Annotated in this window: 54 protein-coding genes (1 of these 54 running past the window's edge); 32 read left to right on the forward strand and 22 right to left on the reverse strand. The window is 45.4% G+C overall.

Features of this window, described 5'->3' with window-relative positions; all coding sequences use genetic code 11:
- Positions 1–195, forward strand: a 195-nt coding sequence (locus tag R7Z50_RS20090; protein ID WP_206949545.1) for a hypothetical protein, incomplete at its 5' end; no start/stop codon positions are given.
- Between the two features lie 13 nt (positions 196–208).
- Here the strand turns inward: R7Z50_RS20090 and R7Z50_RS20095 are convergent.
- A complete protein-coding gene (locus tag R7Z50_RS20095) occupies positions 209–1,387 on the reverse strand; it encodes a 2-octaprenyl-3-methyl-6-methoxy-1,4-benzoquinol hydroxylase (RefSeq protein ID WP_318149233.1) in 1,179 nt (392 codons plus the stop codon).
- A gap of 257 nt (positions 1,388–1,644) precedes the next feature.
- On the opposite strand from R7Z50_RS20095, the gene miaB reads away from it, so the two are divergent.
- The 5 genes from miaB to lnt all read left to right on the forward strand — a co-directional run bounded on the left by miaB (position 1,645) and on the right by lnt (position 7,263).
- Positions 1,645–3,069, forward strand: coding sequence for a tRNA (N6-isopentenyl adenosine(37)-C2)-methylthiotransferase MiaB (miaB, locus tag R7Z50_RS20100; RefSeq protein ID WP_005373038.1), 1,425 nt, complete (start codon positions 1,645–1,647; stop codon positions 3,067–3,069).
- Positions 3,070–3,142: 73 nt separating this feature from the next.
- Positions 3,143–4,240 (forward strand): PhoH family protein, encoded by a 1,098-nt coding sequence (locus R7Z50_RS20105; protein ID WP_005373033.1) that lies wholly within the window; start codon positions 3,143–3,145, stop codon positions 4,238–4,240.
- Between the two features lie 2 nt (positions 4,241–4,242).
- The gene (gene ybeY / locus R7Z50_RS20110; RefSeq protein ID WP_005373030.1) at positions 4,243–4,707 is read left to right on the forward strand and encodes an rRNA maturation RNase YbeY; all 465 of its coding nucleotides are present in this window, start codon (positions 4,243–4,245) and stop codon (positions 4,705–4,707) included.
- Between the two features lie 105 nt (positions 4,708–4,812).
- Positions 4,813–5,712 carry a CNNM family magnesium/cobalt transport protein CorC gene (gene corC / locus R7Z50_RS20115; protein WP_005384118.1) on the forward strand — a complete coding sequence of 300 codons (900 nt, stop codon included), beginning with the start codon at positions 4,813–4,815 and terminating at the stop codon, positions 5,710–5,712.
- Positions 5,713–5,745: 33 nt separating this feature from the next.
- Complete coding sequence (gene lnt, locus R7Z50_RS20120) at positions 5,746–7,263, forward strand: apolipoprotein N-acyltransferase (protein WP_064376806.1); 1,518 nt, start codon at positions 5,746–5,748, stop codon at positions 7,261–7,263.
- Positions 7,264–7,347: 84 nt separating this feature from the next.
- On the opposite strand, the gene R7Z50_RS20125 is transcribed toward lnt, so the two are convergent.
- Positions 7,348–7,818, reverse strand: a complete 471-nt coding sequence (locus R7Z50_RS20125) for a zinc ribbon-containing protein (RefSeq protein ID WP_005373024.1) — start codon at positions 7,816–7,818, stop codon at positions 7,348–7,350.
- A gap of 153 nt (positions 7,819–7,971) precedes the next feature.
- Between R7Z50_RS20125 and leuS the strand changes: the two genes are divergently transcribed.
- From leuS to lipA, 12 genes are all read left to right on the forward strand, one after another.
- Entirely contained in the window at positions 7,972–10,545 is a 2,574-nt protein-coding gene (gene leuS / locus R7Z50_RS20130) for a leucine--tRNA ligase (RefSeq protein WP_005384121.1), read from the forward strand.
- A 152-nt stretch (positions 10,546–10,697) separates the two neighbouring features.
- A complete protein-coding gene (gene lptE, locus R7Z50_RS20135; RefSeq protein ID WP_005384122.1) occupies positions 10,698–11,237 on the forward strand; it encodes an LPS assembly lipoprotein LptE in 540 nt (179 codons plus the stop codon).
- A gap of 5 nt (positions 11,238–11,242) precedes the next feature.
- The gene (gene holA / locus R7Z50_RS20140) at positions 11,243–12,262 is read left to right on the forward strand and encodes a DNA polymerase III subunit delta (RefSeq protein ID WP_318149234.1); all 1,020 of its coding nucleotides are present in this window, start codon (positions 11,243–11,245) and stop codon (positions 12,260–12,262) included.
- An 88-nt stretch (positions 12,263–12,350) separates the two neighbouring features.
- Positions 12,351–12,668, forward strand: a complete 318-nt coding sequence (rsfS, locus tag R7Z50_RS20145; RefSeq protein WP_005373015.1) for a ribosome silencing factor — start codon at positions 12,351–12,353, stop codon at positions 12,666–12,668.
- Positions 12,669–12,672: 4 nt separating this feature from the next.
- Positions 12,673–13,143 (forward strand): 23S rRNA (pseudouridine(1915)-N(3))-methyltransferase RlmH, encoded by a 471-nt coding sequence (gene rlmH / locus R7Z50_RS20150; RefSeq protein WP_017821762.1) that lies wholly within the window; start codon positions 12,673–12,675, stop codon positions 13,141–13,143.
- Between the two features lie 29 nt (positions 13,144–13,172).
- The gene (gene mrdA / locus R7Z50_RS20155; RefSeq protein ID WP_005384126.1) at positions 13,173–15,089 is read left to right on the forward strand and encodes a penicillin-binding protein 2; all 1,917 of its coding nucleotides are present in this window, start codon (positions 13,173–13,175) and stop codon (positions 15,087–15,089) included.
- Entirely contained in the window at positions 15,089–16,210 is a 1,122-nt protein-coding gene (gene rodA, locus R7Z50_RS20160; RefSeq protein WP_005384128.1) for a rod shape-determining protein RodA, read from the forward strand. The genes mrdA and rodA overlap by 1 nt, the downstream gene beginning before the upstream one ends.
- A 2-nt stretch (positions 16,211–16,212) precedes the next feature.
- Positions 16,213–17,016: a septal ring lytic transglycosylase RlpA family protein gene (locus R7Z50_RS20165; RefSeq protein WP_206949553.1), complete on the forward strand. Its 804-nt coding sequence runs from the start codon at positions 16,213–16,215 to the stop codon at positions 17,014–17,016.
- A gap of 91 nt (positions 17,017–17,107) precedes the next feature.
- Positions 17,108–18,286, forward strand: coding sequence for a serine hydrolase (locus tag R7Z50_RS20170; RefSeq protein ID WP_005384132.1), 1,179 nt, complete (start codon positions 17,108–17,110; stop codon positions 18,284–18,286).
- 139 nt (positions 18,287–18,425) lie between these two features.
- The gene (ybeD, locus tag R7Z50_RS20175) at positions 18,426–18,704 is read left to right on the forward strand and encodes a DUF493 family protein YbeD (RefSeq protein WP_005384135.1); all 279 of its coding nucleotides are present in this window, start codon (positions 18,426–18,428) and stop codon (positions 18,702–18,704) included.
- A gap of 176 nt (positions 18,705–18,880) precedes the next feature.
- Entirely contained in the window at positions 18,881–19,543 is a 663-nt protein-coding gene (gene lipB / locus R7Z50_RS20180) for a lipoyl(octanoyl) transferase LipB (protein ID WP_225478087.1), read from the forward strand.
- On the forward strand, positions 19,540–20,505 hold the full coding sequence (gene lipA, locus R7Z50_RS20185; protein WP_005391329.1) for a lipoyl synthase: 966 nt from the start codon (positions 19,540–19,542) through the stop codon (positions 20,503–20,505). The genes lipB and lipA overlap by 4 nt, the downstream gene beginning before the upstream one ends.
- A gap of 460 nt (positions 20,506–20,965) precedes the next feature.
- On the opposite strand, the gene glyA is transcribed toward lipA, so the two are convergent.
- Positions 20,966–22,216, reverse strand: coding sequence for a serine hydroxymethyltransferase (gene glyA / locus R7Z50_RS20190; protein ID WP_225478066.1), 1,251 nt, complete (start codon positions 22,214–22,216; stop codon positions 20,966–20,968).
- Between the two features lie 347 nt (positions 22,217–22,563).
- On the opposite strand from glyA, the gene R7Z50_RS20195 reads away from it, so the two are divergent.
- From R7Z50_RS20195 to R7Z50_RS20205, 3 genes are all read left to right on the forward strand, one after another.
- Positions 22,564–23,166 carry a YitT family protein gene (locus R7Z50_RS20195; protein ID WP_054579054.1) on the forward strand — a complete coding sequence of 201 codons (603 nt, stop codon included), beginning with the start codon at positions 22,564–22,566 and terminating at the stop codon, positions 23,164–23,166.
- A 90-nt stretch (positions 23,167–23,256) separates the two neighbouring features.
- Complete coding sequence (locus R7Z50_RS20200; protein ID WP_151514564.1) at positions 23,257–24,777, forward strand: winged helix-turn-helix domain-containing protein; 1,521 nt, start codon at positions 23,257–23,259, stop codon at positions 24,775–24,777.
- Positions 24,778–24,908: 131 nt separating this feature from the next.
- Positions 24,909–25,808 carry a hypothetical protein gene (locus R7Z50_RS20205; protein WP_104975934.1) on the forward strand — a complete coding sequence of 300 codons (900 nt, stop codon included), beginning with the start codon at positions 24,909–24,911 and terminating at the stop codon, positions 25,806–25,808.
- Positions 25,809–25,906: 98 nt separating this feature from the next.
- Here R7Z50_RS20205 and treC read toward each other — a convergent pair whose 3' ends face one another.
- The 4 genes from treC to gmhB form a co-directional block, all read right to left on the reverse strand.
- Positions 25,907–27,592, reverse strand: coding sequence for an alpha,alpha-phosphotrehalase (gene treC, locus R7Z50_RS20210; RefSeq protein ID WP_151514563.1), 1,686 nt, complete (start codon positions 27,590–27,592; stop codon positions 25,907–25,909).
- Between the two features lie 87 nt (positions 27,593–27,679).
- Complete coding sequence (treB, locus tag R7Z50_RS20215) at positions 27,680–29,104, reverse strand: PTS trehalose transporter subunit IIBC (RefSeq protein ID WP_318149235.1); 1,425 nt, start codon at positions 29,102–29,104, stop codon at positions 27,680–27,682.
- Positions 29,105–29,280: 176 nt separating this feature from the next.
- Positions 29,281–30,228 (reverse strand): trehalose operon repressor TreR, encoded by a 948-nt coding sequence (treR, locus tag R7Z50_RS20220; protein ID WP_033905853.1) that lies wholly within the window; start codon positions 30,226–30,228, stop codon positions 29,281–29,283.
- A 74-nt stretch (positions 30,229–30,302) separates the two neighbouring features.
- Entirely contained in the window at positions 30,303–30,854 is a 552-nt protein-coding gene (gene gmhB / locus R7Z50_RS20225) for a D-glycero-beta-D-manno-heptose 1,7-bisphosphate 7-phosphatase (RefSeq protein ID WP_005381961.1), read from the reverse strand.
- Positions 30,855–31,195: 341 nt separating this feature from the next.
- Here gmhB and metN point away from each other — a divergent pair, with 341 nt between their 5' ends.
- From metN to R7Z50_RS20240, 3 genes are read left to right on the forward strand one after another with little or no spacing between them, the layout of a single operon-like run.
- Positions 31,196–32,230 carry a methionine ABC transporter ATP-binding protein MetN gene (gene metN / locus R7Z50_RS20230; protein WP_005381962.1) on the forward strand — a complete coding sequence of 345 codons (1,035 nt, stop codon included), beginning with the start codon at positions 31,196–31,198 and terminating at the stop codon, positions 32,228–32,230.
- Positions 32,220–32,897, forward strand: coding sequence for a methionine ABC transporter permease (locus tag R7Z50_RS20235; protein WP_005383604.1), 678 nt, complete (start codon positions 32,220–32,222; stop codon positions 32,895–32,897). The genes metN and R7Z50_RS20235 overlap by 11 nt, the downstream gene beginning before the upstream one ends.
- 32 nt (positions 32,898–32,929) lie before the next feature.
- Positions 32,930–33,739: a MetQ/NlpA family lipoprotein gene (locus R7Z50_RS20240; protein ID WP_005381966.1), complete on the forward strand. Its 810-nt coding sequence runs from the start codon at positions 32,930–32,932 to the stop codon at positions 33,737–33,739.
- 126 nt (positions 33,740–33,865) lie between these two features.
- Here the strand turns inward: R7Z50_RS20240 and R7Z50_RS20245 are convergent, their stop codons facing one another.
- Both R7Z50_RS20245 and syd read right to left on the reverse strand, forming a co-directional pair.
- Positions 33,866–34,642, reverse strand: coding sequence for a Zn-ribbon-containing protein (locus R7Z50_RS20245; RefSeq protein ID WP_005383605.1), 777 nt, complete (start codon positions 34,640–34,642; stop codon positions 33,866–33,868).
- A 2-nt stretch (positions 34,643–34,644) separates the two neighbouring features.
- Complete coding sequence (gene syd, locus R7Z50_RS20250) at positions 34,645–35,190, reverse strand: SecY-interacting protein (RefSeq protein ID WP_005381970.1); 546 nt, start codon at positions 35,188–35,190, stop codon at positions 34,645–34,647.
- Between the two features lie 108 nt (positions 35,191–35,298).
- Between syd and queF the strand changes: the two genes are divergently transcribed.
- The 5 genes from queF to xni all read left to right on the forward strand — a co-directional run bounded on the left by queF (position 35,299) and on the right by xni (position 42,764).
- Entirely contained in the window at positions 35,299–36,144 is an 846-nt protein-coding gene (gene queF, locus R7Z50_RS20255; RefSeq protein ID WP_149192382.1) for an NADPH-dependent 7-cyano-7-deazaguanine reductase QueF, read from the forward strand.
- A 164-nt stretch (positions 36,145–36,308) separates the two neighbouring features.
- Positions 36,309–38,591, forward strand: coding sequence for a tetratricopeptide repeat protein (locus R7Z50_RS20260; RefSeq protein WP_017635678.1), 2,283 nt, complete (start codon positions 36,309–36,311; stop codon positions 38,589–38,591).
- Between the two features lie 98 nt (positions 38,592–38,689).
- Positions 38,690–40,255, forward strand: a complete 1,566-nt coding sequence (locus tag R7Z50_RS20265; RefSeq protein WP_005381978.1) for a sensor domain-containing diguanylate cyclase — start codon at positions 38,690–38,692, stop codon at positions 40,253–40,255.
- A 291-nt stretch (positions 40,256–40,546) separates the two neighbouring features.
- Positions 40,547–41,923, forward strand: a complete 1,377-nt coding sequence (gene ppnN, locus R7Z50_RS20270) for a nucleotide 5'-monophosphate nucleosidase PpnN (protein ID WP_005383611.1) — start codon at positions 40,547–40,549, stop codon at positions 41,921–41,923.
- Between the two features lie 58 nt (positions 41,924–41,981).
- Complete coding sequence (xni, locus tag R7Z50_RS20275) at positions 41,982–42,764, forward strand: flap endonuclease Xni (protein ID WP_005381982.1); 783 nt, start codon at positions 41,982–41,984, stop codon at positions 42,762–42,764.
- A gap of 109 nt (positions 42,765–42,873) precedes the next feature.
- Here the strand turns inward: xni and rlmM are convergent, their stop codons facing one another.
- From rlmM to pomA, 7 genes are all read right to left on the reverse strand, one after another.
- Entirely contained in the window at positions 42,874–43,965 is a 1,092-nt protein-coding gene (gene rlmM / locus R7Z50_RS20280) for a 23S rRNA (cytidine(2498)-2'-O)-methyltransferase RlmM (RefSeq protein WP_017820611.1), read from the reverse strand.
- Entirely contained in the window at positions 43,962–44,360 is a 399-nt protein-coding gene (locus tag R7Z50_RS20285; RefSeq protein WP_047010151.1) for a DUF423 domain-containing protein, read from the reverse strand. The genes rlmM and R7Z50_RS20285 overlap by 4 nt, the downstream gene beginning before the upstream one ends.
- Positions 44,350–44,973, reverse strand: a complete 624-nt coding sequence (locus R7Z50_RS20290; protein WP_053302995.1) for an alpha/beta fold hydrolase — start codon at positions 44,971–44,973, stop codon at positions 44,350–44,352. Before R7Z50_RS20290 ends, R7Z50_RS20285 begins: the two co-directional genes overlap by 11 nt.
- Complete coding sequence (locus R7Z50_RS20295; protein WP_005383616.1) at positions 44,954–45,874, reverse strand: transcriptional regulator GcvA; 921 nt, start codon at positions 45,872–45,874, stop codon at positions 44,954–44,956. Before R7Z50_RS20295 ends, R7Z50_RS20290 begins: the two co-directional genes overlap by 20 nt.
- Positions 45,875–46,384: 510 nt before the next feature.
- On the reverse strand, positions 46,385–47,833 hold the full coding sequence (thiI, locus tag R7Z50_RS20300; RefSeq protein WP_005383617.1) for a tRNA uracil 4-sulfurtransferase ThiI: 1,449 nt from the start codon (positions 47,831–47,833) through the stop codon (positions 46,385–46,387).
- Between the two features lie 211 nt (positions 47,834–48,044).
- Positions 48,045–48,992 (reverse strand): flagellar motor protein MotB, encoded by a 948-nt coding sequence (locus tag R7Z50_RS20305; protein WP_047102078.1) that lies wholly within the window; start codon positions 48,990–48,992, stop codon positions 48,045–48,047.
- A 14-nt stretch (positions 48,993–49,006) separates the two neighbouring features.
- Positions 49,007–49,768, reverse strand: a complete 762-nt coding sequence (gene pomA, locus R7Z50_RS20310; protein WP_005381564.1) for a flagellar motor protein PomA — start codon at positions 49,766–49,768, stop codon at positions 49,007–49,009.
- A gap of 263 nt (positions 49,769–50,031) precedes the next feature.
- Here pomA and xseB point away from each other — a divergent pair, with 263 nt between their 5' ends.
- The 3 genes from xseB to dxs are packed head-to-tail and all read left to right on the forward strand — an operon-like array spanning position 50,032 to position 53,066.
- Positions 50,032–50,274: an exodeoxyribonuclease VII small subunit gene (gene xseB / locus R7Z50_RS20315; RefSeq protein ID WP_005381566.1), complete on the forward strand. Its 243-nt coding sequence runs from the start codon at positions 50,032–50,034 to the stop codon at positions 50,272–50,274.
- 21 nt (positions 50,275–50,295) lie between these two features.
- Positions 50,296–51,180: a (2E,6E)-farnesyl diphosphate synthase gene (gene ispA / locus R7Z50_RS20320; RefSeq protein ID WP_206970852.1), complete on the forward strand. Its 885-nt coding sequence runs from the start codon at positions 50,296–50,298 to the stop codon at positions 51,178–51,180.
- 20 nt (positions 51,181–51,200) lie between these two features.
- Positions 51,201–53,066, forward strand: a complete 1,866-nt coding sequence (gene dxs / locus R7Z50_RS20325) for a 1-deoxy-D-xylulose-5-phosphate synthase (RefSeq protein ID WP_005383623.1) — start codon at positions 51,201–51,203, stop codon at positions 53,064–53,066.
- 46 nt (positions 53,067–53,112) lie between these two features.
- Here the strand turns inward: dxs and pgpA are convergent, their stop codons facing one another.
- From pgpA to R7Z50_RS20355, 6 genes are all read right to left on the reverse strand, one after another.
- Complete coding sequence (gene pgpA / locus R7Z50_RS20330; protein ID WP_206970853.1) at positions 53,113–53,619, reverse strand: phosphatidylglycerophosphatase A; 507 nt, start codon at positions 53,617–53,619, stop codon at positions 53,113–53,115.
- A 91-nt stretch (positions 53,620–53,710) separates the two neighbouring features.
- Positions 53,711–54,676 (reverse strand): thiamine-phosphate kinase, encoded by a 966-nt coding sequence (thiL, locus tag R7Z50_RS20335; protein ID WP_005381570.1) that lies wholly within the window; start codon positions 54,674–54,676, stop codon positions 53,711–53,713.
- Between the two features lie 78 nt (positions 54,677–54,754).
- Positions 54,755–55,222, reverse strand: a complete 468-nt coding sequence (nusB, locus tag R7Z50_RS20340) for a transcription antitermination factor NusB (RefSeq protein ID WP_005381571.1) — start codon at positions 55,220–55,222, stop codon at positions 54,755–54,757.
- Entirely contained in the window at positions 55,222–55,692 is a 471-nt protein-coding gene (gene ribE, locus R7Z50_RS20345; protein ID WP_005381572.1) for a 6,7-dimethyl-8-ribityllumazine synthase, read from the reverse strand. Before ribE ends, nusB begins: the two co-directional genes overlap by 1 nt.
- A 169-nt stretch (positions 55,693–55,861) precedes the next feature.
- On the reverse strand, positions 55,862–56,971 hold the full coding sequence (gene ribBA, locus R7Z50_RS20350) for a bifunctional 3,4-dihydroxy-2-butanone-4-phosphate synthase/GTP cyclohydrolase II (protein WP_115385781.1): 1,110 nt from the start codon (positions 56,969–56,971) through the stop codon (positions 55,862–55,864).
- 173 nt (positions 56,972–57,144) lie between these two features.
- Positions 57,145–57,671: the 3' portion of a riboflavin synthase gene (locus R7Z50_RS20355; RefSeq protein WP_005381574.1), read on the reverse strand. The gene runs 127 nt beyond the window's last position; only the last 527 of its 654 coding nucleotides appear in the window; the start codon falls outside the window, past its right edge — the gene reads right to left on this strand; it ends in the stop codon at positions 57,145–57,147.

The raw sequence follows: 57,671 nt of genomic DNA on the forward strand, positions 1-57,671 counted from the left end.
GAATTGGTAGACGCACCAGATTTAGGTTCTGGCGCCGCAAGGTGTGAGAGTTCAAGTCTCTCCTTCCGCACCATTATCGGAAAACCCAGCATGACTTTGCTGGGTTTTTTCTTTTTTTGGTTCTGGACTCGGGAAATCATTAGATTTGCCGAATTAAAAAAGCGAGCTCATGGCTCGCTTTTTTTCTATCTGTGATTTGAGTAGCTTACTACATACCTAACGCGTATTTCAGTACTTGAGCCTTAATTGGCCCTGAGTTTTCAGCAAGCTTCAATGCAGCATTACGTACGAACTTCAATGGCCCTAGATCGTTGCTAAAACCTTTATAGAAAAAGTCCATGCCCGTCTGCATGAGTAAGTTGTCAGGTCGACGTGCGCGTTCGTATTTCGCGAGTAAGGTATCTTCCAGCTTTTCTTGTTGTTCTGTTACCGAAAGGAGAACGTCTACATCTTTGAAGCCTAAGTTTACCCCTTGCCCTGCAAGCGGGTTGATCGTATGGGCAGAGTCACCCACTAATACGCAATTTTTGCTTGAGTAGCTTTGCGCATGACGACGAGTGAGTGGGAATGAGCCAAACTGTAAAACTTCAATATCGCCTAATTCAGCAGGGAAATGACGTAAAATTTCTTCTCTTAGTTGAGGTTTACTCATCGCACACAGTTGTTTAATACGTTTAGGCGAGTCATACCAAACCAAAGAACCTTGGCCTTCTACTTGACCATCGTCGTTACTCAAAGAGCACAGAGGTAAAAATGAACGTGGGCCTGAAGGTGTAAATTGTTGCCAAGTAATATCTTGCTGAGGCAATTCTGTTTTCACGTTAATCAACATGCAGTGTTGTCGGTAATCCCACGCAGTTACACCAATTCCAGCCAATTGACGAACTTTAGAGTTTGCACCATCAGCACCAATCACCCAGTTAGCTTCAAACTGCTCCCCACTTTCTAGTGTCACAAGATTTACATCTGCAAACTCAATGGCTTTTAATCGCTCAGGACACATCACGGTTAGATTTTCATACTGAGAGAAGACTTGCCAAAGACCTAATTGGATTAGGCGATTTTCAACAATGTAACCTAGCTGATCCAATGACAATTCATCAGAGTGAAAACGAGTACGGCACTCTGGGTGCTCCCAAGTTTCTAACCGCCGATAAGGACAAACTCGCATGCTCTTGATCTCTGACCATGCTCCGAGTGAATCAAGTAACTCCACCGACTGGTGCGAGATTGCAGATACACGAATATCCATCGCCTGAGCGGCATCAAAAACTTTAGGTTTTGTACCTTCAACCAAGACAACGCTTCTGCCCTGCTTGGCAAATCCAACAGCGACGGCTGCCCCGACCATACCGCCACCGATCACGGCGATGTCATACTTGTTCATTTTTCACTCTTCATCGTGCTGATTAATTGGCGTTTTTTATTGTACTTTCCATGGCTATTTTTACAAAATTGTTTAACAAAAAACCTTGTTCTGCATAGGGCGAAAAACTAGATTTCATCAGGCTTTGCAGAGAATTAGCTAGATCACTAGTCAGGTGCTTTTTAAAGCAGTACAATACGCCGCTTACCGCCGTGATGGCGGCTATAATTTGAGCAATAGCTCTCCGATTTAAGTACAACTGAACGAGCGAAAGTGAGATGAGTAAGAAACTGCTAATTAAAACCTGGGGCTGCCAGATGAACGAATACGATTCATCAAAAATGGCCGACCTGCTTAATGCTGCAAACGGCTACGAGCTGACGGAAGAGCCAGAGGAAGCAGACGTACTTCTACTTAACACCTGTTCGATCCGTGAAAAAGCGCAAGAGAAAGTTTTCCACCAGCTAGGCCGCTGGAAAACACTAAAAGATAAAAAACCTGGCGTAGTTATCGGTGTAGGTGGTTGTGTAGCAACGCAAGAAGGTGACCATATTCGTGAACGTGCACCATACGTTGACGTTATTTTTGGCCCACAAACTTTGCACCGCCTACCTGAGATGATCAAACAATCTCAGTCCGATGATGCACCAGTTATGGACATTTCGTTCCCAGAGATCGAAAAATTCGACCGCCTACCTGAACCTCGCGCAGAAGGTGCGACAGCATTCGTTTCTATTATGGAAGGCTGCTCTAAGTACTGTACTTACTGTGTCGTACCGTACACTCGTGGTGAAGAAGTAAGCCGTCCAATGGATGACGTACTGTTCGAAATCGCCCAACTTGCTGAACAAGGCGTACGTGAAGTAAACCTTCTGGGGCAAAACGTAAACGCGTACCGTGGTCCTATGCACGATGGTGAGATCTGTTCATTTGCAGAACTGCTTCGTTTGGTTGCGTCTATCGATGGTATCGACCGTATTCGTTTCACGACGAGCCACCCGTTAGAATTCACAGACGACATCATCGCAGTATACGAAGATACGCCAGAACTTGTGAGCTTCCTGCACTTACCTGTGCAAAGTGGTAGTGACCGTATCCTAACGATGATGAAACGCCCTCACACCGCTATCGAATACAAATCGATCATCCGTAAACTGCGTAAAGCTCGTCCTGATATTCAAATCAGTTCAGACTTTATTGTTGGTTTCCCTGGTGAGACAGACAAAGACTTCCAAGACACCATGAAGCTAATCAAAGATGTAGACTTTGACATGAGCTTCAGCTTTATTTTCTCTCCACGTCCAGGTACGCCAGCAGCGGATTACCCTTGTGATGTGTCAGAACAAGTGAAGAAAGAGCGCCTTTACGAACTACAGCAAACTATCAATGCTCAAGCGATGCGTTACTCTCGCTTAATGCTTGGCACAGAACAACGTGTTCTAGTTGAAGGCCCTTCGAAGAAAAACCTAATGGAACTACGCGCTCGTACAGAAAACAACCGTGTAGTAAACTTTGAAGGTAGTGCAGACCTAATTGGTCAGTTCGTTGATGTGAAGATCGTAGACGTATTTGCAAACTCACTGCGTGGTGAGCTAGTACGTACTGAAAAAGACATGGATCTTCGTAGTGTGATTTCCCCAACGCAGATGATGGCGAAAACACGTCGCGAAGATGAGCTGGGTGTAGCTACTTTTACGCCGTAAGCTCGTATAAATAGCCATAGAGAGCCTGGTCGTTATCAGGCTCTCACTAAGTGGCAAAAAATGAGAGGCAACATTGAGCAATAAAATCGTAACTCTAGAAATTAACCTAGAACCTTCAGACAACCGCCGACTAGCTAGCCTGTGCGGTCCATTCGATGACAACATCAAGCATTTAGAACGTCGTCTAGGCGTTGAAATTAACCACCGTAGTGACCACTTTACGATTGTCGGTAAACCTCATACCGCATCAGCTGCGCTGGATATCCTGAAAACTCTATATGTTGATACCGCACCTGTACGAGGTGAGATCCCAGATATTGAGCCTGAGCAAATCCATCTAGCGATCAAAGAGTCTGGTGTTCTTGAGCAGAATACTGAGTCTAATATCGAGCATGGTAAAGAAGTCTTCGTCAAAACCAAGAAAGGTGTGATCAAACCACGTACGCCAAACCAAGCGCAGTACTTGGTTAACATGGTCACGCATGATATTTCTTTTGGTATTGGCCCGGCAGGTACAGGTAAAACCTACCTTGCTGTAGCAGCAGCTGTTGACGCACTAGAGCGCCAAGAGATCCGCCGTATTCTACTTACTCGTCCAGCGGTTGAAGCTGGTGAGAAATTGGGCTTCCTACCTGGTGATTTAAGCCAGAAAGTCGACCCATACCTACGTCCGCTATACGACGCCCTATTTGAAATGCTGGGCTTTGAGCGCGTAGAGAAGCTGATTGAACGTAACGTGATTGAGGTTGCCCCTCTTGCTTACATGCGTGGTCGTACTCTAAACGACGCCTTCATCATTCTTGATGAGAGTCAGAACACCACTGTTGAGCAGATGAAGATGTTCCTAACGCGTATTGGTTTTAACTCTCGCGCGGTTATCACTGGTGATGTCACGCAGATTGACTTACCTCGTGGTGCGAAATCGGGTCTTCGTCATGCTATTGAAGTACTAAGCGAAGTTGACGACATCAGCTTTAACTTCTTCTTAGCCGACGACGTTGTACGTCACCCTGTGGTTGCTCGTATCGTTAACGCGTACGAGAAGTGGGAAGCACAAGACCAGAAAGAGCGTAAAGAGTTCGAGAAACGCCGTCGTGAAGAACGCGACGCGAAGTTACTAGAAGCAGCAAAAGCCGAACTGAATGCACAAGTTGCTTCAACTAAGGAATAACCATGGCGATTGAACTTGATCTGCAACTGGCAGTCGAAAATGAAGAAGGTCTGCCTTCGCAGCAAGATTTCCAATTGTGGCTAGATAAGACAATCCCTCTCTTCCAGCCACAAGCCGAAGTCACCATTCGTATTGTTGATGAACAAGAAAGTCATACGCTCAACCATGAGTATCGCGGCAAAGATAAACCAACTAATGTGTTGTCGTTTCCATTTGAAGCACCTCCTGGTATGGAAATAGATTTACTTGGTGATTTGATTATTTGCCGCCAAGTTGTTGAAAAAGAGGCGGTTGAACAGAGCAAGCCTCTGCTAGCACATTGGGCGCATATGGTTGTACATGGCAGCTTGCATCTGCTAGGTTATGATCATATAGAGGATGACGAAGCCGAAGAGATGGAGTCCCTCGAAACCGAAATCATGCAAGGTATGGGTTATGAAGATCCTTACATTGCTGAAAAAGAGTAGCTATTGGCCACTCGACAGGGAAAGGCGAACCACCTAAATGACTCTCGTGTTCGCCTCTCTATGTGTGCTATCACACTTCTGATAGCGTTACTTAATTGAGAAACAATGAACGAAGATAATTCTCCCTCTTCTAACGAAGATAAGAAAGAAAAGGCAGAAGGTCCGAGTAGAAAGTCCTTCTTTGAACGTCTAGGTCAACTATTTCAGGGCGAACCAAAAGATCGCCAAGAGCTTGTGGATGTTATCCGCGACTCTGAAGTTAACGACCTGATTGACCATGACACTCGCGATATGCTCGAAGGTGTTATGGAAATCTCCGAAATGCGTGTGCGTGACATTATGATCCCGCGTTCGCAAATGGTTACCGTTGAGCGTACTCACGACCTTGATACCTTGGTTGCTTTGATTACCGATGCTCAACACTCTCGCTACCCTGTGATCAGCGAAGATAAAGACCATGTGGAAGGCATACTTCTAGCGAAGGACTTACTTAAATACTTAGGCTCAGGCAGCAATCCATTTGATATCGAAGAAGTCATTCGACCAGCGGTTGTAGTACCGGAAAGTAAACGCGTTGATCGACTGCTGAAAGAATTCCGTGAAGAACGTTATCATATGGCCATTGTTGTCGATGAATTCGGTGGTGTTTCTGGTCTTGTGACCATTGAAGATATCCTTGAGGAAATCGTCGGGGATATTGAAGATGAATTCGATGAAAGTGAAGAGACGGACATTCGTAAACTAAGCAAGCATACGTTTGCTGTCAGAGCGCTGACAACCATCGAAGAGTTTAATGAGACATTCGGAACCAACTTCAGCGATGAGGAAGTTGATACCGTTGGTGGTATGGTCATGACTGCCTTTGGTCACTTACCTTCTCGTGGTGAACTGGTTGAAATTGAAGGCTACAACTTCAAAGTCACCGCTGCCGATAACCGTCGTGTCATTCAACTCCAAGTGACGATCCCAGACGAAGAAACCCTGGTTGAAGCCACTCAAGAGTAACGCGATACCCATTGGGAATCTCAGAAAATTACAATGATGAATGAACTCTTTCATCGCCTTAAGCGGCCCTCAGTAGCCGCTTTTGTTGGCGCCTCTACTACACTCGCTTTCGCTCCTTACCAGCTGTGGCCTATTGCCATTCTTAGCCCAGCAATTCTACTGATTCTTCTTGCTAACCAAACTCCGAAACGCGCACTATGGATTGGTTATGCTTGGGGGTTAGGTCAATTTGCAACTGGCGTTAGCTGGGTTTACGTCAGTATCTCCGGTTTTGGCGGTATGCCGCTCATTGCCAATTTATTTTTAATGGGCTTGCTTGTTGCCTACTTGGCTGTTTATTCAGGCTTATTTGCTTGGCTCAACAACAAGCTGTTTCCTCAATTTACGCTCACAAAAGCACTTCTCGCTGCACCTGCTTTATGGCTGATCAGTGATTGGTTGCGTGGTTGGGTGATGACTGGCTTCCCTTGGTTATGGCTAGGCTATAGCCAGATAGATGCTCCACTCGCAAGCTTTGCACCAATTGGCGGCGTAGAACTGCTTACTCTATTTATCCTTATCAGCGCAGGGGCGTTAGCCTATGCCTGGATTCATAAGCAGTGGCTGATGGTGATTATCCCTGCGGTGCTACTCAGTACTGGCTTTGGGATTCGCAACTACGATTGGGTAACACCCCGACCAGAAGACACGACTAAGCTCGCACTAATTCAAGGTAACGTAGACCAAAACCTAAAGTGGCTACCAAGTCAACGTTGGCCAACCATCATGAAGTACGCTGACTTAACTCGTGAAAACTGGGACGCTGACATTATCGTTTGGCCAGAAGCAGCAATTCCCGCTTTTGAAATTGAAGTGCCTTCATTTTTGAGCAATATCGACAGCGCTGCAAAAATGAATAACAGCGCAATCATCACCGGTGTCGTCAACCAAGCTGAAGATCGACAGTTCTACAACAGTATTCTGTCCCTAGGCATCACACCATACGGTGACTACAGCTTCGATTTAAGCGAACGTTACCATAAGCATCACCTACTACCATTTGGTGAGTTTGTACCATTTGAAGATATTTTGCGCCCATTAGCGCCATTCTTTAACCTACCGATGTCGTCGTTTAGCCGTGGGGCTTTTGTGCAGCCAAACATCGTTGCGAATGGCATGCACATGGCACCAGCGCTTTGCTATGAGATCATCTTTAATGAGCAAGTGCGTCAAAATGTGACTGACGAAACAGACTTCATTCTAACGCTTTCAAATGATGCATGGTTTGGTCACTCTATCGGTCCTCTTCAGCATATGGAGATCGCCCGTATGCGTGCCTTAGAGTTAGGTAAACCGCTCATCCGCTCGACTAACAACGGATTAACAGCGGTAACCGATCACAAAGGTAAAATCGTTGAGCAAGTACCGCAGTTTGAAACTGCAGTACTGCGCGCAGAGCTCACCCCAACCAATGGACAAACGCCATATCGAGTCCTTGGTACTTGGCCATTGTATATTTGGGTTGGGTTAAGTTTAGCGCTGGCGCTCGGCTTAAGAAGAAAACAGAGCTGATAACAGCTTGAAAGTAGAAAAGACAAAAAAGAGGCGACTAAGCCTCTTTTTTATTCATAGCATTATACTGTCGTTACGCGCCATTTATGGCTTTAATGACTGACGAGTAAAGCCTTTGTGACCACATTTAATACACGGAATGATTACAGTTGGGTGGTTATACGTTGTCTTGTGACCACACTCATCACAGACTAAAGTGCCTAAGCCTATCACCTCTCCTGCTTCATATAGCCCTTGATGCTCTAAGTCATCGAACAACTCAACCCACTCAACTTTAGTTCGGTCAGTAATCTCTAACAGCCCTTGCCATATCGAGTCCGCAATCGTTAAGTAAAACGGGCCGCTTTTGCTATCCTCGTAACTCTCTGAAAACTCTTTTAAGTCTGCTTTAAGGTACGCTTTGATTAAAGCCAATTCATCTTTGGTCAAGTCATTAGCAGCATCCACCACTTTGCCCGACGTCTCAATCGCTTTGTTAACTTCTTCCGGACTGTGCTTCAAGGTTTCAATCACATCCTCGAGCATTTCCTCATAACCTGTTTTACGTTTAGGCATAACTGACCTCCATCTTTCTCCTACCTGCGTCACTTAAGGGCGCATGGGTACAGATTGGCTATTGTTGTGATCCCTAGCTTTAGGTATTCTATGACGATCTATTTAAGTCTGTTCTAACCGAACTCACAAATTCCAAGATAACGGATACCATCGATGCAAGAACAATACAACCCACAAGATATTGAACAAAAAGTTCAAAAGCACTGGGATGACAACAAAACCTTTGTTGTAAGTGAAGACCCAAATAAAGAAAAATTCTACTGTCTGTCCATGTTCCCATACCCAAGTGGTCGACTGCACATGGGTCACGTGCGCAACTACACTATCGGTGATGTAGTATCTCGTTTCCAACGCCTACAAGGCAAAAACGTGATGCAACCAATCGGTTGGGACGCATTCGGTCTACCTGCAGAAAACGCAGCAGTAAAAAACAAAACTGCGCCAGCACCTTGGACTTACGAAAACATCGAATACATGAAGAACCAACTTAAGCTTCTAGGCTTTGGTTACGATTGGAACCGTGAATTCGCAACATGTACACCGGAGTACTACCGCTGGGAACAAGAGTTCTTCACTAAACTTTACGAGAAAGGTTTAGTTTACAAAAAGACTTCTTCTGTTAACTGGTGTCCTAACGACCAAACTGTTCTTGCAAACGAGCAGGTTGAAGACGGTTGTTGCTGGCGTTGTGATACGCCTGTAGAGCAAAAAGAAATCCCTCAATGGTTCATCAAAATCACTGAATACGCTCAAGAGCTACTAGACGACCTAGATAAGCTTGAAGGTTGGCCTGAAATGGTAAAAACCATGCAGCGCAACTGGATTGGCCGCTCTGAAGGCGTTGAGCTGAAGTTTGAAGTTAAGGGTCAACAAGACCTAGAAGTTTACACAACACGTCCAGATACGCTAATGGGTGTGACTTACGTGGGCATCGCAGCCGGCCACCCTCTTGCAGCTCTTGCTGCAGAGAACAACCCAGAGCTTGCAGCGTTTATCGACGAATGTAAGAACAACAAGGTTGCAGAAGCTGAGCTAGCGACAATGGAGAAGAAAGGTATGGCTACTGGCCTTACTGCTATTCATCCATTGAACGGCCGTGAAGTTCCTGTTTACGTAGCAAACTTCGTACTGATGGACTACGGTACAGGCGCGGTAATGGCAGTACCTGCACACGACCAACGTGACTACGAGTTCGCAACGAAGTACGGTCTAGACATCGTGCCTGTTATCAAGCCTGCTGATGGCAGCGAGCTAGACATTTCTGAAGCGGCATACACAGAGAAAGGCGTACTGTTCGATTCTGGTGAATTCGACGGCCTAGAATTCCAAGCGGCGTTCGATGCAATTGCAGCGAAGCTAGAAGCAGAAGGCAAAGGCACTAAGACTGTAAACTTCCGTCTACGCGACTGGGGTGTATCTCGTCAACGTTACTGGGGCGCACCAATCCCAATGGTAACGACTGAAGACGGTGAAGTTCACCCAGTACCTGCTGACCAACTACCAGTGATTCTTCCAGAAGACGTGGTAATGGACGGCGTAACCAGCCCAATCAAAGCAGACAAAGAGTGGGCGAAGACAACCTTTAACGGCGAACCTGCTCTACGTGAGACAGATACGTTCGATACGTTCATGGAATCTTCTTGGTACTACGCGCGTTACTGTTCACCACAAGCGGACGACATCCTAGACCCAGAAAAAGCAAACTACTGGCTACCAGTAGATCAGTACATCGGTGGTATCGAGCACGCTTGTATGCACCTACTGTACTCACGCTTTTTCCACAAACTACTGCGCGATGCGGGTTACGTAACTTCTGACGAACCGTTCAAGCAACTACTGTGTCAAGGCATGGTACTGGCTGATGCGTTCTACTTCGAGAACGAGAAAGGCGGCAAAGAGTGGGTAGCTCCAACAGACGTAGCCGTTGAACGTGATGGTAAAGGCCGCATTACTTCTGCTAAAGACACTGAAGGTCGTGATGTAACGCACTCAGGCATGATCAAGATGTCTAAGTCTAAGAACAACGGTATCGACCCTCAAGAAATGGTAGACAAGTACGGCGCTGACACAGTACGTCTATTCATGATGTTCGCGTCTCCAGCGGACATGACACTTGAATGGCAAGAGTCTGGCGTAGAAGGTGCGAACCGCTTCCTAAAACGTGTTTGGAAACTAGTTAAAGAGCACACAGCGAAAGGCGCAGCAGAAGCAGTAGATACCTCAGCGCTTTCTGGTGATCAAAAAGCACTTCGCCGCGACGTTCACAAAACTATCGCGAAAGTGACGGACGATATCGCTCGTCGTCAAACATTCAACACCGCGATCGCAGCGATCATGGAGCTGATGAACAAACTAGCGAAAGCGCCTCAAGAATCTGCGCAAGATCGTGCAATCCTTGACGAAGCACTGAAAGCTATTGTTGTCATGCTTTACCCTATCACTCCGCATATCTCATACGAGCTATGGGCAGCACTAGGTGAAACAGACATTGATAACGCGGCATGGCCGACGTTTGACGAAAAAGCGCTAGTTGAAGACGAAAAAACTATCGTTGTTCAAGTTAACGGTAAGCTACGTGCGAAGCTAACAGTCCCAGCGGATATCTCTAAAGACGATATCGAACAGCTTGGTCTAAACGACGAAAACGTGGTTAAGTTCACTGATGGCCTGACTATTCGTAAAGTTATTTACGTTCCAGGTAAACTGCTGAACATCGTTGCAAACTAATCACAGCTTGCAATTTGTCTCTGTTTAGCGAACTTATTTGTTAACCAAGAGTCATTAAACAGGGTAGTTCGCTACCCTGTTTATTTACCTCAAACCATTCACATGAGTGGTTTAAGGTAAATAACCCCTTCAATTTAGGATGAATACAATCAATGCGCTTTTTCTCTTTGATTAAACTACCAGTGGTATTGGTATTAGCGGGGCTTCTTTCTGCCTGTGGTTTTCACCTTCGCGGCGAGTATTCCGTACCGGAAGAGCTGCACACTATGTCTTTCTCCAGCTACGATGAATACAGTGAATTAACTCGCTATGTTCGCTCTCAACTCGAACTGAACAAAGTTGAACTTGTTCAACCCTCATCGACGGTACCCAACCTTCATTTGACGGAAGCGACAATCGATGAGCGTACACTATCGCTTTATCAAAATAGCCGTGCAGCAGAAAAAGAGCTGACATACGTAGTAAAATACCGTGTGACAATTCCTGGCTATGGTTCTAAAAACTTTACGACAACAGTAAACCGCAACTACCTAGACAACCCGTTGACCGCACTTGCAAAATCTGTTGAGCGTGACGTAATTGAAGACGAGATGCGCTTGCAAGCTGCAAAACAGATGATGCGCCAGTTGGGCCGTATTCGTGCCGAATATGAAGCAGGACAAATCTCTGAGCCAGCGAACAAAAACTCTTAGTCACTATGCGAATTTATGCCGATAAGCTAACGGATCATTTAACTAAACAAGTTAAACAGGTTTACTTAATCTTTGGTAATGAGCCGTTACTGATTCAAGAAAGCCGCCAAGCAATCCAAAAGGCAGCGTTTCAGCAAGGTTTTGAGGAAAAACACCGTTTTGCGGTGGATGCTAGCATAGACTGGAATCAAGTTTACGATTGCTTCCAAGCGATGAGCCTGTTCTCAAACCGTCAATTGATCGAGCTTGAAATTCCAGAGAGTGGCGTGACAACCGCCGTCAGCAAAGAGCTGCAAACACTGTGTGATATGCTTCATGATGACATCATGCTCGTCATTGTTGGTAGCAAACTGACCAAAGCCCAAGAAAATGCGAAATGGTTCAAAGCATTAAGCTCAAAAGGCGACTGGGTAAGCTGTTTGTCGCCAGACCTTCAACGCCTACCGATGTTCATTCAGACACGTTGCCGCACGTTGGGACTAAAACCCGATCAGCAATCACTGCAAATGTTGGCTCAATGGCATGAAGGTAACCTATTTGCATTGACACAAAGCTTAGAGAAATTGGCCCTGCTCTACCCGGATGGTGAGCTTACCATCATACGTTTAGAGGAAGCCCTAAGTCGCCATAACCACTTCACTACCTTTAACTGGATCGACGCCTTACTGGCAGGTAAAGCAAACCGTACACAACGTATTCTTCGCCAACTTGAGGCGGAAGGGGTTGAGACCGTGATCTTGATTCGAAGTGTACAAAAAGAGTTGAGCCAACTTTTAAATATGCATCAAGACTTAAGTCAAATGGGAATGAACCAGGTATTTGAGAAATATCGAGTTTGGCAAAACAAGCGTCCACTCTATAACGCAGCACTGACCCGCTTATCAGCGAGTCGTATTTGTGCATTGCTCTCCTTGTTGGCTCAAGCCGAGATAAAAGCCAAAACTCAGTATGACGAGTCTGTATGGCCAACTATTCATCAGTTGAGCTTAGAAACCTGCTCTCCTGATATTAAGCTGGCAATTTAAAAATCAAAGCGTGATATAGTGCGCGACCTGTTTTGCAAGCAAGAATGTAAAACACTGTAGAGATAAGAGACAAACCGAGGAAAACCGAGTGCTTCGCGAAGAACTGAAAGACTTTTTAGCTGATAAAGCCGACGACATGAAAGCGGAAGACATTATCGTCCTAAATGTGGAAGATAAATCAAGCGTGACAGATTACATGATCATCTGTACTGGTACATCCAAACGCCACGTTTCATCCATCGCTGACCATGTTGCAACAGAAGTGAAAAAAGCCGGTCTTGAGCCACTAGGAATGGAAGGTGAAAACGAAGGTGAATGGGTAGTCCTAGATATGGGCGACGCCATGCTTCACGTGATGCAAGAAGAGCACCGCGAACTCTACCAGCTAGAAAAACTCTGGGGTTAATCTTTTGAAAATTCAACTAATTGCTGTTGGCACAAAAATGCCAAAATGGGTTGAGGAAGGCTTTCAAGAATATCGTCGCCGTTTCCCGCATGATATGCCGTTGGAGTTGATTGAAATCTCTGCTGGCAAGCGTGGTAAGAATGCCGATATCGCTCGCATCCTGCAAAAAGAAGGAGAAGCGATGCTCGCGGCGGTACCAAAAGGCAACCGTATCGTCACGTTAGATATCCCAGGTAAAAAATGGGACACTCCTCAACTCGCTGAGCAGTTAGAAGCTTGGAAATTAGATGGCCGTGATGTATCAATATTAATCGGCGGTCCTGAAGGACTCGCTCCTGCATGCAAAGCTGCAGCAGACCAAAGCTGGTCATTATCTGCCTTAACGCTACCCCACCCTCTAGTGCGTATCGTAATGGCAGAAAGCTTATACCGAGCGTGGAGCATCACCGCTAACCACCCTTATCATCGCGAATAATCGTTGTTTAACTTTAGAGCCAAGCGTTAATGATTCGTAAACGCCGCAGTCAAATCCGAGATTATCAAGCCGAAGCGCGTCTGTTTGCCAGCCGCGCTATTGTTGCTTTTATCGGTATTGTTGTCTTGATGGGAGCTCTGGTTGCCAACATGTACAACATTCAGGTGAACCAGTTTCAAGACTATCAAACCCGCTCGAACGATAACCGCATCAAAGTAGTGCCTATCGCGCCTAACCGAGGTCTAATTTATGACCGAAATGGCGTTTTACTGGCAGAGAACCGTCCCGTCTTTAACTTAGAACTGACCCCAGAAAAAATTAAAGACATTGATGCAACCATCCAAGAATTACAAACTATTCTGGAAATTACACCAGACCAGATTGAACGTTTCCACCACGAGCGTAAACGGACTCGTCGATTTAAATCGGTCCCACTGCTTACCCAACTGAACGAAAAACAAGTAGCAGTATTCTCCGTCAATCAGTACCGCTTTCCAGGTGTGGAAATAAGTGCGACCTTAAAGCGCTACTACCCTTTCAGCGAAGTCTTAACCCACGTGATTGGGTATGTTTCTCGAATCAATGATCGCGACATGCAGCGCCTGATCCGAGAAGAAAAAGACGCAAACTATCAAGCCACTCGCGACATTGGTAAGCTGGGTATTGAAAAATACTACGAAGACCTCTTACACGGTACAGCCGGATATCAAGAAGTCGAGGTAAACAGCCGCGGCCGAGTAATTCGTACCTTAAAGTACGTTCCACCTGTACCCGGAAAAGACATCGTTTTAAACCTTGATATCAACTTGCAGTTGTACGTACACCAATTATTGGACGGCCGCCGAGGCAGTGCTGTAGTGATCGATCCTAGAGACAACGGCGTACTGGCTATGGTTTCGAGCCCTAGCTACGATCCTAACTCGTTCGTGCACGGAATCTCAGGTAAAGACTATCGCGCCCTTTTGAACGATAAAAACCGTCCTTTGGTCAACCGCACTACACTTGGCATTTACCCCCCTGCGTCTACCATCAAACCATTTATGGCGGTAGCCGCGCTGCAAGAAGGTGTCGTCACACCTAACACCACGCGAAATGATCCTGGTTATTGGCGCATACCAAACTCCAACACTCGCCCATTCCGTGACTGGTTGCGTTGGGGGCACGGACGCGTCGATATCATTAAGTCGATCGAAGAGTCTGTTGATACCTTCTACTATCAAATCGCTTATGACATGGGTATTGACCGTATTTCGAATTGGATGATGATGTTCGGCTTTGGTGATTACACTGGCATCGATATCTACGAAGAAAGTAAGGCGAATATGCCGACTCGTGACTGGAAAATGTCTCGCCATAAAACCCCATGGTATAAAGGTGATACGATCCCTGTGGGTATCGGCCAAGGATATTGGACAGCAACACCAATGCAAATCGCCAAAGCAACCTCCGTATTAGTAAACGAGGGAGAAGTGATCGCACCTCACTTGCTCAAAGCGACGATAGAAAATGGTAACGACTTCGAAGAGCAGCAAACGACAGAATACGTGACTTACCCACCAATCAAGAATGTGCCGAAAAAGTACTGGGATATGGCGAAAGAAGGCATGCGTCGGGTAAACCATGGCACGCGCGGAACAGCTCGCCGCTCATTCTACAAAATGAATTATGAAACAGCGGGTAAATCAGGTACTGCACAGGTCTTCGGTCTGGGTGAAAACGAAGAATACAACGCCGATGAGATCGCCGAGCACTTACGTGACCATGCGTTATTTACTGGCTTTGCACCATTTGATGATCCTAAAGTGGTCGTCACTGTAGTACTAGAAAATGCCGGTGGTGGTTCTAGTAACGGTGCCCCAGTAGTAAGGAAAATTTTTGACCGAGTCGTTCTTGGTCCAGAAGAAATTGAGCCTGAAAACAATGCGAAGAAAGAGGTAAAACAGTAATGAAGATGGATCCCTCTACAGGTAAAAATCGCGCCCTGTTTGAACGCTTCCATATTGACTTACCACTCCTACTTGGCATACTGGCCCTGATGGGGTTTGGCCTGGTGATCATGTACAGCGCCAGTGGCCAAAGTTTACTGATGATGGATCGCCAAGCCATGCGAATGGTGCTTTCACTCGTTGTGATGCTCGTCCTTGCACAGCTTTCTCCACGAACTTACGAAAGCTTGGCACCTTTGATGTTCGTTGGTGGCGTTATACTGCTTTTCGGCGTGCTGTTTTTCGGTGAAGCATCGAAAGGCGCGCAGCGTTGGCTTAACCTCGGTTTTGTGCGCTTTCAACCGTCAGAGCTATTGAAGCTCGCGGTGCCATTAATGGTGGCTCGCTATGTTGGTAGACAGCCCCTCCCACCAACGCTAAGAACACTCATTGTTGCACTGATTATGGTCTGCTTACCAACCATTCTCATTGCAAAACAGCCTGACTTAGGTACCTCGATCCTGATCGCGGCTTCCGGTATTTTTGTTATCTTCCTCGCCGGCATTAGCTGGAAAATAATTGCAGGTGCTGCGATTGCATTAGGTGGTTTCATTCCAATTCTGTGGTTTTTCTTGATGCGAGAGTATCAAAAAGTGCGAGTTCGTACTCTATTTAACCCGGAATCTGATCCGCTAGGAGCGGGCTACCACATTATTCAGAGTAAAATTGCGATTGGCTCCGGTGGTATTTCCGGCAAAGGTTGGTTGCAAGGTACGCAGTCACAACTAGAATTTCTTCCAGAACGACACACTGACTTTATCTTTGCAGTAATTGCTGAAGAATGGGGTATGATTGGCTTCCTTTGCCTTTTAGCCATCTATCTATTTATTATTGGACGAGGTTTATATCTCGCCAGCCAAGCGCAAACCGCATTTGGACGAATGATGGCAGGCAGTATTGTACTCAGCTTCTTCGTGTATATTTTTGTAAATATTGGCATGGTAAGTGGCATCCTACCTGTAGTAGGTGTACCGTTGCCACTCATCAGTTATGGCGGCACATCAATGGTAACCTTGATGGCTGGTTTTGGTATTCTGATGTCGATTCATACGCACCGAAAAGCATTCTCTAAGGCGACCTAGACATGCAAAAACGCGCTTTATATTCCTTGGTTTTATCTGCTCTTATTTTGGCAGGCTGTTCATCAACTAGCCAAAAAGAACAAGAAGGCCGTTACGAACTCGAATCCGATGTTGCACCGGATACACCGCTTTCAGTCGAACACATCGAGGATGCGCATCCTAAATATGAACCGTACAGCCTAGGTGGGAACAAAGATTACCACTTGCGTGGCAAAGACTACAAAATAGTTCGCAATGCGAAAGGCTTTAAAGAAAAAGGCCGCGCATCTTGGTATGGGAAAAAATTCCAAGGTCATTTGACTTCTAATGGCGAAATCTATGACATGTACTCAATGACGGCAGCGCATAAAACGCTACCGTTACCAAGTTACGTAAAAGTTACCAATACTGACAACGGCAAAACCACCATAGTACGAGTTAATGACCGAGGTCCTTTTCACGATGGCCGTATCATTGATTTAAGCTATGCCGCCGCGCACAAGTTAGATGTCATAAAAACAGGCACCGCGAACGTGGAAATTGAAGTGATCAGTATCAATCAGCCCACGGACAAAAAGTCATTAGAAGCGCACCCTAGGTACGTTATTCAAGTGGCATCATCAAAAAATGAAGAACGCGCGCGAACTTTAGGTACCGAGCTTGGTCAAAAATTGGATACAGAAACTTTCCTAGAGAGTGCGAAAGAGTCTTATCGCTTGTTGTTAGGGCCATTTACTGACTATTCCCTGACGCAAGCCACATTAGATAAAGTAAAGTTGCTCGGCTATTCGTCTGCATTTATTAAAAAACACAACACTGCCAAATGACCTCGTGTCATGAATTTCTCTTTGATCCCCCTCTTACATAACTAGGGATTCTGATAAGATGTCTGCAGTTAACCCAAAAATTTGAATTACCATGAATAAAAATAAGTTTGTGAAATCTATTCTCGTTTCTTCGGTTGCCCTTTCTGCAACTTTCGCTCAATCTGCTCTTGCATCACCTATCGTTGTTCCAGATGCCCCTCAAATCGCGGCGAAGGGCTACGTGCTGATGGATTACCATTCAGGTAAAGTACTGGCAGAGAAAGAGATGAACACAAAATTGTCTCCAGCTAGTCTGACTAAGATGATGACCAGCTATGTAATCGGCCAAGAGCTAGCGCGTGGTAATATCTCAGAAGATGATGATGTCACCATCAGTAAAAATGCGTGGGCGAAAAACTTCCCTGATTCATCAAAGATGTTCATTGAAGTAGGCACAACAGTTAAAGTACGTGACCTGAACCGAGGTATCATCGTCCAGTCAGGTAACGATGCCTGTGTTGCGATGGCAGAACATATTGCAGGTTCAGAAGATGCATTTGTTGACCTAATGAACGCTTGGGCCAACACATTGGGTATGACTAACTCGCACTTTGCCAACGTTCATGGCTTAGATAACGCAGAATTGTACTCAACACCATACGACATGGCACTGCTAGGTAAAGCACTTATCCGTGACGTACCAAATGAGTACCGAGTGTACTCAGAGAAGAAATTTACTTACAACGGCATCACCCAATACAACCGTAACGGTCTACTTTGGGATAAGAGCATGAACGTTGACGGCATCAAAACGGGTCACACAAGTAATGCGGGTTACAGCCTAGTAAGTTCAGCAACTGAAGGTCAAATGCGCTTGGTTGCGGTCGTTATGGGTACTAAAGATGCCAATGCTCGTAAGTCAGAAAGCAAAAAGCTGCTAAGCTACGGCTTCCGCTTCTTCGAAACAGTGGCACCGCACAAAGCAGGTGAAACGTTCGTAGAAGAAAAAGTGTGGATGGGTAACAAAGACACCGTAGCACTGGGTCTTGACCAAGATACTTACGTAACACTACCGCGTGGTGAAGCGAAAAACCTAAAAGCAAGCTTCGTCCTTGAAAAAGAGCTAGAAGCCCCAATTAATAAAGGTGATGTAGTTGGTAAGCTATACTATCAGATCGATGGTGAAGATATTGCCGAGTACCCACTAATGGCACTAGAAACCGTAGAGCAAGGTAGTCTATTTAGCCGCATGTGGGATTACATCGTATTGTTATTCAAGAGCTTCTTCTAAAAAGAACGTTAGAGTAGCAAACTTATTCGCAAAGCCGCCTGAATGGGCGGCTTTTTAAGTTTGAGCTCCTCGTCTTGAGTTCCCCCTAATTTGACTGTACTATTTCGCACCGCAACGAATATCTACTGGAGTTATCGATATGCTAACCATCAACTCTGATGCAAAATTAAAAGACCTGCTTGAGTTCCCTTGTTCATTTACTTACAAGGTAATGGGTCATGCAAAGCCTGAACTTCCAGAGCTTGTTCTTGAAGTTATTCAGCGCCATGCTCCAGGTGACTACAGCCCGACCGTTAAACCAAGTGCTAAGGGCAACTACCACTCTGTGTCAATCAACATTACTGCAACCTCTATCGAGCAGGTTGAGACACTGTACAAAGAGTTAGGTGAAATTGACATCGTACGCATGGTTCTATAATTTTTTGATATATTAAATTTTTTTTGAAAGCAGCCCTGGCTGCTTTTTTATTACTTATCAAAGAGATAACGAGGCTTTACATCGCTTTCAGTTAAAAATCTGTTACGCAGCGGTAGAGCATCAGGGTTATCCGGTTTATAATCCAAAAACTTTATATATTAGCAACAGGAATTCCCATGCAACACCAACTTGTTGTAAAACGACTTGGCCGCCAAGACTATGAGCCTGTATGGAAGGCGATGCATGAGTTCACCGACCAACGCACAGAAGAAACCCGTGATGAAGTCTGGTTGGTAGAACATAACCCAGTATTTACGCAAGGACAGGCAGGTAAAGCTGAGCACTTGATTAACACTGGCGATATTCCTGTTGTACAAAGTGATCGCGGAGGCCAGGTTACGTATCATGGCCCTGGTCAGTTGGTCGCCTACTTCTTGATCAACCTACGCCGCAAAAAATTAGGTGTACGAGATCTCGTTACCACAATCGAGAGCCTCGTGATCAACACGCTAAAAGCATACAATATTGACTCAGCCGCGCGACCTGACGCACCAGGTGTCTACGTTGCCGGTAAGAAAATATGCTCTCTCGGTTTACGCATTCGTAAAGGATGCTCGTTTCATGGTTTAGCCTTGAACGTAAATATGGATTTAACACCGTTTCTGCGTATTAACCCTTGTGGTTATGAAGGTATGGAAATGGTTCAGGTCAGCCAATTTGGCGGCCCAGACAATGTAGAAGCCGTAGAAAAACAATTAATAGAAGAACTCGTTACTTTGCTCGATTATGAGCAAGTAGAATTCAGCACAGAAGCACCTTCTCAAGGTAATAAAGCATGAGCAAACCAATCCAGATGGAAAAAGGCGTTAAATATCGTGACGCCGATAAAATGGCATTGATTCCCGTAAAGAACATGCCTACAGAGCAGAAAGAAGTGCTACGTAAGCCTGATTGGATGAAGATCAAGCTACCAGCCGACAGCCAACGAATTCAAGACATCAAAGCGGCGATGCGTAAGAATAAACTTCACTCCGTATGTGAAGAAGCATCTTGCCCGAACCTAGCGGAATGTTTTAACCACGGTACAGCAACCTTCATGATCTTAGGTGCTATTTGTACTCGTCGTTGTCCTTTCTGTGACGTTGCTCATGGCCGCCCATTACCACCGGAAGCAGAAGAGCCTCAAAAACTGGCGAAAACCATTGCCGATATGAAGCTGAAATACGTAGTAATCACTTCTGTTGACCGTGACGATCTGCGTGACGGCGGTGCACAACACTTTGCCGATTGTAACCGCGAGATCCGTGCGTTAAACCCGCATATTAAGATTGAAACACTGGTTCCTGACTTCCGTGGTCGCATGGATGTAGCGCTTGATCTAATGAAAGACAATCCGCCAGATGTCTTCAACCACAACTTAGAAACAGCGCCACGTCTTTACCGTAAAGCTCGCCCAGGTGCGAACTATAAATGGTCACTTGAGCTTCTTAAGAAGTTCAAAGAGCAGCATCCCGATGTACCGACCAAGTCTGGTTTGATGATGGGCCTTGGTGAAACCAAAGAAGAAATCATCGAAGTACTGAAAGATCTACGCGCACACGGCGTAACGATGCTGACTCTAGGCCAGTACCTAGCGCCAAGCCGTCACCACTTGCCAGTAGAACGTTACGTTCCACCATCAGAGTTTGACGAGCTAAAAGAAGTTGCACTAGAACTTGGCTTCACGCATGCAGCGTGTGGTCCATTTGTGCGCTCTTCTTACCATGCCGATATGCAAGCTCAAGGTATCGAGATTAAATAAGCTCTCGCTTGTTTTGAAAAGCTTGTTTTGAAAAGAAAGGTTGGCTCAGTGCCAACCTTTTTTGTATCTGGAAAATGATGATAAAAAGCCATTCTACCACTGTCATTCTGAACAGCGAGGAACGAGCGTGATTCAGAATCAGTTTTCAGAATACTGATGATTTTTAGGGAAACTCTGAGTAAAAGAGTGTGCCTCAACAAGATTCCTGATCTCGCCTAGGCTCGTCGGAATGACGTGGTTTGGATATATTGAAAAGGGACAGTGTTGGTAGCCATCCTCTTATCACACACTCTCGCTATATCTCATTCCAAACGCCAGACAAACAAAAAGGCCCTCAATTGAGGACCTTTAGTATATCAACGTTCAAAATAGATGAGTCGCGTTCTAGAAGAACACACGGAGTTTGCGCGAGCAAATGAGTATGTTCGACACCGAAATCGACTCACTCGATGAAAAGCAGTTATGCGTAAACTGGTAGACGCTTACAAATTTCTAGCACTTTCTGTTTAGTCGCTTCGATAACTTCTTCGTTGCCGATGTTATCTAGAACGTCACACATCCAGTTTGCTAGCTCTTTTGCATCTTCTTCAGTGAAGCCACGGCGAGTGATCGCTGGCGTACCTACACGAATACCAGACGTTACGAATGGGCTGCGTGGGTCATTTGGTACTGAGTTCTTGTTTACAGTGATGTTTGCTGCACCTAGTGCCGCGTCTGCGTCTTTACCAGTGATATCTTTGTCGATTAGGTCAACAAGGAACAAGTGGTTTTCTGTACCGTTAGATACGATTTTGTAGCCACGCTCTTGGAACTGACCAACCATTGCTTTTGCGTTTTTCACTACGTGAGCTTGATAAGCTTTGAACTCTGGCTCCATCGCTTCTTTGAACGCTACTGCTTTACCAGCGATAACGTGCATTAGAGGACCACCTTGACCACCAGGGAACACTGCTGAGTTCAATTTCTTGTACATATCTTCGCCAGCATTTGACAAGATAAGACCACCGCGAGGACCTGCTAGTGTTTTGTGCGTCGTTGTTGTTACCACGTGAGCATGCGGTACTGGTGTTGGGTATTCACCGGCAGCGATAAGACCAGCTACGTGCGCCATATCAACAAATAAGTAAGCACCTGCTTTGTCAGCGATTTCACGCATGCGTTTCCAATCAACGATTTGCGAGTAAGCAGAGAAACCACCGATGATCATCTTAGGTTTGTGTTCAAGTGCTAGCTGTTCCATCTCGTCGTAGTTGATTTGACCAGCTTCATCGATACCGTAAGGGATAACGTTGTAGTGCTTACCAGAGAAGTTTACTGGTGAACCGTGAGTTAGGTGACCACCGTGCGCTAGGCTCATGCCTAAAACTGTATCGCCTGGGTTAAGAAGCGCCATGTAAACTGCGCTGTTTGCTTGAGAACCTGAGTGAGGCTGTACGTTAGCGTACTCACAACCAAATAGTTGGCATGCACGCTCAATTGCTAGTGCTTCAGCTTTATCTACGTACTCACAACCGCCGTAGTAACGCTTACCTGGGTAGCCTTCAGCGTATTTGTTCGTTAGCTGAGAACCTTGCGCTTCCATTACACGTGGGCTTGTGTAGTTTTCAGAAGCGATAAGTTCAATGTGTTCTTCCTGGCGAAGAGTTTCTTCCTGGATAGCTGCGAACAGTTCCGCATCGTAATCTGCGATGTTCATATCACGCTTAAGCATCTGTATCTCCTGACTCAGATTAGTACTGAAAGTTGCAAAAAAACTGTTGAATGACCCGAAGCAAACGTTTTCGTCACCCTAATGGCGCGCATTCTACATAATTTGATTTAGGTCATAAAGAGAAATTTACAATTTTTCTCATGCAGTTTTTTCATGATGACAAGCAATGTTTATCATGCCAGCATTGCAATCGCATAACGACAATCTATTGCCTGTCAAATTTGTGCTTTACACCCTGTAAAACAGCAATTACATAGGTTTACCGTAAATTTTACCCTCTAGCTACCGAAAAGATCATCTTTTTACTACTATGCACGCCTTATTTATCACTAATGACTGCAACATTGATGGAAAAACACTCATTAAAAGAAGACTGGATAGCGATTCTCACGGGTACCTTTTTAGTAGCTCAAGGCGTTTTCTTTCTCCAATCCGCGAACCTTCTAACGGGAGGCACGACTGGATTGGCTCTGCTTGTTAGCCAATTTACACCTTTTACCTTTGGTGTGCTGTACTTTTTAGCAAACAGTCCTTTTTACTTACTAGCATGGAAACGCTTCGGCCGTCATTTCGCCATTAATAGTGCCATTTCTGGCGCGTTGGTTTCTATCTTTGCCGATCATCTTTATTTGCTAATCTCGCTCGAATCGGTAAATGAAGTTTATTGCGCCGTCGCAGGCGGGCTTTTAATGGGGCTCGGTATGCTGATCCTATTCAGACATCGCTCCAGCTTAGGTGGCTTTAACGTGCTGTGTTTGTTTATCCAAGACAAATTTGGCATTTCAGTTGGCAAAAGCCAAATGGCAATCGATGCATGTATCCTGTTTGCTTCATTCTTCTTTGTCACACCAGAAGTGATTGGCCTTTCAATTTTGGGGGCGTTTGCACTCAATGTCGTGTTAGCGATGAACCACAAACCGCACCGCTATTCCGTGACCTACGGTTCATAAATTTTTGATAATGATTGAAGCGCGATTTATAAGATTTCGCGCTCCAATCGCTATATAATACTTCGCGATTTCCAAATAGATCGGTACGGTATGCGCGACTTTCTGCAACAAGCTAAACAGACTCACAGTTGTATTGCGATTGGAGAGCTGATCTATTACCCGAAGACACAGAGCCTTCATCAAGATGCTATCGCGATTGATCTTGAACCTCGCACCGTTGAATTATTAGAACTGCTGTTAACAAGCGTTGGCCACCCACTCTCTGCTGACACCATTATTGAAACCATTTGGCAGAGCAAGTTCATCTCTAAGAATGTGCTCACGAACCGCATTAGCACCTTACGTGCACTGCTACAGCAGTACTTACCCGAATACGATGCCGCTAAGCTTTTAGTCACTTACCCCCGCAAAGGCTACTTTCTTAACCCTGCCAATATTCGTTTAGTGCCACCAGCGAAAAACCATCGGCGCGTTATCTCAACCCAGGTGGCGAGTAATAAGAACTTCAAGCTGATTTTTGCTTACAGCTTATGTGCCATACTTGCGGTATGTAGCATGACACTCGCAAGCTTGTTATGGCAACGCCAAGAAATCTCAACACAACAAACACGTCATCAACTACTGATTCCCAAAGTCGAGCTACTACTCAACCGTGTCGATTCAATCGGCTCTCAGGCGCGAAAATACCGCATACTGGTCAAAGCCATCTTGCTGCAACAACAGGTCGAATATCCATACACCGACATCGCCAACCAAGATGCTCCCAGTTACTTTCTTGATCCTATCGGTCATACGCCATATTTCCCTGGCGCACGAAACATGCAGACCAGCGACTACGAGCTCAATATCGAGTTAAAAGACGGCGCAGAGCAAGGCATCTTGAAAGCGCAGATGAACCTTATTTATCCTGCGACGGGCAAGCTGGCGTTTCGCAATGAGTACACACTGCGTTTATCTGACCTACAATCGGATATTTTCCAAATGCACTCGGATGTCGCGCAATACTTCAATCTGCCTGCACCTTCGGCAAGTACGTGGCAGCTTTCGGATATTCACAAAAAAATGTTATTCGAGAATGCCTTTTCTAGCCAACCTCTCCGACAATCTGATGAGTTTGCGGCTATAACAACGGCAAGACATCTCGCCTTATACGAGCACGAACATCAAAAGCTGGAAGCGTATTTAACTCAAGTACAATCGTCGTTTGATGTTTTGCCAGATGAGCTGAGCCTCTGGTTAGGTCTATTGCATTTCAAATTAGGTAACTTAGACAGGGCAAAAGCTCTGTTAACGACACCAGATGGCGACTCACGTATCCAAAACGCACTGATTTATACCTTTGTGTCTCACATTGCTTATAAGCAGAACAAACTTGAACAGTTCCGTCTCAACTACATGGAATCACTGGTGGCGCTGCTGCGCGTTTTACCTTCCGAAACCTTGTTTGAGCGTCTTTCTCAATCTGAATCAAAAGAGACTTGCCTCCAACCGTGGAAAACGTTGCATGTTAGTGTGACCGATCAAGAAATCATAAGCCGATGGAAAGCGCTCATTAACGAGTATTGCACTAATGTGGCCAACGAAATAACCCCAAATAAAACAAAGACCTAAATATAAAATTAAGCTTTCATTACCCCCTGTTATCTTTTGTTTTTTGCCCTTTTTCTCTCACTGAACTTAGCATGCTCGCATTCAAGCAACGGCCCAACATGAAGCGGCCTTATCAATCAGGAATGTAAACCATGCTAAACAAAATGACGCTTATCGCAGCAGCAACTCTGGCTCTTTACGGCTGTGGCGGAGGTTCGTCTTCTGGCAGTGCGAATCCAAACAAAGTGCCTCAAGAAAGTTTCGACGTCTCGATTCACAACTCAATCTTCGCTCCCACGCCAAGTACACAGCTAAACTACGCATTTAGCTTGGATGGCCAACCAGAAGGCGACATGAAACTGAGCTTCCAAGCGATGGATAGCGAGCAAATATTGGCAGCATTGGCACAAATCCCAAACAGCGAAGCAATGGTCCAGTTGGTTAATGACTTGGTGAACTACGGCGCCGAACAGTTCTACTATTCAGACGAGCAGTACAACGACGACGAAGAGAGCAATACGCTTTACTTTGCAGGATCAGATGGTGCACTCCATGAAATCACTGACGCTTATTTCATTGGTCATCAGTTTATTGCCATGCTTATGCACAGCAGTCCGATTTTCCGCCTAAACGGTGACGACGTAAAAGAGAAAAGCCCGAATATTGACATCGGTGAAGAAACTATGTCTCTGCAAACCACTCTTACAGGCTACGCAGTTCACAACCTTCTAGACCGTTTTGAAGATCATGAGTGGGTACAAAACCTTCCTATGACAGCATCTTGCCAAGTGGTTTGGCAACAGCAAATCCGAGAGACTGGTATGCGTAAAGCGTTCTCGATCTCAGGCAAGAAAATTGAAGCGGCATACCTGATGGAAGAGAACATCTACAACCTAAACTGTGATGATATGGACTCAATGGAGTTCGCCACTTCGGCAGAACGTTGGTTTAATCCGAGCTTAGGTCTGATAGAACAAATTGAACTGCTGAAAGTACAACAAGTACAAATCAACGAAGAGAAAGTGCAGCTAACAGCGATTGAAACAAAATAAGCTCGCATTTTTTATAGATATCTCAATAAAAGAAGGCTTTGGGAGCACACCAAAGCCTTCATCTCGAACATCAATCTTAGGGGTGATGACACCCGAGTTTATTCTTCTATCAATAAAATACGAGTTTCGTAAGGTCGTAACACTTGATGGTTTGACGCGACTGCGCTCGCTGAGTTTTGATAGTTAGATAGCAAGTTTTTCGCCTTACTCATATCAAAACGTTCTGGCAGAACGCATTCCACCTCTTCAGCGTAGTAGTTATTGATACACAGCAGCGTTTGCTTATCGTTCTGACGAGCGTAAGCGAAAATACGTTTGTGCTCTGGCAGTAAATCTTCATAACGGCCATCGGTGATGACTGGAACCTGTTTACGCAGTTCAATCAGACGTTTGTAAAAGTAGAACACCGAGTTCAAATCGGCAACCGCAGCTTCAGCATTGATTTCAGAGTAATTCTGCGCCACTTCAAGCCACGGCGTTCCCTCAGTAAAGCCCGCGTGTTTTGCACTGTTCCATTGCATTGGTGTACGTGAGTTATCACGCGACTTCTGTGCCAAGATCGCCATCATATCGTCATGAGATACACCATCACGGTTGACCATAATGTCGTACATGTTAGTACTTTCAACATCACGATATTGGCTGATTTCGGTATAACCCGGGTTGGTCATGCCGATCTCTTCCCCCTGGTAAACATAAGGTGTGCCTTGCATCATGTGCACTGATGCCGCAAGCATCTTGGCAGATTCAACACGGTATTGCTCGTCGTTACCTAATCGGCTCACAACGCGTGGCTGGTCGTGGTTACACCAGAACAGCGCCCCCCACCCTTTGCCATTTAAGCCCGCTTGCCAATGATTGAAGATCTGTTTTAGCTGAATGAAATCAAACGGCGCTTTGGTCCATTTTTCACCATTTGGATAATCGACTTTCAGATGATGGAAGTTGAACACCATGGATAGCTCTTTGCCGTCTAGCGAAGAATATTGCTGGCAGTGATCTAGTGTGGTGGAAGACATTTCACCCACTGTTACGCTGCCGTATTTTTGAAACACAGATTCGCTAATCTCTTGAAGGTATTCGTGCACGCGTGGGCCGTCGGTGTAGAAGCGGCGACCATCACCAATATCGTCACTTGGAAAATCTTGCTGCTTGGAAATCAGGTTGATAACGTCGAGACGGAAACCATCGACTCCCTTCTCTGCCCAGAAGCTGATGACTTCTTTCACTTCTTCACGCACTACTGGGTTTTCCCAGTTTAAGTCCGCTTGCTCTTTAGCAAAAAGGTGCAAATAGTACTGACCTGTTTTTTCATCCAGCGCCCAAGCGTTGCCACCAAACTTTGATTGCCAGTTGTTTGGTTCAGCACCATCTACCGGATCTTTCCAGATGTAGTAATCACGGTATGGGCTGTTTTTATCACCCAGTGCGGATTGGAACCACTTGTGTTCTGTCGACGTGTGGTTCACTACAATGTCCATGATGATACGAATACCCAACTGATGCGCTTCTGCTAGCAAAGTATCGAAATCTTCCATAGTGCCGAACTCAGGGTTGATCGAGTAGTAATCGGATATGTCATAACCGTTGTCGATCATTGGCGATTGGTAAACCGGCGTCAGCCAAATCGCATCCACACCAAGATGCTTAAGATAATCCAGCTTAGAAATGATCCCTTTGATGTCGCCCGTGCCTTTACTGCCACTGTCACAAAAGCTTTTTGGGTAAATTTGATAGATGGTTGCGGTTTTCCACCAGCTCTCATCATGCTTGGTCATAGCCATTTCTAACACTCACTTACCAGTAATCGGAAACTTAAAATTTGAAAAGAAAAATAGGAGGAGGCAGCCCAGTCACTGCCTCAAATAGAATTACGCGTTTGCAGGCTCAAGCTCACCTTTGGCTTGTGCACGCTTATAAAGAATTAACGTTAATGCAGCAGGTACTAGCATTGCGACTAACATAGCCAAAGCAAAAATGCCCCAGAACTGCGGTTGGATAGACAAGATGCCCGGCAAACCGCCCACACCGATACCGTTCGCCATTACGCCCGCACTACCACAAATAGCAGCAGCACACGCACTACCGATCATCGCGCTCAGCATTGGGAACTTGTATTTCAAGTTGATACCGTACATCGCCGGCTCGGTCACACCAAGGTAAGCAGAGATAGCCGCAGGCACCGAGATATCACGCTCGCCATGTTTTTTACTGATGATAATGATGCCGACGACCGCAGACGCTTGAGCAATATTTGAAAGCGCAATCAGAGGCCAAATTGGCGTGCCGCCTAGCTCTTGCATTAATTGAAGGTCAACCGCGTTGGTGGTGTGGTGAATACCAGTAATGACCAATGGCGCGTATAGGAAGCCGAAGATGGTTGAGCCAATCATTGCGAAGTCACCTGTCATGGCTGCTTTTGCTGCGAAAGCAACGCCGTCACCCAACATACGGCCGAATGGACCAATAATAGAGTGCGCAAGAATCACAGACACGATGATAGAGACAAACGGCACAACCACTAGGTAAAGGTAAGACGGAATGATGCGTTTTAAGTTGGTTTCAATAAACGCCAGTGCCATACCAGCGAGCATTGCCGGAATCACTTGCGCTTGGTAGCCCACTTTCTCGATGGCGAATAAGCCAAAGTCCCACACTTCGGGTACTTGCTTACCAATCAGGTAGGCGTTCATCAACTGCGGAGAAACCAATGTCACACCAAGCGTGATACCCAGAATCGGAGTACCGCCGAGCTTTTTCACTGTCGACCAACACACGCCAACTGGTAGGAAGAAGAAGATCGCCTCACCAATCAGCCATAAGAAAGAGTGTACCGTTGCCCAAAACTGGCTGATTTCCGTTAGCGTTTGACCATCAAACATCTTGATGTCGCCAATCACGTTACGGAAACCAAGGATCAGACCACCGGTGATGATCGCTGGTAGCAGTGGTACAAAGATTTCTGCAAGGTGGGAAATACCACGCTCAACGATATTCATGTTTTGACGAGCAGCGTTCTTCGCTTCGTCTTTGCTGGCTTCACTTTTACCCGTCAGTCCGATCAGTACCTTGTAAACTTCATCCACTTCAGTACCGATAACCACTTGGAACTGGCCTGCGTTGGTAAAACAGCCCTTCACCATCGGTAATGCTTCTAACTGTTTCGTATCTGCTTTGTCCGTATCATTTAGAACAAAACGCAAGCGAGTTAAACAGTGACTTACACTGGCAATATTGTCCGGCCCCCCGACCAGCTCAATAAGACGCTCCGCGTCTTTACGCGCAATCTTACTCATAACTTTGTCCACCCTGTATTGGATACATTCGATTCATCATTTTGTTTTTATAAATGGGAACATTCCCATTTCTTGATTTTAATATTGCCATCCGAAGGCAAAAAACAAAATGGGAACAGTCCCATTAATTGAGAGTGATCACAGTATAATTTTAGAGCAGATCGTTTTAGTGTGGGTCAATAAACGATAGGCTGTTGAGTAAAGTGAACCACTTCCTCATCGCCATTTAATTGATTGATCAGCATGTTAGCGGACTTCTCACCTGCAAGGGTATAACCTGGGTCGACACTAAATACTTTAGGGAAAAGGAAAGAGAGCAATTCATTACCACCAACACCTGTCACAACCACGTCTTCACGTCCTAACTCTTGAAGACGCTTAATCACGCCCAACGCGATAGTGTCACTGGCGCACACGATGGCCTGAGTATCAGATTGAAGGACTTTGTCTACCAACTGATAAGCACTTTCATGGCTCAACTTACCCGTTTGGAAACAAGGTGTAATTTGCTTGCGTTGACACCAAGCTTTATAAGCATTTAGACGAGCTAAGCCAGTGGTTTTGTCTTCAGGATCAACACCAATATAAGCAATGCGAGATAAAGATTGCTGCTCAAGGTGAGACAAAGCCATGTCTATCACACCTTGGTTATCGTAGTTGATCGAGGAAACCATTTGCGTGTCCATCGCGATCACGACGATACGATTCCCCCACTCCGCCAATGCTCGCTCATCACATCCAGTAAAGCCAAACACGATCACCCCATCGACGTTGCGACGTTTAAGCACATCCAAATGTTCATTGGTTTTATCGCGATCGAATTGGCTCTCCATGATCACCGCATCATAACCAGCGGAATACAAAGCATTGAGCATGGTACCAACGGCGCGATTTTCTGATGGTGAATCCAAACGGGAGATGATAACCCCAATGACTTTTTGGCTGCCACCACGCATCGACTGCGCCGACTTTGATGGGACGTAGCCTGATTCACGAATGATTTGCTCTACCTTCTCTCGCGTTTGGGGTTTCACTTTTGGATCGTTAGTAAGCACACGGCTTACTGTCGATTTGCCCACGCCTGCCAATTTTGCGATATCAAGAATGGTGAGTTTTTTGCTCATAAGTGTTCAGATTAAAAGAAGGAATCAAACAAAAGGGAAGCAGTGGCTTCCCTTATCTCAGTCAGTAATGAATATTACTTGTTTAAGTACGCAGGCACATCTGCAATGCTATCCAATACTACCGTTGCAATGGCTTCGCCCTGTTCCGTTACTGGCTTACCAGTGCGAACCAAAATCTTAGTGCCAACGCCTGCCGCTTCTGCTGCCATCATGTCTTCAGCTTTATCGCCGATCATCACAGATTTCTCCATGTCGATCTTCAAGAAGTCACGCGCAGAAATGAACATACCTGGTTTTGGCTTACGGCACTCACAATCTTGCTTGTACTCGCCAATGCCATGTTCTGGATGATGTGGACAGTAATAGATACCATCGAACTCAACACCATTATCAGCAAAGTTCCAATCCATCCATTGAGTCAGAGACAAGAAACGGTCTTCACTGAATTTACCGCGTGCGATGCCCGATTGATTCGTCACTAACACTAGAAGGTAGCCTTTATCTTTTAGCGCTTTCGTCGCTTCAAATACACCATCAATGTACTCAAAATCATGTTCGTCATGAACGTAGCCGTGGTCAACGTTTATCACGCCATCACGATCGATAAAAACAGCAGGTTTTGCCAAAACGTATTTCTCTATTAACTCGGTTTAATCAGATTATTACATACCTTATAAACTTCAACACTATCTAATCCATTCTAGGCCTCGACAAAACGGTTGATTTGTTGGGCAAGAATCGGTAAATCTGAGGGTGCCCCGCCGTCTACCTCCTGCTTGTTATCTATACATCTTCGTTTCAAAACAGAACATCCATACATTTAGACGTCTAGACGTAAAAATATCTATTGACTTCATTCTGCTTAACCCATAGCATCAACTGAAAATTGAGATAAAGCTCAACATTAAGTTCTGTCAAAGGCCGTTTTTGACAGCGAAGTTCCCCGTATCTTTGGGCAGGTTGAAACATGATAGAAATAAAAAACGTCAATAAAGTGTTCTACCAAGGCAGTAAGGAAATCCTTGCCCTGAAAGACATTAACCTACACATCGACAAAGGCACCATCTTTGGTGTTATCGGTTCATCAGGTGCTGGTAAAAGTACGCTGATTCGCTGCGTAAACATGTTAGAAGCGCCGACCTCTGGTTCCATCATCGTTGATGGTGTGGATCTAACCAAACTCAGCAAAAAACAACTAGTCGAAACACGCCGTAACATTGGCATGATCTTCCAGCACTTTAACCTGCTTTCGTCTCGTACTGTGTTTGATAATGTAGCACTGCCACTAGAACTGGCAGGTAAAGACAAATCGCAAATCACAACAAAAGTAACTGAGTTGCTAAAGCTTGTAGGCTTAGCCGACAAACACGAGAGCTACCCATCTAACTTAAGTGGCGGCCAAAAACAGCGTGTGGCAATTGCTCGTGCATTGGCATCCGATCCTAGCGTGCTGCTTTGTGATGAGGCCACTAGTGCGCTAGACCCGGCAACAACTCAATCTATCCTTGAGTTATTGAAAGAGATCAACCGCAAACTCAACATCACGATTTTACTTATCACTCACGAAATGGAAGTCGTAAAAAGTATCTGTCACGAAGTAGCAATCATCGGTGGTGGTGAGCTGGTGGAAAAAGGCACCGTTGGCGATATTTTTGCGCACCCTAAGACAGAGCTGGCACACCAATTCATTCGCTCAACGCTGGATCTTTCCATTCCTGAAGATTACCAAGCTCGTCTGCAAGCAGAGCGTGTTGATGGCAGCTACCCGTTGGTTCGCTTAGAGTTTACTGGCGCAACCGTCGATGCACCGTTAATGTCGCAAATTTCTCGTAAATACAATATTGATGTGAGTATTTTGAGTTCCGACCTTGATTACGCTGGTGGCGTGAAATTCGGCATGATGGTCGCAGAGCTATTTGGTAACGAAGAAGATGACAACGCAGCTCTTGAATACCTGCGTAAGCACAACGTAAAAGTAGAGGTACTTGGTTATGTCCTTTAATACGATTTCTGAATGGCTGAGCTTAAACAGCAAACTACTTTTAGGTGCAACGTGGGAAACGCTTTACATGGTTGCGGTTGCCGGATTAGTCGGCTTTGCTGTGGGTATTCCATTAGGCGTAATCCTCCATATTACTAAGAAAGGCGGCCTACTTGAAAACACCAAACTAAATAGCGGCTTAGGCGCTATCGTTAACATTGGTCGTTCTGTGCCATTCCTCGTACTGATGGTTGCGATTATTCCAGTGACAAAAATGCTAGTTGGAACCTTTATCGGTACAACCGCAGCAATCGTCCCACTGACTATTGGCGCCATTCCTTTTGTCGCTCGTCTTATTGAAGGTGCTTTATTAGAAGTACCGACAGGCTTGGTGGAAGCAGCGCAGTCAATGGGGGCGACACCAACACAGATCATCACAAAAGTTCTACTACCTGAAGCAATGCCGACTATTGTTAACTCAGTAACGATTACCTTGGTCACTCTCGTTAGCTACTCAGCTATGGCGGGTACGGTAGGCGGCGGCGGCCTAGGTGACGTAGCCATTCGTTACGGTTTCCACCGCTACGATGTAACTATCATGGCCGTGACTGTCGTGATGTTGATTGTTCTAGTACAGATTATTCAGTCTATCGGTGACGCAGTGGTGCGCCGTGTAGACCACAGATAAGTATCAAAAATACAAATTATAAGGAGATAAAGATGAAATTTAGCCTTAAAGGTCTTTTGACTGTAGCAACGGCTGCCTCTGCTCTTGCTCTAGCGGGTTGCGGCGACAAAGAAGTAGACGTAAACAAAGTAAAAGTTGGCGTTATTGCTGGTGCTGAAGCACAAGTAGCCGAAGTTGCCGCTAAAGTAGCAAAAGAGAAATACAACCTAGACGTTGAGCTAGTAACATTTACCGATTACGTAACACCAAACGCCGCTCTGGATGATGGTTCAGTAGACGCGAATGCGTTCCAACACAAACCATACCTAGATCAACAAGTGAAAGACCGCGGCTACAAACTGGCTATCGCGGGTAACTCATTCGTTTACCCTATTGCTGGTTACTCAAAGCAAGTAAAATCAATTGATGAAATTCAAGATGGCGCACGCATCGCAGTACCAAACGACCCAACTAACCTAGGTCGCTCACTACTGCTTCTTGAGCAACAAGGTTTGATTACGCTACGTGATGGCGTTGGTCTACTCGCTACAGTACGTGACATCGTAGGCAACCCTAAAAATATCGAAATCATTGAACTAGAAGCCCCACAGCTTCCGCGTTCATTGGATGACGTAACGCTATCTATCATCAACACCACTTACGCAAGCTCTATCGACCTATCGCCAGAGCGTGACGGCGTGTTCGTTGAAGATAAAGACTCACCATACGTAAACCTAATTGTCGCTCGCGAAGAAAATGTTAATGCGCAAAACGTACAAAACTTCGTAAAAGCTTACCAAACGGAAGAAGTTTACGAAGCGGCAAAAGAGCTGTTCAAAGGCGGTGTTGTGAAAGGTTGGTAATCCCACTTTTCAAAACATGACTGAAAACAACGTTCTAAACATAAACGTTCTAAACACAAAAGGGCTGATGTGAAAACATCAGCCCTTTCTATTTGTCTATCTACCCATTTAAGTAGCTTCAATTCGCTACTTAAGATGGTCCCAAGAGATATTCGACACGATTCGGCAGTCATCACACTTAAAATGAAATATGTCATGTAGTGGCTCATCGAGTAGCCACTCGCCATCGCATTTTGGACACTTGCGCGCTTTCTCGCTCTCCAGCGACTGACCACCGACACGATACTGGTAATAGTACGTAGGGATCTTCGTGATGTATTCGATACGGCCACGTAAGTCCCAACCTCGGCGAAACAGCACACTATCCACATCGCAAATTTCGTGCAGCGCCGCATGTTCCGCTCGGCAACCCCCTGCCATTTGGATTTCATCACACGCTTGCCACTCAGTCTGCCACTTAATGACGGCTTTATGGTCTCCATTAAGTGTTGGCTCATTACGATACAAAGGAATTGGCAACAGGGTTTCACCACTTCGCAAAGGCGAACACGTATGAACATAAGTCGTGTACAACACTTGCCAGCTAGGTGTCTCTTCTTCGGCTGCTTGTTCTGAATTCAAATCACGCCCCAGCATGCGCATTTTCGGTGCAAGCAAAGACGCATCCGACAAACGGTTCATGCACACTTTGACGAAATCTGAGTGATAACGTGGATGCAAGCTGTCTTGTTCTGGGCAAACAACACGAACGAAAAATTCACCTTCTCCCATCACTATTGGGAATTCACGACCTAATACTTGGCCGTTGTAACGCAGAGCATCCATCAAGCCATTAATGGCTTTGTCTACCGCGCTGACGGTGGTGTTATCAAAACACTCAAACTGCAACTCAACAACATACATACTTAGACGGCAGCCTCTAACTTATTCAAGAACTCAACCAATGAATCTGCCAATACATCACGTTTAGAGGTGCCCAAACGCTCTAGAATCACATTGCCAGTGAGGTTACAAATAGAAATCACATCCATTTCCTCATCTGTCGCTGCTATAAATACTGTTGGTTTAAGTTTCAAGCGGCGCTGCGTCACCAAATGACCAAGAATATTTTCTTGTAGACGCACGAAATCGTCATCGCTCCACACTTGCAGCAGCGTCAACGAATTACCTTGCCAAGTTGCCTCCATATCAGCGCAGTATTGAGAACCATAAAAGGCTTTAACATCATCTTGCAGTGACAACTCAATCGCATTTTCCACATTGGTGAAATCGGCCATTTCATCACGTGCGACCGCTTTCCAAAGCACCTTTCCATCACGCTTCTCTTCGACACAAGGAGAAACAAGCTCTGCAAGCTCTTCACTGCTTGGCAACTCATTGTGCTTAGCTTGCCAAGCTTGTTGGTAGCGCAGGCTGAACTCTTGTAGCGCCTGAGTAACGTTTTGGGTCATGAAGGTCTCCTCATTCCTTATTTATCAGATAGCCGTACTTGCCGGATGGCAATTGACCAGCGGATTCAGTAAAATTCTCGCCATTCTAATCGAAAACGACCACAAAGTATGAGCAAATATTCTGACGCTAAAGAGCTTGCTGGCTTAACACTAGGTAAAACGACCGAGTATGCGAACCAGTATGACCCAAGCTTGCTGCAACCAGTCCCTCGCAGCCTGAACCGAGATGACCTCCAGTTAGGCGATACTCTGCCTTTCATGGGGCACGACATTTGGACGCTGTACGAACTGTCTTGGTTAAATAGTAAAGGTTTACCACAAGTGGCCGTTGGCGAAGTATACATTCCAGCCACCAGCGCAAACTTGATTGAATCGAAGTCTTTCAAACTGTACTTAAACAGCTATAACCAAACCCGCTTTGCAAGCTGGGAAGAAGTGACTGAGCGTTTAACACAAGACCTTTCTGAATGCGCAGGTGAAAAGGTGCTGGTTGAGGTGAATCCAGTGACCCACTATACCAATCAACCTATCGTGACAATGGACGGTGAATGTGTAGATGACCAAGACATTGACATCACCAGTTACGATTTTGATGCCGATTTGCTTGAAGGTGCGGCAGGTGAAATACAAGTTGAAGAGGTGCTACATAGCCACCTATTGAAATCAAACTGTTTGATCACTAACCAACCCGACTGGGGCAGTGTAGAAATTCGCTACCAAGGCGCAAAAATAGATCGTGAGAAGCTGTTACGTTACTTAGTGTCTTTCCGCGAGCACAATGAGTTCCACGAACAGTGTGTAGAGCGTATTTTTACGGATCTAATGAAATATTGCCAACCAAGCAAACTGACCGTATTTGCCCGCTATACGCGCCGTGGAGGCTTGGATATCAACCCTTACCGCTCAACGGAACAAGATAAGCCAGCTCACAATCACCGTATGGCTCGTCAGTAAGCGCATAGGCAACAGAAATAAGTTCGGCAATCTAAAGGGTTGCCGGACGTTTTTATTGTCCAGGCATGTTACTATATCAAATGGCTTCAACCCGCATTTAAACGGCTAATTGAGGCTTTTCGCCGTTATCGCCATATCTAAAAACAGTTCGAGGGAACGAAAGGATGTTTTGGGACAGTTCGCGTCTATTCAAGTTGATTGGCTTTCTTTGCTTGCTGTTTGTACAGCCACTTCATGCTACCATTTTATCGTCCGCGTTACTCAACGAAGCACAACAATTGGCGGAAATAGAGCCATCACAAGCAAAACAAGCGGCAACCAACTATTTGTCACAGCGTGAACTAACAGAACGCAAAGAAAGTGACAGCCCTTCAGCCATGTCTCGCGACGAAACAGATCGTAGCGTTCGCACACCAAGCAGCACCATCGAAGCGCACAAGATTATCGCTCAGGCAGATTACGCCATGGGTAATGTTCGTTCGGCTATCGAGCACCTAAATAAAGCGGAACGCTTAGCGCAAGAATATCAATTGCCGTACATGGACTTAGATCTCCAGCTGATGCGCAACCAAATGATTTGGATGTACGACGAAAACTACTCAAAAGCGGAAGACACGCTTAACCAAATTGAACAACAGCTCGATGAAGCCGATGCCGTATTACAACGCACCGACAGCGTTCGCTACCGACTAGTGATGCAAAGAGCACTCCTCGCTTCACATAGTGGCGATATCATTAAAGCGGAAAACTTGTACTCTGAAGCAAAGACCATGCTTGACGATAGCCGCTCTGAGTTAGCCTTGATCGACTACTACACAGCCGTCGGCGAGTTTTACCTCAATAGCAAGAAATACAATTTGGCTTTGTCAGAGCTGCTATACGGTTATTGGCAATCTATTGAAAGTAACAGTGGTGCAAGATTAGCAAAAGTGAATCGCCTTTTGGCTAGGCTCTTCCAGGAGCGACGAGTGTACGACAAAGCGATCGAATACTTATCTCAAGCCGCAGATTTTTATGACTCTTACCCTAGCTCTCCGATCCTAGCGGACGTCCTAGAGCAAATGGGCGACATCTACTTTTATCAGGGTAAGTTTAACCTTGCGTTAGTGCATTACTTCAACGTGCTTGACCATGAAAGTACCAGTAAGAACATCAATAGAATCATTAAAATTCGCTTAAGCTTGGCGGCTACCTACCTACAACTCTATAACTACGCGCTAGCAGAGCAGTACTTAGACCGCTCTAAAGAGCTTTTAGAATACACCAATATTCCTAAGCTTGAAGCAAAGGCTGCCCTGCTTCAGTCAGGTCTGGCTTATCATCAAAATGACAGTAAAGACGTCATTACTAATGCTAAGCTGGCGTTAGCACTTGCTGAAAAGTCACCTGAAAATAACAACTTCATTAAGCAGCAGTCATACCGTTTACTTGGGTTGGGTTACGAGCAGGCAGGCGAATACAAACTTTCTCTGCAAGCTTATAAAAAATACACCAACCTCGTTCGTCTAGAACAAAAGCAGCTTAACCAAATCAGTGAGGATGCGTTCCGTCAGCAAAAAGAATTTGCCGAACAAACCATCCATTACATCGGTCAATCAGAACGCTTAGAGCAAGTGGAAAGAGAGCATCGTAAATTCCAGAAAATCTCATTTGCATTGTTTATTACTGTCTTGGTCATGTTTTTGTTCATTATGCGCCGTGGTGTCATTATGCAGCGCCAAGCAAGTGAAATCGAAAAACTGCGTAACGACCTCTTCACCCACTCTCGCTCTCGTTTACGTAACTTGCGTATGCTGAATGTTAAGCTTTCTCGCTCATTGAAAAAGTCGAGCGAAACTTTCGAGCAATGGCAAATGGGTGAATTGATCCACGAACCACTTAATGATCGCCTACGCTTTGTTATGATCGATTTGCCATTCTTACGAAGCATGTACGTCCATAACGGCTATAAGGCAGGTCTAGAACTAGAACGGGCATTTGGCGACTTCCTTGCGGAAAAAATAGAAAAACCGTCGCGTCTTTACCATTTCTCAGATGCGAACTTACTCTACATAGAACCGAACGCTGACCGTGATGCTTCTGCCGAAGTCATGTTCGAAAAATTCCAGACTTGGGTGGATGAGTTCGCACAGCAGCACAACGTCAATCGTATTATTCGTATGGGCATCAGCGATTATCCGTTCTTACCCCGAGCCTACACTGCAATTAACGATGAGGAATTACTCGATCTGTTATTGCTTGCTACTCACATCGCACGAGAAGTCAGCTTGAAGGATAAGCAAAGCCACTGGGTGTTCTTAAAAGCCATCGATAATGCGCCTGCTGCTAGCTTTGCAACAGGTAACATAAGAACTGCCTGTCAACATGCCATTAGCCAAGGCCTGATCAAGATCCATTCGTCCTACAAGAATGAGGACGACATCAAGAAAATATTAAAAAATGGATAATTAAACGCCTGTTGAACGTAATAACTAATGACGCTATAAAGTTTTTTGTTATTATCAGATAATTGTCAGTAGTACATGGACTTAACCGTAGTCACTTCATGGGAATCTTGGAATCCGATATTCAGTCGCAGCTGCATCAGCTGAGTTGTCAACTTGACCAACTCAGACTGACTCATCGTGATACTTCACTCAAATTCAAACGTGAACAACAAGTTCTTAAACGCGTTGTGGCATCATTGTCTTCAGCTTGCCAGGGTTCGAACACTCAGGTATCCAACTACCTATTTGAAATCCAACAAGAGCTGCAACATCAAAAAGATATCAGCACTCTTATCCCGCGTTTAGCGGTATTAGAGAGGATGCTCAAACAGCAGTCGAAGACGATGGATAAACAAAACGGTTACCTTGACGAACAAATCAAGCACAGTGGTGAAACACTGCAACGTGTCACGGGCTTACCTGCGCAGTTAAAACGTGAACTACGGAACCTGATGAGTTTCTCTGAAGTTCACGCCAGCAATAAAGCTGATCAAGCCACTAAGCTACTGAGTATTTACGAACGCGCTCTGAAAATCATTACGTCTAATTCACGTCTACATCTTAGTGAATTTGAAAACAATCCTGACAGATCTCAACTTGAATGCTTGGCCAGCGACCTTCAACATACTATTACAGAGCTGGATTTCGAGGGAGAATCAGGCGATAGATTGCTGGATATTCGCGCTAAGTTGCTCCTTGGCGTGAGTGCCGAGTCTCTCATTGAGCTTACGCTCTCAACGCTGAAATTGGTTGTCGAAGCAACAAAGTTCGAGCGCGAGGCGTCAAGCCAATTCCTTGATCAGCTGAACACTTCTCTCGCAAGTAACCTAAAAACCGTTCATCAGAACGTCGACCAGCATCATACCTACTTTGAACACCGCCAAGAGCTCAACACAGAAATGAACAGCTTGGTTGAATTAAGCCAAAAGTCACTTAATCAAGCTCAAGATATCGCGGTTGTGAAAAAAGAAATCACGCCTCTTCTCGAAAAAATGGCGTCGCTGACAGAGCGACTGAAAATGACGGAAGAGCGAGAGCAAGCGCTGCAAGAGCGGTTAAGTTACAGTAAGAACCAACTCGAAGCGGTATTTGAAACTACGCAAGATTATCGTCGACGCTTAGATGACCAAGCTCAGCGTATGTTGCTCGACCCGCTGACTAAAGTTTATAACCGCACTGCATTTAACGATCGACTAGAGCTAGAGTATCGCCGTTGGATTCGCTCTCAGCAAAACCTTCGTGTTGTGCTATTTGATGTAGACAACTTCAAAGCGGTGAATGATAGCTATGGTTATACGGCTGGCGATAAAGCGCTGAAGATCATCGCTCGTACTATTAACAAGCGCGTATCAGAAACGGAAACAGTGGCTCGCTTTGGTGGCGAGGAGTTTATTCTACTCGTCCCGGAACAATCTGAAGAATACACACTGGATCTGATTAAGCATATCCAGCGTGATATTAGCCAATTACCCTTTAAGTTCCGTGAGCAAAATATCATGATTACCTTAGCTGCTGTATCGACGTCTTTCAAAGAGTCCGATACGCCAGAGTATGTGCTCGATCGTCTTGGCAAGATGCTTGCGGACGCTAAAAAACGTGGAACAAACCAGCTTAACTGGAGCTAAGATTCGTACAAAAAGCGAGCAAACAAACCAAATTTGGTGCAATCTACGCTTTATAACCACCCATTTTCAACGAGTTATCACATTTCTTCCCTTTTAGTCTGCTAAGCTGTAAAAACCCAAGTCACTTCAAGATGATGTATTTATAAAAGGCAAATGTATCATCTTGAGGTTGCTTGGGAGTTGATAACCATAAAACCAAATCGGCCAACTACCTTTCATCAAACCATACGTATAACACCAAAAAGGTAAGTTGGTACTTTCCCTCAAATTAATGCAACACAAGGAGGCGTTATGATTACCCATATAAGCCCCGCTGGTAGCATGGACTTGCTATCTCAACTAGAAGTAGAGCGCTTAAAGAACACAGCCTCGAGTGAACTTTATCAGCTGTACCGTAATTGCACATTAGCGGTGTTGAACTCCGGTAGCCATACCGATAACTCGAAAGAACTGCTCGATAAATACCAATCGTTTGATGTCAACGTCGTGCGTCGTGAGCGTGGTATTAAGCTTGAGCTGACTAATCCGCCAGAGCACGCTTTTGTTGACGGCGAAATAATTAAAGGTATCCAAGAGCATCTGTTCTCCGTATTGCGTGATATCGTTTACGTAAACATGCATTTGGCAGACGCCCAGCGGCTCAACCTTACTAACCCAATTCACATTACGAACCTCGTGTTCGGCATTCTTCGTAATGCCAGAGCATTAACTCCAGGTATCGCACCGAATCTTGTCGTATGTTGGGGTGGTCACTCTATCAATGGAGTGGAGTATCAGTACACACGTGAAGTGGGTAACGAACTGGGCCTGCGTGAACTTAACATCTGCACAGGTTGCGGCCCTGGTGCAATGGAAGGGCCGATGAAAGGTGCAGCAATTGGGCACGCAAAGCAACGTTATACTCAGCAACGTTATCTTGGTTTAACCGAACCCTCGATTATTGCGGCCGAGCCACCAAACCCAATAGTAAATGAGCTGGTCATCATGCCCGACATCGAAAAGCGCTTGGAAGCTTTCGTCCGTATGGCTCATGGTATCGTTATTTTCCCAGGTGGCCCGGGCACAGCGGAAGAGCTACTGTACATTCTTGGCATCATGATGCACCCGGATAACGCCGATCAGCCAATGCCTATCGTATTAACAGGACCAAAAGAGAGTGAAGAGTACTTCCGCTCTATTGATGAGTTCATTCGCGACACACTTGGTGAGGAAGGGCAAAAGCACTACGAGATCATCATTGACGACCCGGCAGAAGTCGCTCGTATTATGAAACGCTCCATGGACTCGGTACGCCTTCACCGAAAAGAGAAAGGCGATGCGTACAGCTTTAACTGGTCATTGAAAATTGAGCCAAACTTCCAACTGCCATTCGAGCCTACTCATGAGTCGATGGAACAATTGGATTTAAGCCTAGATCAAGAACCGCAAGTTTTAGCGGCCAACTTGCGTCAAGCCTTCTCTGGCATAGTGGCAGGTAACGTAAAGGCTGAAGGCATTCGAGAAATAGAACGTAGAGGGCCTTTCACCATTCATGGCGACGCAGTCCTCATGAAAAAACTCGATAAGTTGCTAAAAGACTTTGTCGAACAGCACCGAATGAAATTACCTGGCGGTTCAGACTACGAACCGTGTTATCGAATCGCTCACCCGGAAATTGGTGGTCGATAGTCAGGCTAGCATTCGTTACACTAGGGGCATTACGCCCCTTTTTTATTGCTAAGTCATTATGTCTATTCATCTTGTTATCATTGATGCCCTAAACCTGATCCGCCGAGTGCACTCAGCACAACCAGATCCAACCGACATAGCAAGAACCATAACCACAACGCAAAGAACCCTCACTCGCATTCTGTCAGAGGCCAACCCGACACACATCATCGCAGTTTTTGATCACCACGAACAAGACAGAGGTTGGCGCGCTGAAATTCTCCCTGACTATAAGCAAAACCGAAAACCAATGCCTCTGCCACTACTGCAAGGGTTAGATGCGATTCAACAAGCGTGGTGGGAGCAAGGTATTGATTCATTGCTGTCTGAAGGCGATGAAGCAGATGATTTGGTTGCTACACTCGCAACGAAAGTGGCCAGCCATGGTGAAAAAGTCACCATCGTTTCGACTGACAAAGGTTACTGCCAGCTACTTTCCCCTACCCTACAAATCCGTGATTATTTCCAACATCGTTGGTTAGATGAACCATTTATCGAAAAAGAGTTCGGCGTAAAACCAAGTCAACTAGCGGATTACTGGGGATTGACAGGGATAAGCTCTAGCCAGGTTCCGGGCGTACCTGGAATTGGCCCGAAAGCAGCGAAAGAGATTCTCACTCAGTTTGAGAGTATTGAAGCTGCCTACGCTAGTGAAGATCTCGTACCGAAATACCGTAAAAAATTGGATGAGCACATTGAGTCTGCTCGTTTATGTAAACGCGTCGCCGCTTTAAAGTGCGATATAGAACTAGGCTTTAACTTGCAAGATATTCGCTTTTTAGGGCCAAACAAAGCGGAGTAGTGTCCGATGGTAGTTTCACACCATGAAATCCGGCAGATATTAAAAAAGCGCCATTTGAAGGCGCTTTTTCTATTCTAATCACTATTCCCAAAAGACTCGGGGAATAAAGTTAGTAAGGTGAAATATTCGACAGACATTGGATATGAATCGTGATCTCTTCACGATCATGATACAAATGTTTAGCTTGTAGCTTGAACTTTACCTTATTATCAATGAGGAACTGCTTCAGATTTTCAAGGTCTTGCAGCACTTCGTCATAACGCCCTTTCATTGGCAGCTTAAGGTTAAAGATAGCCTCTTTTGCCCAACCTTTTAACAGCCACTGTCCCATCAGGTGAGCAACACGAGCTGGCTTTTCCACCATGTCACAAACAATCCATGTTACGTTCTTGCGGTCTGGTTCGAACTTAAAACCATCCACCATATGGTGTTTGATCTGGCCAGTTTCCATCAAACTGTCTGCCATCATGCCGTTATCAACGCAGTGAACGAACATTGAGCGCTTCACTAATTGGTACGTCCAACCGCCTGGACATGCACCTAAATCCACACCCCACATACCTGGTGCCAAACGCTCATCCCACTCTTCACGTGGAATAAAGACATGAAATGCTTCTTCCAGTTTAAGTGTTGAACGACTTGGGGCGTCTGCTGGGAATTTAAGGCGAGGGATACCCATGAAGAACTGTGAGTTGTTGTCAGTGTAAGAGTAACCAACGTAACAGTGGCCAGGCTCAACAAAGCAAATGTGCAGTACTGGTTTTTTCGCGTTATCTTTGTTCAGCATTAAGCCTTTGCCGCGCAACGCTTGACGCATTGGGACGGTAAACTTACGGCAGAATTTCAGTAGCTCTTTCGCTTCATTTGTATCTGGCGTTTCAATTCTCAAATCACCACAACGAGGGAATGCTTCGATGTCTGCTAGTTCATTCAAAATTGGACTAATTCGGTCATCACTTGGCAACGATTGAAACTCAGCTGCTACCGCAAACATTTGTCGAGCAAAAATTAAAGACTTAAAGTCTAAACCTCTCGCAAGTTTGTCGGCATCTCCATCTTGGTAACACTCGAAGACAACATAACCTGAGTTTCTCTTCACACGAGGGAAGCCATACACTTCCAACTGTGTCGCTTTGTCCTGAATTTCACCAGCACACTCTTTCTCAAAGCCAGAACGGCAATAGAGCATTAGTTGTTTCACTTGGAGACCTCTTTGATATTGAACGCAGCAAAAAAGAACAGACACCAACCAATCATGAACAGTAATCCTCCCACAGGAGTAATTGGCCCAAACCACTTAATGCCCGTCAGCGCCAGCGCGTAAAGACTGCCGCTAAAACAAAAGATGCCGATAATAAAGCAAATCGCCGCAATGAAAAAATATTTTTGTGCTTTTTGTCCCAAATTGAGCAGAAGCAGAATGGCACAAAACACAATCGCCAACGTGTGAATAAATTGATACAGAACTCCGGTCTCAAATACACCGAGCAAATAAGGGGCCAGTGTCGCTTTTAGCCCATGAGCAGCAAATGCTCCAAGAGCGACCGAAAGCAGCCCAGACAGACCAGAGAATGAGAGTAACCACTTACTTTTCACTGTACACCTCTTTTATAAACGCCGCTAACTGCTCTATCGCGAGTGCAATGTTACCCACTTCAGTATGACCTGAGCTCTTGCGCGGTTTGAAGCTGTGGTCACCATCAGGTAAAAAGCTCACCGTTACTTGTGACGAAAGGACGAAATCATCGAATTCCTCACGCTTACCAAAGGTGTCTCGTTCCCCTTGCAGAATCAGCGTAGGTTTCTCAATGGTTGCTAAGTGCTCGCCTTTGTATTTCTCTGGCTTTCCTGGCGGGTGAAATGGAAACCCTAAACAGGCAATGCCCGACACCAGCTCATTTTCAGCCAACAAGCTCGACATACGACCGCCCATTGACTTACCACCAATAACCACGGGAGAAGAAGTAAAGTGAGCGATCACTTCGCTGTATGCTTCGAGCAACTTTGGCGCGCGATCGGGCGGACGCTTTTTGCCATCTTCCGAACGTTTCACCATGTAAGGGAAATTAAAACGCACTACACGAATACCTTGCTCCACTAATCCTTTGGCGACCGCTGTCATGAAATCATGCTCCATCCCCGCACCTGCGCCGTGAGCAAAAATAAACAGCGGTCCGTTTTCAGGTCCCTCAGCTATCCAGTGATTCATCCAATACTTCCTCTTGTTCTTTTCTCGCGGTTGCTAACATCCAGTCTCTAAACGTTGCGATTCGGCCCATATCTGCCTGCTGTTCATGACACACCACATAGAATGCATTCTTAGATATCAACACCTCGTCGAATGGTGCAATGAGTCGTCCGGCTTCCATTTCAGGTTTGGCGAGTACGTTGTTACCGAGCGCGACCCCCTGACCGTGCGCAGCAGCCTGTAGCACCATCGTTGAGTGACTAAAAATAGGACCGTGGTTTACGTTGATGCCTTCAATGTTGTAATGACGAGCAAACTGCTTCCAGTCTTTACGCGAAGTATCGTGTAACAAAGTATGTAATTTGAGGTCACTTAAAGATTCTAATGGTTTGTTACCCAAAAGTAATGAAGGTGAACAAAGTGGGATCAAAAACTCTTGGTACAATTTATCTGCTCGCAAACCTGGCCAGTTCCCACGGCCATAGTAGATCGCCACATCAACATCATCAGTCAGTGAGCCTTCATCCATATCTACGGCTTTAATACGTACATCGATATCGGGCTCTTGAGCATTAAAATCGGCCAAACGAGGTACAAGCCATTGGATAGCAAAACTCGGCGGTAGGCTAATCGTCAATGCCCCTTTTTCGCTACGTTCCAACACCTTATCTGTCGCTTCCGCAATCGAGGTGAAAATATCTTTGATATCGAGAAAGTAACTTTGGCCTTCTTCTGTTAACAACAAAGAACGATTACGTCGACGGAAGAGCTTCAATGATAAGAACTCTTCAAGCGCTTTAATCTGGTGACTGACCGCGGCTTGAGTAACAAATAACTCTTCTGCTGCTCGTGTAAAACTGAGATGACGAGCAGCCGCTTCGAAGACTCGAAGCGAATTTAATGGAGGCAATCTGCGAGACATATGGGACCTCTAATAGGATTAGTTTTTTTAATCTGAAACATTATAAAATGTCCGTTGTCGAACAGCCAGATAAATTCTATATTTCACCCCGCAACACGGGCCTGAACGGCTTGATTTCTTTGGAAATCAATTGGCTTCGTTGTTGCGATGTTGTGTTTGCAAACTCGTATTTCGAGTTAGGTAGATTTCTACCATAATGTTTTGTCCACACTCCCTGTGACAAAACATATACTTCCTGTATTTATTTTTGACCTGTCTGTCAAATTTGTTACACCGCCTAAGTTAGGCGGTGTTTTTTTATCTATCAAAAATCTCATCCGCATATCTGGCAGCAATATCACTTTATTACTCTTCTTTCGGATTAATTATCGTTATATCAACACAAAGTGTATGGCTTTGCGATGAGCCTCAACATTATGCTAAGTAATGGTTGTCTGTAACGCGATCAAAAACAAAAAAGGCGCAAATTGATGTCTCAATTTGCGCCTTTTAACGTATTTTATCAGTCAGCTATGGACGGTAAACTTTTACGTTGCTGAAGCCTTGCTCTTGCAAGTAAAGCGCTTGCAGACGGCTCATCACACCGCGGTCACAGTAAAGTAGGTATGTCTTAGACTGGTCTAAGTCACCAAACTGTGTACCCAGCTTGTAGAAAGGGATATGTTTCACATCCACACCTTCGATTTCAAGTGGGTTATCGTCTTCCTCTTCAGGACTACGAATATCTAGCACAACCGCGTGCTCTTCTACCGCTTGAACTTGCTCTACTTCTGGTGCGGCTTGCTCAGACTCTTTCGCGATATCACGAATGTCCATCATGCGAGCTTCTTGAACCACTTGCTCAAGGATACTGAAGTCGAATTTCTCTTCTTCAGCTTCTAGCTTGCCTTTCACCGCTTTCACGGTTGGCTTCTTAGAGATAACACCACAGTATTCTGGCATTGTCTTTGCGAAATCTTCTGTGCCGATTTCACGTGCTAGATTGATGATGTCTTCTTTATCCCAGTTGATAAGTGGACGCAGAATCAGCGTGTCAGTTACGTTATCGATGTGGCGTAGATTGGTTAGCGTTTGGCTCGATACTTGACCTAGTGCTTCACCTGTTACCAATGCTTCGATCTTCATCTTCTGAGCGATCATGCCTGCTGCACGCATAAACATACGCTTCAAGATCACGCCCATTTGGCCGTCATCGACTTTCTCTAGGATTTCCGCAACCACAGGCTCGAAATCAACTGAGATAAAACGTACTTTTGCTGAAGAACCGTATTTGTTCCATAGGTAGTGAGAAACCTGCTTAACGCCGATTTCGTGTGCTGGACCACCTAAGTTAAAGAAGCAGTAATGTACTTTTGAACCACGCTTGATATGAAGATAGCTTGAAACACCAGAATCGAAACCACCCGAGATCAGGCTTAACACGTCTTCTTGCGTACCCAGAGGGAAACCACCTAGGCCTTTATGACGAGACAATACTTGGTTTAGCTTGTCGTTCGAGACTTCTACCTTGATCGTCACGTCTGGGTTTCGTAGCTTAACACTAGCGCTTTCAATCGCTTGATTTAAACCACCGCCTACATAACGCTCTAGTTCAATGGAGGTAAAGTCATGCTTGCCACGACGCTTCGCACGTACAACAAAGGTTTTATTTTCGAGTGCAGCACGGTTGAGTTCTAGCACTTGCTCGAAGATATCGTGCAAGTCTTTAAATTCAGTTTGCTTCACTTCCAGTACGTGGTGAATGCCTGGTGTATGAGTCAAAACCTCAAGAACTTCAGCGTGGAATTCGTTACTCTCAGAGGTCACTTCAATGTGATCACGACGGTTAAATACCGCGACAGACTCCGTGCGGCTCTTAATGATGTTACGAATGTTGCACTCTAAAATCTTTGTGAAGCGCTTACGCACAGATTCACTTTTTACAAAAATTTCTGGATGGGGCTTTACAATAAATTTCATAGTCTAATTCGCAGGTTAGTTTCGCAATCAACAAAGAGTGACACTCAACTTCAATACTTCATACGCAGTAAAACCGCGTTTCAGTCACAAAAAGTAGTCTGAGCTCACTTTTAAGGCGCAAGATTATACACCCAAGCGGATTGGAAAAACAAAAAAAGCGAGCAATCTGCTCGCTTTCTTATCTCTTTACTGACTTAAAACTAAAGCCTAGTTATTGAATTACCGGCACTTCTTCACTGTAGAGAGGCTCGCCTTGCATAATGCTGATTTCAACCCGTCGGTTAAGCGCGCGATTTTCATCAGAATCATTCGGTAACAAGGGTTCCGTATCCGCCATGCCTCGTACTCTTAAACGTTGATGAGAGAAGCCTCTCACTTTCTCCATCTCTTGCGCGACTGATACTGCACGCTGAGAAGAGAGATCCCAGTTAGAACGATAAAGTTCCGAGTCTAGCGGTCGATTGTCTGTATGGCCAGATACTCGCACAATGCCTGGCACGTCTTTTACTAGCTCTGCAATCTGACGAACTAAAGGACGAAACTTAGGCTGCAAGAAGGCCGAACCTTCTGGGAATGCACCTTTTTCACGCACACGTATAACAATCTGCTGACCGAGGTTTTCAACTTCAATGGCGCCTTGTTCAATCTCTCGCTCTAAGGCTTTCTTGATGCTTTCCATCAAGGTTTCCATCTCTTGCGACATCTCTTTAGATTGCTGTTGCTGCATGTCCGCTTCGGCAGATTCATTGTTTTGAGTTGACGTTTCTGGCGATTGCCCACCCGTTAACTTGCCTTCATCACGTTTTGTGCCACCAGCTCGATCAGACTCCCCTTCATGAAATTCGAGCGTCTGCTGAGTGATGTCCATGGTTTGCTGCATGATGACATCAATCGGAGTTGGTTCCGGCCGACCCGGTCGAAACTCTTGGGCAATAATGCTAGTACCTTTGGGAATGTCTTTCACTTCAAGCTGATTTTGCACACCGAAGGCAAATTTCATTGATCCTGCAATTTGTTTGAACTTCAGTACATCCATCTCAGAAAACGAGAGCAGAAGAACAAAGAAACACATCAGTAGCGACATCAAATCTGCAAATGTCCCCATCCATAACGGGAGGCCAGGTGGCGGACAATCGCATTTGTTATCTTCATCATCCATCACGACTCTCCAAGTTACTCGTCAATCTCAAGGGCACGTTTACCTTCATTGAGGTAGTTCTTCAAGTAACTATCGATCACTCGCGGGTTTTGGCCATCTTGAATCGCTAATACGCCATCCATGATCAAACGGCGATTTAGCGTTTCTTGGTCACGACGAAGAGAAAGCTTATCCGCAATAGGGAAAAACACCATATTAGACAGGATCGCGCCATACAATGTGGTCAAGAGTGCAACGGCCATTGCTGGTCCAATCGCTTTAGGGTCATCCATGTTTGAAAGCATCGCAACAAGACCAACCAAGGTGCCAATCATTCCCATCGCAGGAGCAACGTCGCCAAAGGCGCGAAATACGCCAGTACCTTGCGTATGTCGTTCATCCGTAAGCGCGATGTCTTTTTTGAGTGCCGCTCTCACAACGTCGGCATCATGGCCATCAACCAGTAGATCAATGCCTTTCTGCATGAATGTGTTGTTTATTTCCATCTCTTCAAGAGCAAGAAAACCACCTTTACGCGCCGCATCGGCCATTTCCACAATTTTTGCGATCAGGTCTTCGGGTTCATCCGCTTTAAACATGAAGGCTTTGCCAGCAATCTTTGTCGCACCAAAAAACTGTCCCATTGTGAACTTCATCAACACGACGAATATTGAGCCACCAACGACAATAAGGATCGACGTGACATCGACAAACATGCCGATGCTGCCACCAAGCACCATCGCCATAATGACGAATGCAAAACCACCAATCAAACCTAATAGGGTTGCTAAATCCACAAAGCACTCCTCACGCTATACTCAAATACTGCCATTGGGCGGATTATTACCTGTATCGACAACTCGCGCAGAATTTTTAGAAAAATCTTAGTTAATGGATCACAAATTACACTTAACAACCTCAACCAAAATATGGGGTTTCATCGCTTAGACTCGTTGAACGCTAATTTTGTGACAATTATATAAGGTTAAATTTGACCAAGTTACTAGGCTAAGGTAACTTTCGTGCATCTTACCCGAGGCTTGATTAAGGCAGAAAAAAGATGGCGGTCAAGAAACCAGAAAACATGACCTTTGAAGCAACCATTGAAGAGCTTGATAGCTTGGTTGATCAATTAGAAAATGGCGATCTTGCTCTAGATGATGCCCTGCGTAAGTTTGAACGAGGCATTGCCTTAGCTCGTGCAGGCCAAACTAAATTAAGCGACGCCGAACAGCGCGTGAGCATTCTTCTTAGTGAAGATGATGAAGCACCACTGAGTGACTTCAAACCAGATTCAGAATAACAATCAGTAGTGAGCAATGTGATGCAACAGACATTGACGTCTTTTCAACAAAGAAACAATCAGCAATTGAATTTGTGGCTCGATCAGCTTCCATATCAAGAGCAGCCATTGATTCAAGCAATGAAATACGGCCTTTTGCTAGGTGGAAAACGCGTTCGCCCTTTTCTTGTTTACATCACAGGTCAAATGCTCGGCTGTAAACCTGAAGACTTAGACACCCCCGCCGCTGCTATCGAATGTATACATGCCTACTCACTCATTCATGATGATCTGCCAGCCATGGACGATGATGAACTGCGTCGAGGTCAACCAACTTGTCATATTAAGTTTGATGAAGCAACCGCAATACTGACAGGTGATGCACTACAAACCCTTGCCTTCACTATTATTGCTGATGGTCAATTAAGCCCGGCGGCAGAAGCTCAACGCATCAACATGATCAAAGCATTAGCGCATTCTTCTGGTGCCAGCGGCATGTGTGTAGGGCAAGCCTTAGATTTAGGCGCGGAAAATCGCCAAGTTTCTCTTGAAGAACTGGAAGAGATACACCGTAAAAAAACCGGAGCTCTGATTGATTGTGCGGTAAAATTAGGTGCATTAGCTGCTGGTGAGAAAGGTATCGAGGTTCTACCTCACTTGGAGCGCTACTCAAAAGCAATTGGTTTGGCGTTTCAGGTTCAAGACGATATTCTTGATATCATCAGTGACACAGAAACACTGGGTAAGCCTCAAGGTTCCGACCAAGGTCTGAATAAGAGCACTTATCCTTCCCTGCTGGGTTTAGAGGGAGCCATAGAGAAAGCTCACACTCTGTTACAGGAAGCACTTCAAGCATTGGAAGCTATCCCATACAATACTCAGTTACTCGAAGAGTTCGCCCGATATGTCATCGAGCGCAAAAATTAACACTATAAGCGCGCATTTATATGACTCTTGATATTTCAAAGTACCCAACACTGGCGTTAGCAAATACACCGGAAGAATTACGTCTTCTTCCGAAAGAAACATTACCAAATCTGTGTGATGAACTGCGAACGTATCTGCTAAATTCAGTGAGCCAATCTAGCGGACACTTAGCGTCTGGCTTAGGCACCGTAGAGCTAACTGTCGCTCTGCATTATGTTTACAACACCCCTATCGACAAATTGATCTGGGATGTTGGTCATCAGGCTTACCCGCATAAAATCCTCACCGGACGTCGCGATAAAATGCCAACAATTCGCCAAAAGGATGGTCTACACCCTTTCCCTTGGCGTGAAGAAAGTGAATATGACACCTTATCTGTCGGCCACTCTTCAACATCGATTAGTGCAGGTCTTGGCATGGCCATCAGCGCACAAAAAGAAGGTAAAGGCCGTAAAATTGTCAGTGTGATTGGCGATGGCGCAATTACAGCAGGCATGGCATTCGAAGCCATGAACCACGCTGGCGACGTTCATCCTGATATGTTGGTGATTTTGAACGACAACGAAATGTCGATTTCAGAAAACGTCGGCGCCCTGAATAACCACCTTGCGAAGGTACTTTCTGGTAGCTTGTACACTTCTATCCGTGAAGGCGGTAAAAAAGTGCTGTCTGGTGTTCCACCTATTAAAGAGTTGGTTCGCCGTACGGAAGAGCACCTAAAAGGCATGGTAGTGCCTGGTACTCTGTTCGAAGAGTTCGGCTTTAATTACATTGGCCCGATTGATGGGCACGACGTCAATGAACTCGTCAAAACGCTGAAAAATATGCGTGAGCTCAAAGGTCCTCAGTTCCTACACATCATGACCAAGAAAGGCAAAGGTTATGAGCCTGCCGAGAAAGATCCTATCGGCTACCATGGTGTTCCTAAATTCGATCCAACGCATAATTGTCTGCCGAAGAGCAGTGGCGGTAAGCCAACTTACTCAAAGATCTTCGGTGACTTTTTATGTGACATGGCGGCCCAAGATCCTAAGCTAATGGCAATTACGCCAGCAATGCGCGAAGGATCAGGTATGGTGCGTTTCTCAAAAGAGTACCCAGACCAATACTTTGATGTGGCGATTGCTGAGCAGCACGCAGTGACACTTGCAACAGGTATGGCAATTGCGGGCGATCATCCAATCGTAGCTATCTATTCGACTTTCTTGCAACGTGGTTATGACCAACTGATCCACGACATCGCGATCATGGATTTACCAGTGATGTTTGCGATCGACCGCGCAGGTCTCGTTGGCGCAGATGGTCAAACTCACCAAGGTGCGTTCGATTTGAGCTTTATGCGCTGTATTCCGAACATGGTGATCATGGCGCCAAGCGACGAAAACGAGTGCCGACAAATGCTTTACACTGGCCATAAGCATTCTGGCCCGAGTGCGGTTCGATACCCTCGTGGTAGCGGCATGGGCGTAGAAATCGAAACTGAGTTTACGGCGTTAGAAATCGGTAAAGGGCGCATGGTTCGCCAAGGTGAAAAAGTTGCTATTCTGAACTTTGGTACTTTCTTGGGCAACGCGCTAGAAGCGGCAGAATACCTTAACGCCACTGTTGCTGATATGCGCTTTGTGAAGCCGCTCGATGAGGCATTGATTCGTCAACTAGCCGCAGATCATGACGTGCTCGTGACGTTAGAAGAAAATGTTATCGCGGGTGGTGCTGGCGCTGGTGTCGTTGAGTTCATGATGAAAGATAAAATCATTAAACCTGTGTTGAACCTAGGTTTACCAGATGAGTTTATTCATCAGGGAACACAAGATGAACTGCATGAAGAGCTTGGTCTCGATGCAAAAGGAATTGAAAAATCCATCTTGGATTATTTAGCAAAATAGAATGTAAAAAGGGATGTTCATAGCATCCCTTTTTTACGTTCAGTGTTTAGTTCATCCAGCCCGCATATTTTGCGACTAGAAACAGGGCAACACCGGCCATAGCTCCCGCCACGATATCATCAACCATAATACCCAGCCCACCGTGAACTCGCTTATCTAGCCACCCAATTGGCCAAGGTTTTACCATATCGAAAAAACGAAATAAGATGAAGCCAGTGATCAACCACTTCCATTCAGTGAGTGGAATATTCAGTGCAGGTACAATGCTCATCGTAATCCAAAAGCCTGCAAACTCATCCCATACGATTGAACCATGATCATGCACCTTCATGTCTGCAGACGTCACTTGGCATATTTGAATGCCGATCACACACGAAATCAGAACAACAATGACATACGCCGTAAATGGTAATTGTGCCAACAACAAAAAGAAAGGCACGGCCGCCAGTGTGCCCATTGTTCCAGGGATAAACGGGGATAATCCACTGCCAAAACCCGTCGCCAATAGATGCCACGGGTTCTTTAATGAAATCAGAGAAAGAGGGTTGGTCATATCCTTAAACCTATACTGCTAGTTTGGTTTCAATCGTCATGCCTGTGAGTTGCTCAATAGTAACAGGCTCTTAGCTAGAGCTTAGCTCAGATCATTTAAAGTGGTCGAAGCCACTTAAGTCCCAATCAAGTGGTTGATTGTTATCATGCAGCTCGAAGGTTCCATTTGGTCGGATTTGACCAATACATGTGACCTTACAGCCAGTATGAGATAAAGCGCTTTGTAACGAGCCTCGATTTTGCTCCGGCACGGTAAAACACAACTCGTATTCTTCGCCACTTGCTAAAGCATACTGCTGCGCGCTGATCTTATCATCTAAAAACTGGACTAATTCTGAAGAGATCGGTAGCTGAGAGACATCAATACTCACCCCAACCTGAGATCGCTGTAAAATGTGCTTAATATCAGAGATTAAACCATCTGAAATATCTATCGCCGACGAGGCTAAGCCAACAAGAGCTTGTCCAGCAAGCACACGCGGAGAACTAAGGTAATGAGCTCGCTCTAGTGCTTCCGCGCCGGCTCTGCTGCGCAGAGAGTCATCTAGAATCACATCCAAGCCAGCTTTTGCATCGCCAAGGTTTCCCGTTACATATACCCAATCCCCAGGCTTGGCTCCGGATCGCGTGAGCGCTTTGTCTTCAGGTACAAAACCTTGCACCGTGAGTGTCAGACACAATGGCCCTTTGGTGGTATCACCGCCTATTAACTGAATACCATAGTAATCAGCCAGTTCGAAAAATGCATCACAGAAAGGAGCAAGCCATTCTTCATCTGGCTCAGGCATCGTTAATGCAAAGCTCACCCACGCAGGCGTTGCGCCCATCGCCGCCAAATCACTGATGTTAGAAGCCAATGCTTTGTGTGCGACCCATGCTGGGTTCGCGTCGGCTAAGAAATGCGTTCCAGCTACCAATGTATCCGTGCTAATCGCAATCTGAACATTAGCTGGCGCTTTGACCAAAGCACAATCATCACCAGCGGCTAGATGGACATCTTTACGTTGGCTCTGACGACCGACGAAGTACTTGTCTATCAGATTAAATTCACCAGACATAATTCACTTACTTTTTGATGTAAAAGCTTTTGATACAAAAAAGGTCAGCATGTGCTGACCTTTTCATTGAAGAAATCGTTATTTCTTACGAATGTGAGGTGCTGCTTTATCAAGTACACCATTCACAAACTTGTGGCTATCTTCTGCTGCGAAAACTTTTGCAAGTTCAATCGCTTCATTGATAACAACTTTGTAAGGAACATCTTCGCGACGAGTCATCTCGTACATAGCAAGGCGAAGAAGAGCAAGTTCCATCATATCTAAATCCTGCATAGGACGAGAGATGTATGGACGAATTTTGCTATCTAGCTCAGCGTGGCTAAGTACAACACCGCTTAATAGTTCACGGAAGTAAGCTACGTCTGTCTCTGGAGCAGCAAGCGCTGGCTCAGATGCATGAAGTTCTTCTTCATCGTATTTGTCGCCAGACAAAAACTGTTCTTCAATCTTGGCAACATTCTCTTTAGTAATTTGCCATGAGTAGATCGCCTGTAGAGCGAATTGACGTGCGTTACGACGTGCGGCTGGTTTCACACTGGCCCCCATTAGGAATCAATTTCAGATAGTACATTAATCATTTCAAGTGCGCTTAGTGCAGCCTCTGCACCTTTATTACCAGCCTTGGTTCCTGCGCGTTCAATCGCTTGATCGATCGTATCAACAGTCAAAACACCAAATGCTACTGGAATGCTGAATTCCATAGACACTTGTGCTAGACCTTTGTTCATTTCACTACAAACATAGTCAAAGTGAGGCGTTCCACCGCGAATAACAGACCCTAGAGAAACAATAGCGTCGAATTTGCCAGTTTTAGCAACACGCTGAGCTACTAGAGGTAGTTCTACGGCACCTGGACAACGCACAACCGTGATGTTGTCTTCGCTTACTTGTCCGTGACGCTTTAGTGTATCGATCGCACCAGAAAGTAGGCTTTCGTTAATAAAACTGTTGAAACGAGAAATAACGATAGCAATTTTTGCATTTGGCGCTGGGAAGCCACCCTCGATCACTTTCATAAGCTTTCCTTTAACTCTATTTATAAGTGAAATATGTTCATCAAGTGAGAATCGCCGGATTCTAGCACAAATTTGTGAGCAATATCTAATGGAAATTGGAGGCAAATCACCGGTTCCTAGCCATTGACGAGTTAAGCACGTCAAAGACTAGGAACTTATTGTTCGGTTGTTACTCGCAGACGTACTCAACAACGTTCAGACCAAAACCACCTAACGCGTGGTACTTTTTGTTGGTCGATGACAGAAGACGCATATCATGTACACCGAGATCCGCAAGAATCTGTGAACCAACGCCAACACGGCGAGACGTGCCTTGTTTTTTAGCAAGCGTTGGGGCTTCACCTTTGTCTTGCGCTTCGAACATCTTCACGCGATGAATAAGTAGATCGGTCGATTCTTCATGGCCAAGAACAACCAGCACACCGCCTTCTTCACCAATGCGTGTCATTGCCTTATCTAGTGTCCAGCTGCGCTCTGCATTACGATCGCTACGTAGTAAGTCGGTAAAAACGTCTTGAAGATGAACGCGAACCAGTGGCGCTTTTTCTTTCAAATCGCCCTTGCACATTGCGTAGTGCACTTGGTTATCAATGGTGTCTTTGTACGTGACTAACGTGAACTCGCCAAACTCTGTCGGTAACTTACACTCTGCCACACGTTCAATCGTTGTCTCAGTGTTATTGCGGTACTCAATTAGGTCGGCAATAGTGCCCAATTTAATACCGTGCTTCTCTGCAAAGATCTCTAGATCTGGGCGACGGGCCATCGTGCCGTCGTCATTTAAGATCTCAACAATCACCGATGCTGGCTCTAAACCAGCAAGACGAGCCAAATCACAGCCAGCTTCAGTGTGACCTGCGCGAGTCAGTACACCGCCGTCTTGAGCTGCGAGAGGGAAGATGTGACCAGGCTGCACCAAATCCGCAGCTTTAGCGTTTGGCGCGACTGCTGCTTGAACGGTACGTGCGCGATCTGCGGCTGAAATACCAGTCGTTACCCCTTCTGCTGCCTCAATCGAAACAGTAAAGTTGGTGGTGTATTGCGCATTATTGTCTTGCACCATTGGTGGCAGACCTAGACTTTCGCAACGATCTTTGGTCATGGTTAAACAAATCAGGCCACGGCCATAGGTTGCCATAAAGTTGATGGCTTCCGGCGTAATATGCTCGGCAGCCATGATCAAGTCACCTTCATTCTCGCGGTCTTCATCATCCATTAGGATGACCATTTTGCCTGCGCGAATATCATCAATAATTTCTTGTGGCGTACTGATTGGCATAGTCTGTTATCCCGTTATTCTAAAGTTGTTATTGCGACAGCAATGAAAAATTACGTTGCAGTGAATGCTAGTTAGGTCAATAGTTTGAGCTTTGCATTAAGCAAGTCAATGAATCTCGCGGTGTTCTGTGAGTCTGCTCTTTATCGCATGCCTCACGCAGCCACTCCCAAGACTTATGCAAAACCGTTTTGCTGTAAAAAGTCCATCGTGATACGAGACTCGGCCTTATCTTCTTGTTGTCCTTGCAGTAAACGCTCCATATAACGCGCAAGTACATCAACCTCTAAGTTGACTTTGCGCCCCACTTGAAACTGGTCAATCGTAGTTTCTTCACTCGTATGAGGAACGATCGTCAGCTTAAAAGCATTTTTACGTAAGTCGTTGACGGTTAGGCTAATACCATCAACAGTAATCGAGCCTTTCTCTGCAACGTACTTGCTAATTTCCGCAGGCATTGCAACCCAAAACTCTATCGCACGGCCAACTGAATTGCGTTCGACAATTTCACCAACCCCATCGACATGGCCAGAAACGATATGTCCACCCAATCGCGTTGTTGGCAACATGGCTTTTTCTAGATTCACCTTATCGCCTACTTGGTATTCAGCAAACCCAGTTTTCTTCAAGGTTTCTAATGACAGATCAGCACTGTAATAGTGGCTTCCGAAGTCAACTACCGTTAAGCAAACACCATTGGTCG

This window comes from Vibrio sp. 1249-1, assembly GCF_033340495.1.

Excerpts from the sequence above, each read along its gene's own strand:
- syd (WP_005381970.1), bottom strand. The coding sequence starts at position 35,190 with ATGACCCAAAACGTTACTCAGGCGCTACAAGAGTTCAGCCTGCGCTAC.
- holA (WP_318149234.1), top strand. The coding sequence starts at position 11,243 with ATGCGAATTTATGCCGATAAGCTAACGGATCATTTAACTAAACAAGTT.
- treR (WP_033905853.1), bottom strand. The coding sequence starts at position 30,228 with ATGAGCAAAAAACTCACCATTCTTGATATCGCAAAATTGGCAGGCGTG.
- xni (WP_005381982.1), top strand. The coding sequence starts at position 41,982 with ATGTCTATTCATCTTGTTATCATTGATGCCCTAAACCTGATCCGCCGA.
- glyA (WP_225478066.1), bottom strand. The coding sequence starts at position 22,216 with ATGCTTAAGCGTGATATGAACATCGCAGATTACGATGCGGAACTGTTC.
- thiI (WP_005383617.1), bottom strand. The coding sequence starts at position 47,833 with ATGAAATTTATTGTAAAGCCCCATCCAGAAATTTTTGTAAAAAGTGAA.
- R7Z50_RS20235 (WP_005383604.1), top strand. The coding sequence starts at position 32,220 with ATGTCCTTTAATACGATTTCTGAATGGCTGAGCTTAAACAGCAAACTA.
- treC (WP_151514563.1), bottom strand. The coding sequence starts at position 27,592 with ATGGCTATGACCAAGCATGATGAGAGCTGGTGGAAAACCGCAACCATC.
- leuS (WP_005384121.1), top strand. The coding sequence starts at position 7,972 with ATGCAAGAACAATACAACCCACAAGATATTGAACAAAAAGTTCAAAAG.
- R7Z50_RS20295 (WP_005383616.1), bottom strand. The coding sequence starts at position 45,874 with ATGTCTCGCAGATTGCCTCCATTAAATTCGCTTCGAGTCTTCGAAGCG.
- mrdA (WP_005384126.1), top strand. The coding sequence starts at position 13,173 with ATGATTCGTAAACGCCGCAGTCAAATCCGAGATTATCAAGCCGAAGCG.
- R7Z50_RS20095 (WP_318149233.1), bottom strand. The coding sequence starts at position 1,387 with ATGAACAAGTATGACATCGCCGTGATCGGTGGCGGTATGGTCGGGGCA.
- metN (WP_005381962.1), top strand. The coding sequence starts at position 31,196 with ATGATAGAAATAAAAAACGTCAATAAAGTGTTCTACCAAGGCAGTAAG.
- dxs (WP_005383623.1), top strand. The coding sequence starts at position 51,201 with ATGACTCTTGATATTTCAAAGTACCCAACACTGGCGTTAGCAAATACA.
- ribE (WP_005381572.1), bottom strand. The coding sequence starts at position 55,692 with ATGAAAGTGATCGAGGGTGGCTTCCCAGCGCCAAATGCAAAAATTGCT.
- R7Z50_RS20290 (WP_053302995.1), bottom strand. The coding sequence starts at position 44,973 with ATGAATCACTGGATAGCTGAGGGACCTGAAAACGGACCGCTGTTTATT.
- R7Z50_RS20265 (WP_005381978.1), top strand. The coding sequence starts at position 38,690 with ATGGGAATCTTGGAATCCGATATTCAGTCGCAGCTGCATCAGCTGAGT.
- lipB (WP_225478087.1), top strand. The coding sequence starts at position 18,881 with ATGCAACACCAACTTGTTGTAAAACGACTTGGCCGCCAAGACTATGAG.
- ribBA (WP_115385781.1), bottom strand. The coding sequence starts at position 56,971 with ATGCCAATCAGTACGCCACAAGAAATTATTGATGATATTCGCGCAGGC.
- miaB (WP_005373038.1), top strand. The coding sequence starts at position 1,645 with ATGAGTAAGAAACTGCTAATTAAAACCTGGGGCTGCCAGATGAACGAA.
- treB (WP_318149235.1), bottom strand. The coding sequence starts at position 29,104 with ATGAGTAAGATTGCGCGTAAAGACGCGGAGCGTCTTATTGAGCTGGTC.
- R7Z50_RS20245 (WP_005383605.1), bottom strand. The coding sequence starts at position 34,642 with ATGTATGTTGTTGAGTTGCAGTTTGAGTGTTTTGATAACACCACCGTC.
- R7Z50_RS20240 (WP_005381966.1), top strand. The coding sequence starts at position 32,930 with ATGAAATTTAGCCTTAAAGGTCTTTTGACTGTAGCAACGGCTGCCTCT.
- thiL (WP_005381570.1), bottom strand. The coding sequence starts at position 54,676 with ATGTCTGGTGAATTTAATCTGATAGACAAGTACTTCGTCGGTCGTCAG.
- rodA (WP_005384128.1), top strand. The coding sequence starts at position 15,089 with ATGAAGATGGATCCCTCTACAGGTAAAAATCGCGCCCTGTTTGAACGC.
- ppnN (WP_005383611.1), top strand. The coding sequence starts at position 40,547 with ATGATTACCCATATAAGCCCCGCTGGTAGCATGGACTTGCTATCTCAA.
- R7Z50_RS20165 (WP_206949553.1), top strand. The coding sequence starts at position 16,213 with ATGCAAAAACGCGCTTTATATTCCTTGGTTTTATCTGCTCTTATTTTG.
- corC (WP_005384118.1), top strand. The coding sequence starts at position 4,813 with ATGAACGAAGATAATTCTCCCTCTTCTAACGAAGATAAGAAAGAAAAG.
- queF (WP_149192382.1), top strand. The coding sequence starts at position 35,299 with ATGAGCAAATATTCTGACGCTAAAGAGCTTGCTGGCTTAACACTAGGT.
- R7Z50_RS20170 (WP_005384132.1), top strand. The coding sequence starts at position 17,108 with ATGAATAAAAATAAGTTTGTGAAATCTATTCTCGTTTCTTCGGTTGCC.
- ybeD (WP_005384135.1), top strand. The coding sequence starts at position 18,426 with ATGCTAACCATCAACTCTGATGCAAAATTAAAAGACCTGCTTGAGTTC.
- nusB (WP_005381571.1), bottom strand. The coding sequence starts at position 55,222 with ATGGGGGCCAGTGTGAAACCAGCCGCACGTCGTAACGCACGTCAATTC.
- lnt (WP_064376806.1), top strand. The coding sequence starts at position 5,746 with ATGATGAATGAACTCTTTCATCGCCTTAAGCGGCCCTCAGTAGCCGCT.
- ybeY (WP_005373030.1), top strand. The coding sequence starts at position 4,243 with ATGGCGATTGAACTTGATCTGCAACTGGCAGTCGAAAATGAAGAAGGT.
- R7Z50_RS20125 (WP_005373024.1), bottom strand. The coding sequence starts at position 7,818 with ATGCCTAAACGTAAAACAGGTTATGAGGAAATGCTCGAGGATGTGATT.
- R7Z50_RS20205 (WP_104975934.1), top strand. The coding sequence starts at position 24,909 with ATGCTAAACAAAATGACGCTTATCGCAGCAGCAACTCTGGCTCTTTAC.
- lptE (WP_005384122.1), top strand. The coding sequence starts at position 10,698 with ATGCGCTTTTTCTCTTTGATTAAACTACCAGTGGTATTGGTATTAGCG.
- pgpA (WP_206970853.1), bottom strand. The coding sequence starts at position 53,619 with ATGACCAACCCTCTTTCTCTGATTTCATTAAAGAACCCGTGGCATCTA.
- R7Z50_RS20305 (WP_047102078.1), bottom strand. The coding sequence starts at position 48,992 with ATGGATGATGAAGATAACAAATGCGATTGTCCGCCACCTGGCCTCCCG.
- xseB (WP_005381566.1), top strand. The coding sequence starts at position 50,032 with ATGGCGGTCAAGAAACCAGAAAACATGACCTTTGAAGCAACCATTGAA.
- lipA (WP_005391329.1), top strand. The coding sequence starts at position 19,540 with ATGAGCAAACCAATCCAGATGGAAAAAGGCGTTAAATATCGTGACGCC.
- ispA (WP_206970852.1), top strand. The coding sequence starts at position 50,296 with ATGCAACAGACATTGACGTCTTTTCAACAAAGAAACAATCAGCAATTG.
- R7Z50_RS20200 (WP_151514564.1), top strand. The coding sequence starts at position 23,257 with ATGCGCGACTTTCTGCAACAAGCTAAACAGACTCACAGTTGTATTGCG.
- R7Z50_RS20195 (WP_054579054.1), top strand. The coding sequence starts at position 22,564 with ATGGAAAAACACTCATTAAAAGAAGACTGGATAGCGATTCTCACGGGT.
- R7Z50_RS20260 (WP_017635678.1), top strand. The coding sequence starts at position 36,309 with ATGTTTTGGGACAGTTCGCGTCTATTCAAGTTGATTGGCTTTCTTTGC.